Here is a 57,671-nt window from a genome sequence, read left to right on the forward strand (position 1 = left end):
ATACCTTTGCCAAAACTTTCGGATAAACTATAAGACAAACCTACAACAAGATTCAGTGAGTGGTGTACGCTTTAAAACAAGGACAAGCTAACTACAGCAATCAAAAAAACCAGCCAGCTTTGATCGATCCAACCGTCATCAGAGCCGCAGGACAAATTTATCACGTTTACTGTGAGGTACATCCCGAAATGAGCGGACAACCTTCAGGAGTCGCAATTAATCGGTACAATCACCGAGGAAAAGTGATTTTTACGCACCAACCAGTTCTTCTGCCAGATGAGTGTTTTATTCCTTTGACCCAAATTGAATCGTATACGTACTAAATGGTCATTAGTCATTGGTCATTAGTCATTAGTCATTGGTTACTCATCTTTTTACAAAGGACAAATGACAAATGACACTCTCTCAAATTACAAACGAAGAGGACAAATGACAAAGGACAAATGACACAATGGACATCTTAATAATTGTCCAGGCGAGTTTCATCGTATTCGCTCTGGGTGCTTCTGTTGGCAGCTTTATCAACGTTGTAGTTTATAGACTACCTGCTGGGCTGTCTGTACTTTGGCCTCCTTCTCGCTGTCCCCACTGCCTCAACCAGCTCAAGCCCAAGGATAATGTTCCAGTACTGGGATGGCTGTGGTTAAAAGGACGTTGTCGTTATTGCAAAAGTAAAATTTCTCTCCGTTACCCTCTGGTAGAAGGGGTAACGGCTATTATTTTTTTATTAGTTTTTTGGATCTTTAAATTTTCACCGCTAACCATTGGTTATTGGGCGTTTTGCAGTTGGTTATTAGCGCTATCGCTGATTGATTTGGATACTATGACCTTACCCAATTCACTGACTAAATCGGGTTTGGTATTGGGAATTGCTTTTCAAATGACGATCGGTTATTTACCAACAGCAAGTTGGGAGGAATTGGCAAATCACTTGATGATAGCAGTTATTGGAGCCGTTCTGGGCTTGTGGTTGTTTGATGCGATCGCCATTATTGGTTCAGTTGTCTTTGGAAAAACCGCTATGGGTGGAGGGGACGCCAAATTAGCAGCCATGATGGGTGCATGGTTGGGTTGGAAGTATTTACTTGTAGCTAGCTTTCTTGCCTGTGTGGTAGGAGTATTAGTGGGTGGAGGTGGAATTGTACTATCGCAACGCCGATGGGGACAAAAGATGCCTTTTGGACCTTATCTTGCTTTAGGAGCATTCATCACGATATTTGGTGGTGAAACAATCTTGTCTAGTTACTTGCGGTTGTTTTTACCAGAATAGGGAGTGGGGAGTGGTGAGTGGGGAATAGGGAATAAGAAAATTTCCTTACTCCCTACTCCCTACTCCCTACTCCCTATTCCCCCAACTGTAAATCTCGTCACCCCATCTACCTTTGAGCTTTTGATAAGATTATATTGTGACTTGGATTACGCTGTTAACAACAAGTTCCCGTTGGCAAGCAGAACTTATGCAAGAGCTGCTTGCGGCTCATAACATACCAACAAAAATTATTGATTTGGGGGTGAAGTCTTATTTGGGGGCTGGGACTCCAGCAGCTTTACAGGTACGTTTACAAGATAAGTGGGCTGTCTTGTTGCTATTAAGTCCCTACGAAGACGAGCAAGAGACTTGAATTTGATTACGTATTTTCGTTAAGCTGGCAACTAAAGATGCATGCGAAAAGTCGGGTCTGCTTACAAGACGAATTTGAAAAAATAGTTATTAGTGGTTTGTCATTTGTCATTTGTCATATTTATTAACAAAGGACAAATGACCAATGACCAAGGACAATAAAAGCTGCTTGACCTATTTTCGACATATTACTCTCAGATAACATACAAATGGCAAACAACGAAGAATCACGCGGTTTAAAGTCTCTCTTAGATTGGTTTGCGAATCGACGGAAGTCAGGGTCTACTACCCCAGAACGTCAAGAACGTGAGATTGCTGATGGTTTATGGCACAAATGCCCTAACTGTTGTGTCTTAACCTATACCAAAGACCTCAGAGCAAACCAAATGGTTTGTGTGGAGTGCGGACATCACAATAGAGTTGATTGTGATGAGCGAATTCGTCAGTTGATAGATGCAAACACTTGGGGATCTATAGACGATCGCTTGCGTCCTAGCGATCCTTTGCAATTTCGCGATCGCAAACCCTATAGCGATCGCTTGCGAGAGACTCAGGAAAAACTCGGTTTAGTAGATGCTGTTAAAACAGGTTTGGGTCAAATAGACGGTTTACCCATAGCTTTAGGCGTAATGGATTTCCGATTTATGGGTGGAAGCATGGGGTCTGTTGTGGGAGAAAAACTGACTCGTTTGATTGAGCAAGCCACACAGCGACGTTATCCCGTAGTCATTATTTGTACCTCTGGTGGAGCTAGGATGCAAGAAGGAATGCTTTCCCTCATGCAGATGGCAAAAATATCCGCCGCCTTGCAACGTCATCGGGATGAAAAGCTGTTGTACATTCCCGTGTTAACCAATCCCACCACTGGTGGTGTCACGGCTAGTTTTGCGATGTTAGGAGATGTCATTTTGGCAGAGCCAAAAGCAACAATTGGTTTTGCCGGTCGGCGCGTGATTGAGCAAACTCTACGGGAAAAACTGCCAGAGGAGTTTCAAACAGCAGAAGACTTACTGAAGCACGGTTTTGTAGACGACATTGTACCCCGAACTCAGTTAAAAAAGATACTAGCACAGTTGATTGCCTTGCACCAACCAATCTCACTGACAACAGCAGCTCAAACACACAATGTTGTAGTTTGGGAGACAAGACCTTTTAGTTCGACAGTAGCTGAATAATCTAATGGCTAATGGAGACAAGATTTTTTAGTTCCACAGTGGCTGAATAACCTTATCTTGTAGGGTGGGCGTCCTCGCCCGCCCTGTCTGATACGTTATCATTTGCTAGAATCTTTAACCAACTCACCTTTTATTTGTAAAAAAGCAGCTTCTTCTAATTGAATTCTTTCTTGAATCACACGAATAAGCCAAGCCTCTACATTAGGTTCTCGATGTAAGTTAGCAAAGAAAACAGCTTTAGTAGCAACTTCACTGGGAAGAAATACAGAAGTAGAATTTTTCTGAACAAATATACTTGATTCCCAAGCTGATTCATCGTTAGCTTGTTGCTCAACTATTTGGTCAATTTCTTCTTCCGAAAGTAAGGAATCATTCATCTCATTATTTCTATTCATATTTGCCATCCGGTAATAATGCGAACTACATTGTTTGGCTTAAGTTGGAAAATAATTTTGAGTTTACGTCCGCTGTAGGATTGCCCAATTAGTTGATAGCGGTCATTGTAGGATTTATTTCGCCGTATTTGGTAATTTGAAAAGAAACATTCAACAGATTCATTAAACGAGACTCCATGCTCTGCTAGTTTGTCTTTTTCAAAATCATACTCAAAATCGTAAGGAGTGAAATCATCCCACTTTACCACTGTCTTAACATATAAGTTACTAAACAATAAAGCTAGAATAACATTAAGTTAATAAACTATTCCCTTCGTGCTATAGCAATCCTATTTGATTTTTGAACTACACATAGGTAGGGCTAAAGCCCACCAACTAAAGCTTGTGTGCGGCATAGCCCTACCTACAGTACTTAAAGTTTTTCGTAAATCATTTAGGATTCCTATTGATTTATATCCCACATTCCGCGCCTTTCTAATTCTGCTTTCAGGTGCGGGTGGTTTTTCAGATCCGGGCCAATTGCAAGTATTGAACTGGCGAGATTCCGTGTGATCGCCACTAATAAACATCATCACAAATACGTCGCCTGTAGTCATCTTGAACCATACCGTTGTTAGGGTTGCTCAAATAAGAACGCGCCCAGTTACAACCGCGTTTTAATAAATCATCAAGATTCAAATTCCATAAAATCACAGTCTTATCATCACTAGCAGAAGCAATAGTTTGTCCATCAGGACTAAAACTCACGCTAGTCACCGAAGCTGTATGCCCGGTCAAGGCAGTAATTAAAATACCATCTCGCCTCCATATTTTTACTGTTTTATCAACACCAACAGAAGCGAGAGTTTGACCATCAGGACTGAAACTGACACTATAAACTGCGGCACTATGTCCCCTCAAAGTCGCTATCAAACTGCCATCACCAGATCTCCAGAGTTTGATAGTATTATCATCACTAGCAGTTGCAATAGTTTGTCCATCAGGGCTAAAAGTAACGGTATATACCTTAGCATTATGACCTTCCAGAGTGTTTCTTAAATTACCATCTTGTCGCCAGAGTTTTACAGTTCCATCCCAACTCGCAGAAGCAAGAGTTTTTCCATCAGGGCTGAATGCAACTGCTCGGACTGCTTGACTATGCCCGGTAATGGTTTTGTAAGGCTGGGTTTCAAATCTACCTTGACGATTTCGCCGCCATAGCTTTACAGTTTTGTCACTACCCCCAGAAGCGATGGTTTGTCCGTCTGGGCTGAAGGCGACTCCCCGAACCTCATCTTGATGCCCGATCAGAGTGTCAATTAAACTACCATCGTTCCTTTTCCAAAGTTTGATAGTTTTGTCAGCACTGGCAGAAGCGATAATTTCTCCATCTGGGCTAAACGCAACTCCCCGCACCTCATCCTGATGTCCTATCAAAGTATGCGCTAAGCTGCCATCGCTCGTTTTCCAAAGTTTGATAGTTTTGTCTAAACTAGCAGAGGCGATAGTTTGTCCATCCGGGCTGAAGAAAATTGCTCTCACTGGTTGGATGTGACCCTTGAGGGTGTTAATAAAGTTACCACGGGGTCGCCAAAGTTGAACTACGCCATCAGCACTAGCAGTTGCGATCGCTCCTCCTCTAGGGTGGAAACTGATGTCAGTCACTCCCGCACTGTGACCATTCAAAGTCGTTATCGAGCTACCATCTCGTCTCCAGAGTTTAACATTTCCATCCCAACAGGTAGAAGCAATGGTTTGACCGTCTGGGCTGAAGCTAACACCAGTGACTGTCTCTATGCATCCTGTAAAGATAGTATTTGATAGAGTGCCATCCAAATTCCAAAGTTTTAAAGTTTTATCATCTCCAACAGAAGCAATAGTTCTTCCATCTGGACTAAAAGCAACAGAACGAACCTCAGCATTATGATCGGTTAAACTAGTCACTAAACTACCATCACTTGCTTTCCAAAGTTTGATAGTTTTATCCTTACTAGCAGAAACAATTGTTTGACCATCCGGGCTAAAGCTCACACTGACAACTGCATCTTGATGACCGATAAGCGTTTTGTAAGGACGAGTTTGAAACTTACCTCCACTGGCTTTCCAAAGTTTGATAGTTTTGTCAAAGCTAGCTGAGGCAATTGTTTGACCATCCGAGCTAAAACTCACACTTCTAACACCATTCGTATGCCCGTTCAAAGTAGTCATTAAACTGCCATCACTGACTCTCCAAAGTTTGACAGTTTTATCTAAACTAGCAGAAGCAATTGTTTGCCCATCCGGGCTAAAACTCACACTGTAAACATCTTCGCCATGTTCGTCGAGAGTCGCCATCAAGCTACCATCTCGCCGCCAAAGATTGATGGTTTTGTCAGCACTTGCAGAAGCCAGTATTTGACCATCCGGACTAAAACTGACACCCCAAACAGCAGCGCTATGTTTGGTCAGGTGGTTGAGTTCTCTAGTCCCGTATAAAATTTGTTGCAATCCTGTCACCACCTCTATCTTGGTATCAGGTTCTGCATTGCCAGATTTTTCCAAAAGTCGCAGTTGTTTAGCAGCTTCTAAACTAGAAGTCAATCCCTCTAATTGGAGATTAGAAGCAAAAATGGCTCTAGCACTAGCACTAGTCGCTTTGATTTTGGCGTTTGTTTCACTGATATTTGTTCGCCACCAAGCCACTCCTGCTGCACCCGCCAGCATTAAAGCAACAACCAAACTGCCAGTTAACCCTAATATAATACCCCTACGCAAGCGATCGCGTTGTTTGCGTTCTCTATGTCGCAATCCCAAACTTGCTTCTATAAATGACTTTTCCGATATCAACTCGTTTGCACGCTTTTGCGACCATTCTTCGGCGTCAGCCAACGGCTTTCCCCGTAACAACGAATCATCATCCCGACCATTGATATGCCACTGGTGCATAGCTGACCGCAATCCCTGCAGCCATGTCCGAAAGTCGCGGTCTAACTCAATCCACTGACGCAAGCGTTCCCATTCTCGAATTAAAGCTTCATGGACAATTTCTACAGTTTCTTTACCCGTCGCCTCATCACGTCCTGTCACAACTAAACGCTCTGAAGCAAGACGAATCACCAAATTCCAATTGCCGTTTCCCACCTCCTCCCGAGTAGCTAAACGTCTGGTTTCCTCCGTACCTTCCCCCAGACGCACTAACTGAAGAAAAACCCGTCTTGCTTGTTCTTTCTCCAATTCATTCAATCTGGCATAAACTTGTTCGGCATAACTAGCGACAGATGTCTTTACACCACCGATCTCATTATACGTAGCATGAAGCAGCTGAGCGTTACTCTGTTTTGCCCAAAGTTCTTGCAAGGCAAACTCTAATAAAGGTAAATCTCCTGCAGAAGCGCTCACTGCTTCTATAATACGTTCGGTTAACCCAGACTCTAGTGTCACACCAAAAAGCCCTGCAGGTTTTTCTACCGTTGCTTGCAGTTCTTCACGGTTCATGGGACCTAGTTTTAAATCGCGATACTGCAACGCATCTGCAAAAGGGCGATAAGAAAGAGACTGTGCTAAAAAGTCAGCCCGCAGCGTTAGCATTACCGTGAAATTATTTAGATTTGTTGCTTCTATCAATCTATCTAAAAAAGCTTGGCGCTTTTGTGTATCCTGACACAGGGTGTACAGTTCCTCAAATTGGTCAACAACAAGCAATAAACGTGTTCCAGAACTTTTTCTAAGTATGCTTTGTAACACAAAGCGTAAAGAATTCTCTTCGTAGAGTAAGTAGTCAGCTAATTGAGTGATTTCCTCTAGTTGGTCAGATTTTGTGTAAAGTTCTTGTTGAGAAATAAGTGCAGCAGCTAAAGCATGAAACGGTTTCGTTCCCGGTCTAAAGGAAACGATCCGCCAATGACCTTCTTGCCGCAAACGGGGAATAAGACCGGCAAACACAACAGAAGACTTTCCACTCCCTGAAGGTCCAATGACGGCTACTAGGGGTTTTGAGTTTACCGCTTCTAGCAAAATGTGGGAGAAACTTTCTCTACCAAAGAAAAATGGTGCATCCTCTTCTCGAAAAGCAAACAAACCGCGATAGGGGCATTTATCGGTGGGACGCCGCCCTAAATCTTTCCAACGGGGAGGTACAGTGGCAGGATTTTGAAAGATTGCTGGTAGCCAACTCGCACAAGGAAATTGATACTCCAGTCCGTGGAGTCTTAATCGTGCTTCCCTTTCTGCCAAGTATAAAGGTTTACCACTGGCAAATGCCGGCAGAAAATATGTCACAAATGCTTGAGCAACAACATCTGGCACTGGTTCCCGCATAACAATAATTTGGGGAATGTGCAATTGTTGTAGTTCAAATGCTAGTTCCATTCCCTCGCAGGAGTTGAAGATGGCTAGTTGCAAGCCATTATCAACAGCATTTCTTAGGGCGTATCTCAGTTCATCAATTGTTAAACTTTCGGTCTGATTAATACAAATGCGACCGCTTTCTCCCTCTACCCCGCTATGACCTGCAAAAAAGAGAATATCCCAAGATTTTTCCCACAAATAGTTGTTAATTTCCTGGCGTTTTGGTTCTACAAGAAAGGTTGTTTCAGCATTATATAAATTTTCCAGTACTTGTCGGTCTTGTTGAATATCAATACCAGTACTGTTACCTAAAATAGCTAGGATTTTAACTTTATCTGGTAATGTAGGTGTTTTTACTGTCGTCCGAGGTTCTACATCTGGTGTACTAAGGGCAACTTCGGCAAAAGAGTTACTATCTATTAAATCCCACAAATGCCAAGGTAGTTTTAATAATGACTGACTAGAAGTCCGTATGAGGACTCGGACTTCATTATGAGGCATGAGGTGTTGCAAGCACTTATCCCGTATGGGACGAAAAGATTCAGACAGAAGCCATTGATTCAAAGATTGCCGCAACTCACTTGCCGATCTGTTGCAGTCGGAACGCCACCGCCTTGCTGCTCCCACTGCTTGAACTCGGGAAGACGTGCCTAAACTTAAGTAGTTTACTCTCCAACGGTTGATTGCGATCGCTAGGTTTGGGTTTGCGGGCAAATAGCCAGTAACCTCCGTCCCCAAGCGATTATTTTCTTCCTCGATCGCGAGCGTTACCCGCACAACTTTTTCTAGATCTCCATCTAGCTTTAGGACAAGTAACTTCCGCATTGCCTGCACCTAACCCTCATTTACTGAGTCTGAACTGCTTTTTTGCGGAATATCCACAACGTTTGAATTATCTGAGCTAAAGATAGCCCTCTTTGTTCCTGCACGAAGAGTAGTGGGACAAGTGCTACAAGTCTAAATAAGGCAGAAACGGCAAATAAGCCTGGAATACCACCAAAGAAGGTACTCTCTGCAATAAAGCCACCTATAGTAGTACCTAACGCACCACTAGCACCCCCAACAGCAGCTGCGATCGCAAAGTAGACAGATTGTTGTTTGACTGGTGCAATACTCAACTGCATATTATTGTTACACAAGTCAACGGCGGCTGAAGTCCCTCCAAGCAAGATATGGATGAGTGGTAACCACACCCAGATGTCAAAAAAATTAACTTCCACCCCCAGCCATAGCAATGGTGCGATCGCAACTAAAATCCCTACCGATATTAATATGATACGATTGCCGACTTTATCAGATAGCTTACCCCATAAAATTAGCATCAGCAAATTGGCTCCAGCTTGAATGCTACTGTAAAGCGTTACCAAGCTAACATCTAATTTTAAAGTGCTTAACATATAAAGGTTGAAATAGGGAGCACTGAGGTTAAAAGCTAACATCCAGAAACTGAAATAGAAAAGAAACATTAAAAAGTTAGAATTATTAATAATGCTTTGGCTCGCGGTTTCATTAGGTGCTATTTTAACCCTTTCTAACTGAGGTTTAATAACATTTTTTGCCTGAGTTTGTGGAACAACAGTTGCATTTTGCATCACGGGATTCATATCCACTTGAAAATGCTGACACCCAATGCTGACAACCCCAGCAAAAATTCCCAGAAAAACGATGATTCCATAACCTTGTAGCGTTCCTCCCGGCCATTTTGACACGACTAAACCCGCCAAAGGAACACAAATCAAATTAGTGAGACTGGCGGCGCTAGTTCTCAATCCAAAGTATCTTCCCCGCAATTTTCGGGGAACTATCATTGCCATCCAACTCAACCAAGATGCACTTCCGAGTCCTCCTAAAAGATTGGTCAACAAAACAATGACTAACGTCATGACAACCAACTGGTGAGAATTAATCCGTCCTAAGCTATAGACGATAATGCCAATGACGAGAAACATCCAAAGGAGTCGAGCAATACCATGAGTCAATAAGGAATACCGAAAGCGGCTAGTTGCGCGTTCTGAAAGGTAAGCACCTACAGGTTGGATGATGTTTACCACCATTGGAATAGAAGATATCAATCCAAAAATAATTGGGCTAGCACCTAATTCCACCAAAAAATGACTTAATAAAATACCTGTGGTGGTTATGGCGAACACTGCTGCAAACACGGAATCCATAGTAGAAGCTTTTAGGCTGGCGCGAATAGCATCCTTTTTTATGGCTGTAGAACTAGGTGTTGGGGTTGCAGCTAGTTCTGAAATGGCAATTTGAGGGATTTTTGGAGCTAAAGAAGCAGCCGTCTCTAATGGAATGGATTCCATGTCTATCTCCACAGATGGATCGGTTGATGGTTTTAAATGAAAATTGTAATTCTTCGTTATTTTAGCTTGCATTTAAATTAGGGAGTAGGGAGTAGGGAGTAGGGGGTAGGGGGTAGAAAGTAGACAAGGGAGGGTAGACTAGAAAGAAGAATATATTGTCCCCCTTGTCCCTCTAACTCCTACTCCTTAAAAAAAGATGAAAAGAAGTATTTGGAAATTTTTAGGGGTTTTGATTGCGATCGCCCTTTCGATAATTGGGTGCGAGCACTTACCAAGCATTTCCACGAAACCTACCCCAGTAACTATCAAACTCAGTGGTTGGATAGCTAGCCCAGCAGAACAAAAACTTTTGAAACAAGTTCTGCATGAATTCGAGGCAAAGTATCCAAATATCAAAGTGAAACATGAGGTTATTAATGACCAATACATGGATGTGATAAAAACTCGGTTGGTTGGAGAAGCAGCACCCGATGTCTTTTATTTGGATGCTTTTGAAGCTCCTTTCCTTATGAGTCAGAATGTTTTGGAACCACTAGATGCATATATTACCTCCGAATTTGACTTGGCTGATTTTGAGGAAACGCTATTAAAAAGTTTTAAGTATGAAAATTACATATATGGTCTTCCTAAAGATTATTCAACGCTTGCTCTGTTTTATAACAAAAAAGCTTTTGCTACAGCAGGCTTAGATAGCCCCCCAAGGACTTGGGATGAACTCCGCACCTATTCTCAAAAACTTTCTGTAGATCTTAACCAGGATAGCAGAATCGACCGCTATGGCTTCGGTGAAATCCCTGAATTAGCACGTCAAGCTTACAAAATTCAAGCTTTTGGCGGACAAGTTGTAGACCGCAATGGTTATGCAACGTTTGCGAGTCAAGCAGCTGTAGAAGGGTTGCAGTTGGCGGTAGACCAATATCAAAAAGACCGTTCTTCAGCACAAAAGTCTGATGTTGGGACTAACTCTGGTGGTGAAATGTTCGGTCAGGGTAAGGTTGCAATGATTGTTGAAGGGAGTTGGACAATTCCGTATCTGATAGAAACTTTTCCCAATTTAGAGTTTGCTACCGCAGAAGTACCGAGTATTAATGGTCAAAAAAGCACAATGATTTTCACTGTTGCTTATGTGATGAACAAGCAGTCAGAGCACAAAGCTGAAGCTTGGGAATTAATTTCTTATCTTACAGGTAAAGAAGGGATGGCAAAGTGGACGCAAACAGGTTTTGCCTTGCCATCACGTAAATCTGTTGCTCAGAAATTGGGATATGACAAAGACCAGTTGCGGTCTGCACTGTTAGCAGGCGTAGACTACGGTATGCCATGGCAATTGGGTAAATACCCAGCACCTGTGATGAACAATTTTGACAACCAGTTTGTCAGTGCTTTACTCGGACAGCAACCCCTCAAGCAAGCAATGCAGCGAGGACAGGAAGAAGCAAATGAATTGGTGAAAGCGATCGCAATGGAGTGATAATATTTTGGATTTTGGATTTTAGATTTTGGATTGAGCAAACTTGAATGGAATAATATTATTTTAGATGTATAAATCGAGAAAGTTTATTATAGGAAAATAAACGGATACAGGAACAGAACATGACTAGTCAAAAAACCTATGCCGAAGCTTGCAACAGCTTTGATGAAATTTACAATGAGGCAATTAAAAGTCGAGAACCTGTAGTTGTTTCTCGTGAAGGTGCTGAAAGCGTATCTGTAATTCCCACTTCAGAGCTTAACAGTATTATAGAAACAGCATACTTGTTCCAGTCACCTGAAAATGCAGTGCGTCTTTTAGATGCTTTGCAACGTGTCAAAGCCAAGACTAATAAACCTCAAACTATAGAGGAGCTTCGTAAGGAGTTAAATTTATACGAAGAATAATAACAAGTCAATGCCAGAAAATTTAGAAGCCGAAGAACTTTCTCAATCTGAAACTTCTCAAAAAATTTCACAACAAGACCTCGTTTTTGACAAGCAGTTTTTGGAAGACCTGACCTATTGGGTAGAGACAAATAGAAAGATTGCACTTCGAGTTTTATCTTTAGTTGAAGAGATAAGACGCAATCCATTTGAAGGAACAGGTAAACCTGAAAGGTTAAAATATTATGATATGAACATATGGTCGCGGCGACTGACTCAAGTAGATCGCATTGTTTATGTAGTTAGTAATAACCGCATTGAGTTCCTTCAATCTCGCTATCATTATGGCGATCTCTAAAAGGAGAGTTCCACTCTTTCAACTGATACAATTAGTTCCAAATCCCGCCAATCCGGATGATCCGGTAGCAACTATCAAGTAGCCCTGTGCGAACTGCGTACACCAGGACGAATGAAAATGGGCATTGGGTTTTTCCCTAACCCCTAACCCCTAACCCCTGACCTCTCTTACGCTGTAGCAAACAACCCAATCCTAAAACTGCAAACGCAACAGCTCCAGTTGCAGAACTTGGTTCAGGAACTTTTGTTGTTGAACTAATCCTTAGAACTTGTCCCTGTCCTGCGCGATCGCCCTTATTCGATACATAAACTGCGCCATCGGGACCGACGGTAAGAGCAGTTGCTGACTCTAGCCCATTGCCACTCAGGAGAGTTGTACGAGTTCCATCAGGGGCTATTTGGATAAGAGACGCATCTGCGGTACCCAACCACTGAGGTACATTGGAGTATTGCAACGCATACAGATTACCTTTAGCATCAAATTCTAAATCCGTGAGTTGAGTAAAACCTTCGGCAAAAACCGTGACTTCGCCATCAGATGCGACTCGTAAGATACGTGCTTTTCCTACTGGAAAAGGAAAACCCGTGTACTCACTAACATACAAAGCACCATCGGGACCAAATGAAGCACCTGTCGGTACTGATTCAATCTCGATTTCTTCAGGAATGCGATCGCTTGGAGGTGCTTCAGGAGGTAAAACCTGTCCCGGTCTAGGGGTTGGAAAGACGGGATTGGATATCTTTTGCTTGGGAAGTACAACAAAAGATTTCAAATTACTACCGTCAAGCCCTACAGTTAATACATTATTAGCAGCTGCATCAATCACATAAGCAGTATTCTCCTTTATCGCCAGGGCATAAGGATTACTAGCTATCTCACCACTGACATCAAGGACATTTCCCCCATCAGCATTATTAGCCAATTCATACTTTGCAAAATTAGCAATACTTGTTAGCGAACCCGTTTGAAAATCTACTTTATAAAGTTGTCCCCAACCAGGAGCGCTTTCTGGAAAATCTTTGATGGTGGGATTACCGCCATACCCAATTAAAAGGTAAGGATTTCCCATAGCATCAAATTGTATGTCTTGAGGACCTTCTCCCGTACTTCCACCGGGTCTTAACGCTACAGACGGTAAACCTTCCAATATGCGCTCTTGTTTACCATCTTTCACTCTTGTCACTGCACCAGTTGTACCTACACAAGAATCAAGACCTTCCAAACTAGGTCCAGGAATGCATCTCCCATCCCCTCCCACACCTGACTCTGTAATGTAAAGACTGCCATCGGGACTAAAGTTAAGACCTCTTACATTATTGAGCTTATCAGCAACAACGCTGAATGAAGCAGCTACTACAGGTTGAGTTCCAAAAGCCGTAGCAAAACCGAATGCAAGAATTGCAAAGCTTATAGTTGATTGAGATAGAAGTGACAAACGCATACAATAATTTATCGTTAAAAGGACAAGAAGCTTTTGTGTTAATTAAAATTTTTAAACATCTGTACTTTTTAGCAAAAAGCATATAGGATATTTATGACTAGTAGCAATGAATTTCTTTTCGATTGACTTGATATTTTTTTTGTTTTTATTTTCTGTTTTCAATCTAAATTCAAAATTTCAACTACAAGTAAGGTGGGCAATGACCACCCTACATTGCTGAAATTTTTTTATAAATAATTTAAGATTTCCATCCCTAGCTTAACTTTTATAGGACTTATGCATACTCTACGAATTCTTGGCGCTCTTGGCGTCTTGGCGGTTCGATAAATCAAGGTTTCTAGCAATTTTTCCGTAAGTCCTGTTTTAAATTATGATTCTTTGAATGTTCCTTCATATTTCATAAGATGTAGGGTGTTTATCCTGAAGACGTACTTTGATTCATTCACAAGATTTACTTCATCAACTTCTACATTACTGAAGCTCATTCACTAGAAATATATACTTTTAGGCATTTCCTGAACTCATGATTTTGCAATAGAATTATTGCAGTTCTAAGAAAACAGGACTTTTGTCAAGCCAAGCACACTCTATCTGTAACAAGCAAAAAATAACAACTTTATGATGCAGGAGCAACTTGAAGATATAGAAATTCAATTGCTATTAGAAGGTATATATCGTTACTATGGATTTGACTTTAGAAACTATGCTTTAGCTTCTATCAAACGTCGAATTTGGGGAACGATTAAATCTGAAGGATTAACTAGTATCTCTGGATTGCAAGAAAAAGTGCTTCACAATCCCGAATGTATGGAGAGATTCTTATTTAATCTTTCAGTTAACGTGACTAGTATGTTTCGTGATGCTAGTTTTTTTCTTACTTTAAGAAAAAAACTAGTGCCCTTATTACGAACGTATCCTTTTATTCGCATTTGGCATGCTGGATGTTCAACTGGTGAAGAAGTTTATTCTATGGCAATTTTGCTTCATGAGGAAGGGCTGTATCACCGTTGCAGACTGTATGCAACTGATATCAACGAAATTGTTTTAAAACAAGCAATATCTGGAATTTTTTCACTTGAACTCATGCAAAACTATACTCAAAACTATTTGCAGGCAGGTGGTCAAAAATCTTTTTCAGAATATTATACTGCTGCATACGATAATGCTATATTTTCCTCTTATCTCAAAGAAAATATGGTCTTCTCACAACATAACTTGGCTACAGATAATTCTTTTAATGAATTTCATGTCATTCTATGTAGAAATGTATTAATATATTTCAATCAATCTTTACAGAACAGAGTTCATAATCTTTTTTACGAAAGCCTTAATAGATACGGGGTTATAGGTTTGGGGCGTCAAGAAACACTCAAGTTCACACCACACGAAAAAAACTATGAGGTATTAGACATTGATGAAAAGATTTATCGTAGAATTAGTTAGTAGTTAGTGGTTCAATGACCTTTAAACTTATTGTTATTGGAGCATCTTTAGGGGGTGTCAGTGCCCTGGAAGTTTTACTTGCAGGGTTGCCGAAAAATTTTCCAGTTCCTGTAGCTATTGTTCAACATCGTCACAAAGATTCTAATGATGATAAATTGAGATCTGCCTTACAACAATACAGCCACTTGGCGATCGCGGAACCCCAGGATAAGGAAGAGATCTTACCGGGAACTGTGTATTTAGCTCCTGCTGATTATCATTTACAGGTAGAAGGGAGAAATAATGCAATACCTCACCCTTACTTTTCCTTGTCTGTTGATGCTCCAGTGACCTATGCAAGACCATCTATTGATGTCCTCTTTGAAACGGCGGCGGATGCTTACGCTGATAAAGTCATTGGCGTACTCTTGACAGGCGCAAATCATGATGGTACACAAGGACTGGCAAGAATTAGAGCGCGAGGTGGCAAAACAGTGGTGCAAGAACCGTCAACTGCCTATTGTGCAATAATGCCCAAAGCTGCTATAGCGGCTGACGTTGTGGATAAGAGTCTCCCCTTAGCAGATATTGCCCCTTTCTTGGTGAAAATTTGCCATATTTAACAAACTTCTTATTTTCTTCTTTGTATAAATAAAGTTATGAACTAAAGTCATTCATAAAAAACGCAAAATTTATAACTTAAGATAGTGTGAATAAACGAACTATAGGCGTCACAGTCAATAGAAAGACTTCAAAAAGCCTGATTTTATTTCTTAAAGCGTACTGATTACGATGTCATTAGAACCAAAAGTTAATGTTCTGCTGGTGGATGACCATCCAGAAAATCTGCTGGCCTTAGAGGCAATTTTAGACAGCTTAGGGCAAAATCTGATAAGGGCTACATCAGGTGCGGAAGCACTGCGACACCTTCTCAATCAGGATTTTGCCGTCATCTTATTGGATGTGCAGATGCCAGATATGGACGGGTTCGAGACAGCATCGCTTATTCGGCAGAGAGAACGTTCGCGCCATACACCAATTATTTTTCTCACAGCTTATAGCACCAGCGACACTATGGTGTATAGAGGTTACTCTGTTGGTGCAGTGGACTATTTGTTTAAACCTATAGAGCCAGAAATTTTAAAGTATAAGGTATCGGCTTTTGTAGACTTGTTTCAGAAAAGCAATGAGGTGAAGCGACAAGCCGCACAACTGGCACTAATGAATGCTGAACTGAGAAAGCGTGAAGAAATGTTTCGTTCGTTAAGTGTTTGTTCACCTGTAGGAATTTTCTTAACAGATACATTAGGTAAATGCACTTACACTAATCCTCGCTATCAAGCTATCTACGGTATGACGCACGAGGAGAGTTTGGGCGACGGTTGGACGTTGGCAATTCATCCACAGGATCGACAACAAGTTATTGCCGATTGGTATGCTGTATCTAGTAAAGGGCAGGAATATAAAGGAGAGTTTCGCATACTTATCCCTAGCAGTATTGAGCGTTGGGTACTTATGTCTTCATCCCCAATGCTTTCAAACGAAAAACAGGTCATTGGTTATGTTGGTACGGTAGAAGATATTACAGAGCGAAAAAAAGCTGCAGAAGAACACATCAAGCTAATTCGCGAGCAAACAGCAAGACAAGAGGCTGAAACAGCAAATCGCCTGAAAGATGAATTTTTAGCAACCCTTTCCCACGAACTTCGCACGCCACTGACTTCCATACTTGGTTGGGCGAGACTATTGCGCCAGAGAAAATTAGATGAAAAAGCTATAGTTCGTGCATTGGAAACGATTGAACGCAATGCGGCTTTACAAGCGCAACTCATTGATGACATTTTAGATGTTTCGCGAATTATACGCGGTAAGTTGCAATTGAATCTTGCACGAGTCAATTTAGCATCTGTGGTTTCAGCAGTTATAGATAGCGTTCATCTAGAAGCTGAAACTAAAAAGATTCAACTAGAGTATGTTGTTGAATCCACTCATTCAGAAGCAGCAGAAACACGGGGACAAGAAGACGAGGAAAACGATCCAGTACAACTTGCCGTGTCGTTGCGTCTTGCCCTCTCTACTTCCTATTACGTCTTGGGCGATCCCAATCGCATACAGCAAATCGTTTGGAATTTAATGAATAATGCACTCAAATTCACCCCAGAAGGTGGAAAAATTCAGGTCCGATTATCAATGGAAGAGGGAAGAGGAGGATTAGGAATTGGGAATAATTCCCCATCCTTAGTCCCCAATGCCCAATCTCCAACTTATATTCAAATTACGGTTAGTGACACGGGAAATGGTATCAGCCCAGAGTTTTTACCCTATGTCTTCGATCGCTTCCGGCAAGCCGATGGCAGTATCACCAGAAACCAAGGCGGATTGGGACTGGGGCTGGCGATTGTACGTTACCTAGTGGAAATGCATGGGGGAAGCGTTCGTGCAGAAAGTCCGGGATTAGGACAAGGAGCGACTTTTACTGTAAGGTTACCCCTTTTAGAAGGAAAAGACACAGTAAAAAAGGAGACAGGGGGAGAGATGGAGGAAAAAAAGTCTTCCATCGCTCCCACTTCCCCCAACCTAGAATCTAAAGTCAACTCTAGCGACCCTTTCCACACCCTCAGTGGCTTACAGGTGCTTGTCGTTGATGATGATACTGATACCCGAGAGTATGTCACGACAGTATTGCAACAGCATGGTGCTACCGTCACAGCTGTTGCATCGGTTCGTCAAGCACTTTCAACTATTGAGAAATCACCGCCCGATGTATTAGTGAGTGATATTGGAATGCCTGAGGAAGACGGTTACACTCTGATTGACAAGTTAAGAAACTTGGAACCAGAGATAGGAGGACAAATACCAGCGATCGCACTAACAGCGTATGTTAGAGAACAAGACTGCTATCGAGCGTTGGAATACGGTTTTCAAGAGTACGTCACCAAGCCAGTAGAACCAACTCACTTGATTAATTCAGTGACAAAGCTCATTCAACGTAAGAGTTAATTGGGCATTGGGCATTGAGTCTGCATCTACTAACAACTAACAACTAACCACTAACAACTAACCACTAACAATATCTGGAAAAACTTCTTGCACTGCAGGATGAACTAAGTGGTGGTTCTGCACGTTCACACCTTTTGCTAATGCTGGGTTTTTCGCTAGTGCTTCTAATCCTAAATTTGCTAACTGCAATACATAAGGTAGGGTACTGTTATTTAGGGCTTGTGTTGATGTCCAAGGCACGGCTCCTGGCATATTAGGAACGCCATAGTGTACTACGCCTTCTTCTAAATAGACTGGGTTAGTGTGGGATGTAGAGTGCAGTGTCTCAACACAACCGCCTTGGTCAACAGCAACGTCTACAATGACGGAACCAGGACGCATCTGTTTGACCAAACTGCGTGGTACGAGTGTGGGTGCTCTACGTCCCGGTACTAAAACTGCACCAATAAGTAAGTCAGCATCTTTAACTGCACTTTCAATATGCGCGGAGTTACTGTATAGCAGTTCGACTCTAGAACCAAACAAAGTTTCTAAATAAGAAAGGCGTTCGACGTTAACATCAATAATCTGAACAGCAGCGCCCATACCTACGGCAATCTTAGCGGCTTCTGTTCCTACAACTCCGCCACCTAAAATCACAACTTTGCCCGGTTTAACTCCAGGCACACCTCCTAGCAAAACTCCTCGACCACCTGAGGCTCGCTCTAAGAATCTTGCTCCAAATTGTACGGCTAATCGACCGGCAATAACGCTCATGGGTGTGAGCAAGGGAAGCTTGTTGCTACCTGACTGTTCTACTGTTTCATAGGCGATCGCAGTCACGCCACAATCTATCAAATGTTCGGTTAACTTTCTGTCTGCAGCTAGGTGCAGATAGGTGAATAAAATTTGTCCCTTCTGTAAGAATTTATACTCACCTGAAAGCGGTTCTTTGACTTTGATAACTAACTCCCGATTCCAAGCTGCATCTGGTGTGGAGACAATTGCTGCACCTGCGTTCCGGTAATCCTCATCTGTAAAGCCTGCACCGACACCTGCGCCTTGCTCTACAAAAATGTTGTGACCATTTTCCTTCAAGACTCTAACACTAGAAGGACTCAACCCGACTCGAAACTCTTGGTCTTTCGTTTCTTTAGGAATGCCAATTTCCATTGACTGCCTCTTATGACTTTTTTAGATTTTGTCAGTCTCATTCTTGGTCTGTTGAATCAATAACTACAATTTGACCCGAACTTACCCTGATATCACCTAATGTACTTCAAACTTTTGTTATTGACGATCCCCAAAGTCCTTCTACAATAAAAGAAGAATCGTAAAGAAATGTGAACGCGATTGATGGGCAATCGGCAATCGGATTTGAATAGCTCTCACAATGCCCGATGCCCAATGCTCTATTCCCAATGCGCCATTCCCCATGCGATCAAACCAAAAAATTTTTGTATAATATTTAACTTGCCAAAAAGAGGGTTTTTAAATGATGACACAACCACAACCAAGCGTTACTCCCAAGCTAGAAGAGCCAAAGTTTGGATTTAATGAATATGCCGAGCGTTTGAATGGTCGAGCTGCAATGATTGGCTTTGTCCTTATGGTAGTGATTGAGTATGTTACCAATCAAGGGGTATTATCCTGGCTTGGTTTAAGGTGACCAGTGACTAGTGACCAGTGACCAGTGACCAGTGACCAGCTAACGGTTACTCATTACTGATTACTGGTGACTCTACTTTACAAAAGTATAATGAAGAAGAGGCTCTCAAGAAGAGCGTTGTTTTTAATTGGGATATTCTTAGTATATTTATAGGAAAAATTAACACCGAACAAACTTAAGCTGTATGAATATTATATTTCCCCGTTTTGTGAAATCAGCCTACCGTAGAGAACCAATCATCAGTGTTTTGATTACTATGGGAATCGTAGATGCAGTGATTGGTGGATTTAATGACAGTTGGTCGTTGTTTGTAATTGGCTTAGGGACAGCCGGCGTAACGCTTGCCTACAGATTGTGGCGCGTTCAGCAACGGCCTCCCTTACCTGAAGAACCTGTCGTACAACATTACTTAAGCGATCGCTCGTCAAGTTCTGCCTTACCCATGCTCACAGTGTCTAAGAAAAAACCGCCCTATTCATAAATTTTTCATGTTGACTTGGGGAGTTCTTGCTGGTTTTAAGCATTATGCTCCTCTATTTTACATGACAAGGTATACTTAAAAACACAGTAAAAATTCTATTGTGTCAAGTATATGTTTTTGTTACGAAAAAATAAATTCGCCAAAGAAAACCTTGGCTCTAACTTGTCTGGAGAATGCACTCCCTCTTTGAGAGAGAAAACTTTTCCATACAAGTGGTTAGTGAATCTAAAATCTAAAATTTTCTCTACAAAAAATTTCATAATGCTGCTGGGTGTAGCAAGTGCTACTGCTGTTGCTCCTCTATGTCCAATTTCTTCTACCGTTCTTGCTGAAACTCAAGTTATATCTCAAACTCAAGCTATACCAGTTCCCGAACCATCTACTAACTTTACCAATCCACTATTGCTATATAGTTTTAGAGAAAATACGGGAACAATTAAATCTCTTGCCTTCAGTCCTGATAGTAAAATTCTTGTCGGTGGCGGGGCGGAAAACGAGGGAATTATCCGTATGTGGAATACGTTAACTGGTAAAAAAATTGCCATGATTAACAGAGCACACAAGACATCGGTGGAATCTATATTGATTTCGCCAGACGGTCAAACTTTAGCAAGTTGTAGCTCTGACAACACCATTAACCTTTGGAATTTGGGCAATAATCGGTTTACTCGTTCTTTTGTGGGGCATACCAGCAATGTGCTATCCCTAGCAGTGACTCCAGATGGTAAAATCCTTGCTAGTGGTGCGTTAGATGGTATCAGGTTGTGGGATTTGCTACAACAGCGCCCGCTTGCAACGTTGGTGCGCTTTGACAATTTTATTTATTCACTAGCAATTAGCCCTGATGGTCAAACACTTGTCAGTGGAGACAGAAGAGGTACTATTAAGTTTTGGGATTTAAATTCTGGAAAATTAATTCGCACAGTTCCAGATGCTCATTTGAACGCTATCACCAAAATAGTTTTTACCCCAGATGGAAGTAATTTTGTGAGTGCTAGTCGCGATCGCACAATCAAAATTTGGGATACTAACACCGGAACACCCGTTCGTACTCTAACAGGGCATAACAACTGGGTTAATGCAATTACCATCAGCCCCAACGGGCAAACCCTTGCAAGTGCGGGCAGAGATGGAATTAAACTGTGGAATTTAACAACAGGTGAGTTATTAAATACACTTTACGGGCATACCGATTGGGTGAGCAGCATTGCTTTTAGTCCTAATGGAACAATGCTTGCTAGTGGGGGATTTGACAGGAGAGTTAATATTTGGCTGGCTCAATAGAACCACTTCTAAAGCAGGGATGTAGAAATCAGCGCTCGTGTTATGGGTGTTGCTGGTGTAGCTGATTTTCCAAGGATATTCGCGTAAAATTTTCGGCATATCATGGGGTTGTTTATTGTATCCTTGGAAAATTAACATTAACGAGGTCGATTCTCTCGCCCGCGATCGATGTGTAAAATAACAACATTATACTCAAGAATAACGGACTCGCTCTCACCGGGCGCAAAATATGCGCCATGATTGATAAGTATAGAGAGTTCAAACAGGAGATGATCTGATGCAATCAGCGTTACGGATCGAAACCAAAGTTCTACCAGGCAACAAGATTGAAATCAACCTGCCTGCTGATACTAACTCAACCTCTGTCGGACAAACCATTGAGGTGATAGTTCTGCTACCTGAACAGAAGTCAGCCCAAGAAAGGCAATCTATTTTGCAACTGCTTGAAGAAATCCACAAACAGCGTCCCGTTGGCAGAAGTGTAGAAGAAATCAATCGAGACTTACAAGCAGAGAGAGATGCATGGGACAACTAACTCTGACAAATGCTGCACGTGTATATATCGATACGGTAACGGTTATTTACGCCGTTGAACAGACTCCAACTTACGGAGTGTTACTGAATCCCTTATGGAATAATCTTCAGGCAGGAAATATTGAGGTTTTTAGCAGTGAACTAACTTTGATGGAAACCCTAGTTGTGCCAATTAGAAACTCGGATACATTTCTAGTTAGTGCTTATGAGCGATTGTTGCGATCGTCCCAAATGCAGTTGATTCCAATTAGCCAAACTCTCTTGAGAGAAGCAGCAAAGCTACGCGCTATCACACTTTCTTTGAGAACACCCGATGCCATCCATGCCGCAACTGCGATCGCAGCAAGCTGCACCCAATTTCTCACCAACGATCGGCAACTAAGAACAGTCACAGGCTTACCTGTAGTAATTTTAGATGAGATTCTGACACCATAAGCGATCGCTACTCCCTTCCCGCCCAAAGATTACCTATCTAAATGAACCGCAAAGACGCAAAGAGCAAGGGAGTAAGAGGAACATACGATCAATAGTCTTATAGCGGAAAGGGAGTAATCGGTAAAGCGCAGATATGATATGAAGTAAGCAACCCACTGCTTAAAGCAGTGGGCTTCAGCTAAACCCAGTTTAGTCGAAGCCAAGCGAACCCTCCTATCAGCTTTAAACAAGCTGGGTTTACATTAAGTGTTAAAGTTCTTACCTTGGGATACGAAGCTAGTTCCAAGCTCTAAAACCAAGTAATTAAACAGACGTAATGGTTTAAAGTCAGTGTTACTTGGAAAGTACCGGGTGTAAACAAAGTCAAAGCTCACATTACCCGAAAGGAGGGACTATGTCCAAAGTTTTTGTTTTAGATACAGAGAAAAAACCACTCTTACCTATTCATCCTGCTACCGCAAGACAACTTTTAAGAAATGGTAAAGCAGCAGTTTTCAAAAAATTTCCTTTTACCATCATTCTGAAAGTGACTTTCACAGAGAAATCAGTTCAACCTTTGAGGTTAAAGATTGACCCTGGTGCTAAAACAACAGGATTAGCAATTGTTAACGATACTACTGGTGAAGTTGTATTTGCTGCTGAACTGCAACATTGAGTTTTTACGCCACGCTTCAAAACTCAATTTCGTGGGTTTCCGCCTTGGGGGTGTTATGAAAATCGACCAATATTTAGGTTGAGGAATATTGATCAAGGTTCATGGTCGATAGTCGATTTTGCTACCCTGACCTTTTCAGGGACTGTACCGAAATTTTACTGAAATTTATGAATCTTTTTTACTTAGTATTTTCCAGGATATACAGACTACTTATATCATCTTCGGCTAATGATAGGTAAGATGATGGTAAATTTCGATCCTAGACCAGGTTGGCTGTGAAGTATAACTTCCCCAGAGTGGGCTGAAGTAATTGCCTTCACAATTGATAATCCCAAACTAGCGCCATCAGAACGACTATTTGCAACACGGGCAAAACTCTCAAAAATTTTTTGTTGGTCAGCAAAAGCGATACTCTCTCCCGTATCCCTCACCCAGAAAGAAACCCTGCTATTTGTAATAGCGGAGCCAATGGCAATAGTGTCAATATTTTGTGTACGTTGTGTAGCATTTTTTGCCAGATTTATAACTGCCTGAATCAGCCGTTGGCGATCTATTACAATCTGACCTTTGGCAGTAGCATCCAACAGCCAGTTGCGCTGTGCCAAAACTTTCGCCTTGGTAAACAATTCCTCAGTCAAGAAACCAACATCAACTGTTTCTAGCAGCAAAAAGTCTGGGCTTTCTATCTTTGCTAGTAAAATCAGGGCTTCTACAAATTGGCTCATGCGGTCTAACTCATCCAGCACTAATGCCAGAGTTGATTGTACCTCTTGTGGGTTATCACCCATTGATTCTAGGTATCCTCGAATGATGGTAATGGGTGTCCGCAGTTCATTTCCAGCATCATTGATGAAGTTACGCTGGCTAGTGAACGCTGCTTGCAGCCGATCCATCATCTCGTTAAAGGTGGTTGCTAATTCTGCTATCTCTCCTTGTCCCTGGAATGGAATGCGCTGTTGCAGATCGGATTCGCCGATGGAGCGCGTGGTAGCTATCAGGACTCGCAAGGGAGTCAGTATCCGTCCAGAAGCGACCCAAGCCAGCATTAGTGCTACAACCAAGACAAAGCAACTTACTTGGACAACAACCATCACAGCTTGTAAGGCTTCTGCACGCTCATCAGCTATTGTGTGAGCTACCACAAATACCCCTAGGGTTTTTCCATTGATTTTGACTGGTTCCGTTAAGTAAATGATATTCTCAATGGCAGGATCGGGAATTTGTTTTTCACCTTGTTCTGGTCGAGTTTGTTTTGCCCAGCGCCGCATTAGTTCTGAATTTTTTGCTAATGGTTTTGGTCTACCTCTGGGACTGGATCTATAAAATTCGCCATCTAAAATTGCAATCAAATAGTTCTCGTCTTCCGGAAGCCGATGAGATAAAAATGCATCAAAGATTTTTTTTAGGTCTTGTTTAGAGGATGGACGCTTAAAAGATTTATCTACTAATAAAGTCGTTTCAGATTCTTCTGTTTCAGACTCTTTTATATTCTCTGGATTTCTTTCTGCTTGGTCAGGTATGGATTCACCGTTAACCAGAACCGTAAATGCTTCCATCTCTTTCCTCAGTTCCCTGCGGACTCGTTCATCGACACGGCTGTACAGAAGCAAACGAAACGCGGGGATTGAGACTGTAAATATAAAAACGATAATCAATACATACCAGAAGAGAATGCGGGTTCGTGCCTCTCCTGAGAACTTTTTCCAACCCCTAGATAGGTCTTTCGGCATGCTTGTTATCTACTCTCGCGATCTGTGAAAGTTGGAAGTTATGGGACTTGCTCGCAACTTCTTTCCTCTTCTCACTCCTGATACGTACCCCCAGCAATAGCTTTGTGAAACTTGTCACTACTATACAAGCTCAGTAATCTAAACTTCAAGAACGCACCTGTAGGAACCAAAGGCTCTTACATTGTCACCATGCTAAATACCCAAATGGAGTGGGGTGGGCGTCCTCGCCTGCCCTCTCTAGAAAGTACGTCCCTGCCCTCTCTAGAAAGTACGTCCCTGCCCTCTCTAGAAAGTACGTCCTTGCCCTCTCTAGAAAGTACGTCCCTGCCCTCTCCGGAAGTACGGGCGGGGACGCCCGTACCACAAAGTCAAAAAGAAGCTACAGCAAATACAGCAACCCGAAAAGGATAATCCAAATCACATCAACAAAGTGCCAGTAAATTTCGGCTGCTTGTATGCCAAAGTGATGTTCGTTGCTGTAGTGACCTTTCTTGAAAGATCGCCACAAGACAGCAAGAATTGCTAAAACACCAACAGTTACGTGCAACCCGTGAAAGCCGGTTAAGACGTAAAATGCGCTGGCAAACAAATTAGTATTCAGACCAAATTCTAGATGAGTGTATTCATACACCTGTCCTACTAAGAAAGTAATACCCATTGCAGCAGTAACTGCCATCCAAAATTGCGTTCCTTGTACATCATTCTTCTTGATTGCGGAATCTGCATTGTGAATTACAAAACTGCTAGCAATTAGGTTAATTGTGTTAACTCCAGGTAACAATAGTTCCAATTCAGGTGTACCTTCGGGAGGCCAAACAGGGAGTGTTGAACGGTAAGCTAAATAAGCCCCGAACAACCCCATAAAAATCATTCCTTCAGCAACCAAGAACACGAGTAAACCAAATATACGATGGTCTGGATGTTCTTCATGATGAGCATCTACAGTTGCCGTATGGTGATAATTTAGGTCAGCCTTCGCTGGATCGATGGTTGGACTTTGCATGAATTTCTAGTATGTATAACGTTATCAAAGAAATTTTGGATTTTAGATTTTAGATTTTGGATTGAATTTAAAATCTAAAATCCAAAATCCAAAATCCAAAATCCAAAATTATTATTTGCGTTCTTCCAAATTGGAAGCTATGGAGGGATATGGCTCATTGGGATCGGCACGCAATACCGAACTTGGACCCATCGACTTATTGGGATCGGGATCTTGTAAGGATGGATCTTGCTTGAGGTTTTCTAAACCATAGTCATAAGGTCCGGTCGCTAAGACTGGAGTTTTGTCAAAATTTTCTATGGCTGGAGGTGAACTTGTCATCCACTCTAGGGTAAGTGCTTTCCAAGGATTGTCACCTGCTTTGGGTCCGTACATCCAACTCCAAATAACGTTGAAGATGAAGGGGAATGTAGAAACCGCCAAAATGTAAGCACCATAGGTGCAAATTTCGTTGAGGAAAGTTAACGCAGGATCGTACTGTGCGATTCGTCGGTTCATACCTAACATCCCCAGTTTATGCATGGGCAAGAAAGTTAGATTGAGACCAACGATTGTCAGGGCAAAGTGAACTTGACCCCAAAATTCGTTCAGCATTCGTCCTGTCATTTTGGGGAACCAATGATAAAACGCTGCATAAATCCCCAAAACACTACCACCAAACAACACGTAGTGCAGGTGTGCGACCACAAAATAAGTGTCGTGGACGTGAATATCAAAGGGTACTGCTGCTAGCATCACACCACTAATACCGCCAATCACAAAAGTCCCAACAAAACCCATTGCGAACAGCATGGCAGTACGTAAGTGGATTTTTCCACCCCACATGGTACCCAACCAACTAAAAATTTTAATTCCGGTAGGTACGGCGATAATCATGGTGGTGATCATGAAGAACATCCGCAGCCAACCGGGGATACCACTGGTGAACATATGATGCGCCCACACAATCAGTCCCAAAAAGCTAATTGCCAAACTTGAGTAGGCGATCGCTTTATAACCAAAAATTGGTTTGCGGGAATGAACGGGGATCACTTCAGAAATTACCCCAAAGAAGGGCAAAATCATAATGTAAACCGCAGGGTGGGAGTAGAACCAGAACATATGCTGGTACAAAACGGGATCGCCACCACCAGTAGGATTAAAAAATGTTGTGCCTGCAAGCAAGTCAAAGGACAGCAAGATCAAACCGGCTGCTAGCACTGGAGTGGAAACCAATACTAGTGCTGAAGTTGACAGCATTGCCCAGCAGAACAGAGGCAATTGAAAAAATCCTAAACCTGGAGCACGCATTTTCAGGAGAGTGACGAGGAAGTTCAGCGCCCCCAAAATTGAGGATGTCCCCAACAACAAGACGCTAATAATCCAGATTGCCTCTCCCACTTGACCGGTGACCAAACTTAACGGAGGGTAGGAAGTCCAACCTGCATCTGGTGCATCACCTACAGCTAAGCTGGCAATTAACAAGATGCCTGCAGGAGGAATAATCCAGAAAGCTACAGCGTTGAGGCGTGGAAATGCCATATCCTTTGCCCCAATCATTAAGGGGATCAGGAAATTAGCAAACCCCGCACCTGCTGGCACAATCCACAAGAAAATCATGATTGTGGCATGCAGGGTAAACAAACTGTTGTATACCTCTGGGGTGACAAAATCCACTTCTGGGGTTCGCAGTTCCGTGCGAACCAAGTCAGCCATCACCCCACCAATACAGTAGAAAATGAATGTGGAGACCAGGTATTGAATTGCAATAACCTTATGGTCAGTGTTAAAGGAAAAGTAATCTCGCCAGTTTCTCTGCCCTGGTTCTTCTATGCGGGCTGCAATATTGGCTGTTTCTTGAATTTGCGCTTGTGTCATAGAAAGTATTTTGGTTAGTGGCGTAGGACGGGCGTCTCGCCTGTCATCGTTAGTGGTTAGTGGTTAGTGGAAAAACTAACTATGTACGGGCGCAAGGCATTGCGCCCCTACTAACTACTAACTCTTTACTAATTGTGGATTTGATGTAACAACTCAGGCTGAATTCCCATGTTATGAGTGTAAGGAGTCAGGAATTCAGAAGCAGATAATTCAGCAGGATTCACAGCAACTGCTTTCTTTAAATCTTCATTACTGGCTACTTGCTGTTCTTGCAGCCATTGCTGAAACTCTTCTGGTTTTTGCACAATAACTTGTGATCTCATTGCCCCATGGTAGGGACCACAGAGTTCGGCACAAATTAGTGGATACTGACCTTCTTTACTGGGCGTCAAGCGAAGCTCGCTTTGTCTTCCGGGGATCGCATCTTGCTTTAGACGGAATTCTGGTACCCAAAAAGCATGAATAACGTCGTTGGCAGCAATATTTAACTGGACTTCACGTCCTACGGGAAGGTGCATTTCACCAGTGGTGATCCCGGTTTCTGGGTAGGTAAAAATCCAAGCGTACTGCAAACCTGTAACATTAACTACAAGTGCGGGTGGTTTACCTTCATTTCCGGGTGTTGGTCCAATTGTGGGAGCAACACTCCCTACACCAGGAGCATTCCGGAGTTGAGGAATTTGGTCGGAATTGCGAATTTCTGCTGTGGCTGGATCTTGCATTGCTTCAGCAGCTTTTTCCTGGTTTGTATTGGGTTCGGTGCTTGTCGCGGTATCGAATAAAGTTGCTGCTATGGCTGCCCCAGGCATTCTCATTGCTTGTGGGGTCACGGGAGCGTCATGAACGGCATGGGGATTAAAACCACCCATTTCGTTATAAACGTCAAAGCTGTAAACAGATATACCAATAACGATAAGAGCGGGGATCGCTGTCCACAGGATTTCTAATGGTACGTTCCCATGTACTGGAGAACCATCTGAATTATCGCCTGCACGACGGCGATATTTAATGACAGAGTATACTAGGACACCTTCAACAATGAGAAAGATACCAATAGATACGGTCATCATCGCATTAAACAAACCGTCAACTAAAGAAGCTTCCTCTGAGGCTGCTGTTGGCAGGAGTCCATGATTTGTTCCGTACCACAGGCTGACTAGGGTCAGCACTATGCCAATGAGTAACGTCCAGATTGTACTTGGAATTTTCACGGGTTTCTATGTTAGTGACTTTACGTTGGATCGATCGGCATACTCAATTACTACACTAGTTCAGCCTAAGTGACATAGAGAGTAAAGGTGTGAAATTTTTATTAATTTTTAGTTTAGGCTAATGAGAAGAAGGGCAGAAGGCAGATGGGAGTCTGTCTCCTGCATAGCTAACTGCCTTCTTTACTCAACATCACCAGCTAACTCTTGAACTGAACTTCAGCAGTATCAGCTAATGTCGGTGCTGTAACAACGCCAGAATAGAAACTTGAGGAAGGTTGCTTGGCAATAATTGGCAGAACCTCACGGACATGGGTAGCAACCAACATCGTTGTCCGGTCATAGGTTTGAGTTATCAACTTTGGATAAAAACCAATACTGATAATGGGAACTAACAGGCAAAGCGTAATAAATACCTCGCGGGGTTTGGCATCCCCAAGATATTCTTCAATCACTAAGTTTGAATCTGGCTGTCCGTAAAACACTTGTCGCAGTAGATCGAGCAAATAAATTGGGGTCAAAATTAGCCCTACTGCGGCTAACAGCAGTACCATAACTTTGAAAGCCGGACTGTAAACAGCACTCGTTGTCATGCCTAAAAACACCATCAACTCACCGACAAAACCACTCATTCCAGGTAGTGCTAGAGAAGCCATCGTACTGGTGGTAAACAGAGCAAAGGTTTTGGGCATGATTTTCGCCATTCCCCCCATTTCGTCCATCATTATGGTATGTGTACGTTCGTAAGTCATACCGGCAAGAAAGAACAAGCTAGCAGCAATCAAACCATGAGAAATCATCTGTAGTAAAGCACCATTGATACCAAGGTCTTCATAGCACGCAATGCCAATCAGCACAAACCCCATGTGAGCTATCGAAGAATAAGCCAAACGCCGCTTGAGATTTGTTTGAGCATAAGCACAGCAAGCACCGTAGATAATGTTCACCACGCCTAAAATCGCCAGCACTGGGGCAAATGTGACATGAGCATCGGATAGCATTTCCATGTTGATGCGGATGAGCGCATATCCACCCATCTTCAACAACACGCCAGCGAGAATCATTGAACCGGGCGCTGATGCTTCACCATGAGCATCAGGTAACCAAGTATGTAGGGGAAAAATTGCTAGCTTTGTACCAAAAGCAATCAAAAACCCTGCATAAACAACTAACTCAAATGCTTTTGGATAATGTTTCATTCCCAAAGTTACCATGTCGAAGGTGACAGTATCTCCAGAGAATGCCATTGCAAAACCTGCTACCAGTATAAAGATTGAGGCAGTGGCTGTGTAAAGAATAAATTTAGTAGCCGCATATCGCCGCTTTTGACCTCCCCATATGGAGATAAGCAAGTACACTGGCACTAGTTCTAGTTCCCACATTAGGAAGAATAGCAGCAAATCCTGGGAAACAAACACGCCAATCTGAGCACTGTACATTACCAACATCAGAAAGTAAAACAAGCGTGGCTTTTGGCGAACATTCCAACCTGCAAAAGTTGCTAAGGTAGTTACTAAACCTGTTAGTAGCACTAAAGGCATGGAGAGACCATCAACTCCCACAGACCAATTCAAACCTAGCTGCGGTATCCAAGAATACTTCTCTACCAGTTGTAATCCAGGATTTTCTAAACTGTAATTACTGTAGAAGGCATAGCTTATTAGAGCTAGCTCCGTTATCCCTATTCCTAAAGCGTACCAGCGAATAGTTTTGCCATCTTTATCTGGGATGAATGGAATGGGTAAACAAGCAATTAATGGTAACAAAGTGATTATGCTCAGCCAAGGAAATCGATCGCTCATGATCTTGGTTCCTTATAGTGAAAGTATACACAGACTTTTGATGGGCTTCTAGATACCCGACTTCTTAAAGAAGTCGGGTATCTAAAAAAGCACTAATAGATTGCCAATCTTATTTTGAGAGACTGCAGAAACCTTGAATCAACCTATTCAATTAAGGTTTTAATTGACATTTGTAGCCGATGGATATTTGTTTATCATTAACTAAACTCATGCTTCTTTCCATCACAAAAATTTCACCCGCAACTTCAACTATGACCTCATAGACCAGAGCACTTTCTTTGCCAGATTCTAAATCGAGTCTCATCATAATTCTTTTCCTTTCCGTTAATGTGGCGCTTACAGACAACAGATTTGTCAAAGAATGGGAAATAAAGTACATCAATCTCACTTGGCACATCTAGAGTTCACAGAGCAGAATTTACAGAATAGATGAGCCTGGAATATTAGCCAAGTGATTGTTACCCTTGATTGAGAGTTATGTAAAGAAGCTTAGGTTTAAAGTAGTGACAAATCCGTGACAAAATCAGAACTTTTTCTAAATTTGAATAATCGGAAATTTTACCTAATTAAAAATTTAGAGTTATGATGGTTGCAGAGTTCTGATTTTTTATCTACACAGAAGGGAGTAAATTTTTATTTATGAGGAAAATATTGTAGGCGATATGCAGTATCTAATAAGATCGCTTCATTGAGATTTTGGGAAAAGGTTTTTTAGTGAACTTGTGGACTAGAGGTCGAACAGCAGGAATATTTAAGAAAACATTAAAGCAATTAGAAGGAATGCTACCGATCGCAATCAATTCCTCACAACTTGAAAAATCTCTAAAACTTCAGGCTAAAAGTAGCTGGAATAGTTCAAAGTATATGGAGAGACTATCTCCAACCCTAAGCGATTACGCTAAGGTGGAGATAGGGAGGCACTTGTGTGCGGGGTGTCCCCTGTTGAGCAAAGTGTCTGTTCCGTATTGACAAGTTGGAACATAAAATAGCTCCTAGAAGTGGGCAAAAGGTATCGTTCATGAGCGAATTTGTCCTAGAACAACAAAGTACAACAGCTGCGCCTCAACAGATGCCACAGGAACGAATTCGTCGCTTGGTGTGGCATCTGTGTGCCGCCACTTTAATTTTGATGGCTATCGGCAGTGCCACCCGCGTGATGAATGCTGGGCTGGCTTGCCCTGATTGGCCTTTGTGCTACGGGGAACTGGTGCCAACCAAGCAGATGAATTTTCAAGTGTTCTTGGAGTGGTTTCACAGGCTAGATGCAGCATTGATTGGGATCGGCGCGATCGCACTTGTAGGAATATCCTGGTGGTACCGTCACTTCCTACCTCGCTGGCTTCCTTGGGGATCGACATTTGCCTTGTTTCTCATAGTTTTCCAAGGGGTACTGGGCGGACTCACTGTGACAGAACTATTGCGATTTGATATTGTTACTGCCCACTTGGGAACAGCACTGTTGTTTTTTACTACCCTTTTGGTGATTGGCAGTACACTTACCCCCTATCAGGGAACTGGAACTGTTGGTTACTTACCGTGGGTGGGATTGACAGCCGCTGTTTTGGTGTACGCGCAAAGTATACTAGGTGCCTTGGTAGGCTCTCGTTGGGCGTTACACCAGTGTTTTGGCGGCTCGCAACTCTGTGCCGTTATGTATAGCCATATTATTGGCTTAGTGCCGCCAACAGTAGCAACATTGGCAGTCGTGTTTCTCTCTTGGCGTACACCAGCATTGCATCCGGCTCTACGGCGACTGGCAAATATAGCTGGTGGATTGCTCATCCTACAACTTCTGTTGGGAGTTGCAACATTTCGGTTGCATCTTCAAGTTCAACCACTTACAGTCTCTCACCAAGCTGTAGGAGCTTGTTTACTGGGTAGTTTGGTGGTTTTCACAGTTTTAGCAATACGCGACTGGGCTAGTAGCCGTGGGATCAACTCTTACCCAGAGAGCGCCAACGCAAACTCTACAGGCTAATTAGCTACTGGCGCTCATTAATTTTAGATTTTAGATTTTGGATTTTGGATTGAGAAAGTCTTGCTTGGACTTAATTTCACCCAACTATCTGTCGTATTCTTTTTCCAAATTGGTGTGACTTCCAAAACCAAAATCTTAAACCCAAAGTTCTAAGTTTGAGCATGAGAAGCAGATCAATTTGTTGAAACATAAGGAAATAGTGCCAAAATGATCGAGACTAATGTCTCTCGCCACCACCAAACATTTCTACAGGTTATTCATAGCTACTACCAGCTGACAAAACCCAGGATCATCCCCTTATTACTCATTACTACAGCTGGAAGTATGTGGATAGCAGCTAAAGGGGAGGTTAACCCATTGCTGTTGCTAGTCACACTCGCTGGTGGTACTTTGGCAGCTGCAAGCGCCCAAGTCATTAACTGCGTTTATGACCGAGATATTGACTATGATATGGAAAGGACGCGCCATCGCCCTCTCCCTTCTGGTAAAGTACAGCCCCGCGATGCTTTAATTTTTGCGATCGCATTAGCTGTTATCTCTTTTACATTACTTTCAGTTTTTGCAAACCTACTAGCCGCCATGCTAGCAATGTCTGGCATTGTGTTTTACGTACTGATTTACACGCATTTACTCAAGCGTCACAGTACCCAAAACATTGTTATTGGTGGTGCTGCAGGTGCAATTCCTGCACTGGTGGGTTGGGCGGCGGTAACTGGTACATTAAGCTGGTCAGCATGGCTGATCTTTGGGATCGTCTTCTTGTGGACACCGCCTCACTTTTGGTCACTTGCTCTGATGATTCGAGATGACTACGCAAAGGTTGGTATACCAATGCTTCCCGTAGTTGCTGGTACAAAACCAACAGTGCAGCAAATTTGGTACTACACCCTCGTTACTGTAGCAGCAACACTTTTGCTGGTTTATCCTTTACACCAAAGTGGAACAGTCTATACAGCAATTGCCCTTTGGTTGGGAGCCATATTCATACACAAAGCTTGGCAATTATTGCACAATCCTGAAGACCGGACATTAGCGAAAGGATTGTTTCTTTACTCCATTTCTTACATGATGCTGTTGTGTCTTGGCATGGTTGTTGATAGTTTGCCTGTTACGCATCATGTTATTCATGTTGTTGTGGATAAGTTGCATCTACTTGTAAGCTAAAACTTGGTGGAAATTTAAGAGCGATAAGCACTCTTTCGGCTTGCGCCAAGGGCGATAAGCGCTCTTTCAGCTTGCGCTTCGCGATCGCACCTCAAAGTTTGGGCGTGCGATCGTTCTTGTTGTCATGATTTTTAGAGTTAAACTAGAAGAGACAAAATATTGAGGAGTACAAAATTATTCCAACAGCAGCACAAACATTGCAATGCTTTCTCCTATGCCGACGGCTAACGATGATGTACAGACCTATTTACCTAGTACGTTTGGACGAACGCGTAGGTGAAATCGTCATCATCGCCGGCGATGAAACTCAGGTAGCCATACAACCAGATGGAAAATGGGAGTTTAGAACATGAAACCCAACTTTAATGAAATGACTCTTACACAACTACGAGCTTATGTCCTAGCGCATCAAGACGATAACGAAGCGTTTTATACCTATATGGATAGGTCTAAGCAAGAGGGAACTTGGGTAAAAATGCCGCCTTTACAGTCAATTGATGACCTAGATAATTACCCTGAGTTTTTAGAGACGGTTTCAAAAGACGGAGAACAATGAGCATAATCATTGTTGTTAATTGTAAATTATACTAAAATCTCTCACCAATAAATAATTTCTCATTTAAACGCTTAGAGGATATCTGAAAAGTTTTGGTGAATAGAATTCGCTACTATACAAACAAAGTCCGCCTGCGCGGACTAACAAAAAATAAAAGTTCTGAAACCCACGTAGGTGAGTTTTGCCTGTGTAGCTGCGAATTCTACTAGCAAAAACTTAAATGTTACAAAGGCTTAATATCATGGCTCCTTTAAATCTACGTCGCCCCGAAAATATTAATGGCGATTTTTATGTTGATACAAGCTGTATAGATTGTGATACCTGCCGTTGGATGGCTCCAGAAGTATATACAGACGTTGGAGAACAATCGGCAGTTTATCATCAACCAACTAACGAGAAGGAAAGATTGGCAGCACTTCAAGCTCTTTTATCTTGTCCAACAAATTCTATTGGCACAGTTGAAACGCCTCAAGATATCAAAATTGCTCAACTCAGTTTTCCGATTCTAATCGAAGAAAATGTCTATCATTGTGGCTATCATTCGGAAAAATCTTATGGAGGCGCTAGTTACTTTATTCAACTTCCGGAAGGTAATGTTTTAATAGACTCTCCCCAATTTGCGCTTTCTTTAGTCAAACGGTTGGAAAAAATGGGGGGAATTCGCTATATGTACCTAACTCATAAAGATGACGTAGCAGATCATCAAAAGTTTGCCGACCATTTTAAGTGCGATCGCATTCTCCACACAGAAGATATCACTACAGGTACTCGTGGTGTAGAAATACAGCTAACAGGTTCAGAACCCTTTTTACTAACTCCTGACTTATTAATTATTACCGTTCCCGGTCACACCAAAGGACACACTGTTTTACTATACAAAAACAAATTTCTTTTTACTGGCGACCATTTGGCTTGGTCTGATGACCTCAAACAGTTAGAAGCCTTTCGAGATTACAATTGGTACTCTTGGTCTGAACAAATTAAATCCTTGCGCCAGCTTGCGAATTACTCATTTGAATGGGTTTTACCCGGTCATGGGCGGAGATACCACGCCGATCCAGAAACTATGCGCGAGCAAATGAATAAGTGTATTGCTCTAATGTCGAGCCTATAACTTAATCTCTCTCCATATCTGAGCAGAGGCAAAACGACTTAGATGTTTGACGTTAGTGGTAGCTATAACAATGTAGCGACTGGGAAATTCTTCGTTCAGCATCTGCCACTGAGCGCAGATGATAATATCAACATCAAGGCTCAGCTACTCGACTAAGCGTGCAGTTCCTTAGCGACAGCAATAAAGTACCGGAGGTGTCGCGGTTCGGTGATTTTTGATATTTTAAAAGTCTCAATTTTGAAAAAATATATATTGGACATCTTAAAAGAGTCTACCTATGATGCTCCTATAAGCACAAACGATTTGCGATCGCCGCATAAATATAGCCACTTATTTTGCGATAATCGCAGAACAAATACATCATAGGGACGATGACGACATTGGGGAGTAGCAAGATGTCAGAGAATTTTAGAAGCCAAGTTGTTACACAGGGAGTGCAGCGATCGCCAAACAGAGCAATGTTACGTGCTGTTGGTTTTAAAGACGAGGACTTTACCAAAGCGATTGTTGGTATTGCCAATGGCTACAGTACCATTACTCCCTGTAACATGGGAATCAATAAACTGGCGGAACGAGCAGAAGCAGGAGTCCGAAGCGCTGGGGCTATGCCACAACTGTTTGGCACAATCACCATCAGCGATGGTATTTCTATGGGAACAGAGGGAATGAAATATTCCCTGGTATCGAGAGATGTGATTGCTGATTCCATAGAAACCGCTTGCAACGGACAAAGTATGGATGGTGTCTTGGCAATTGGCGGTTGCGATAAGAATATGCCAGGAGCAATGATTGCTATTGCTCGCATGAACATTCCTGCCATCTTTGTCTATGGAGGAACTATCAAACCCGGACACTATAAGGGAACGGATTTAACAGTTGTCAGTGTTTTTGAAGCAGTGGGGCAATACGTTGCTGATAAGATAGACGAAAATCATTTCATGGAAGTCGAGCGTAGAGCTTGCCCTGGAGCGGGATCTTGCGGTGGTATGTTTACAGCAAATACCATGTCTAGCGCCATTGAAGCCATGGGTATGAGCTTGCCTTATTCTTCCACAATGGCAGCCGAAGATGAAGAAAAAGCTGATAGCACGGAAAAGTCAGCCTTTGTCTTAGTAGAAGCCATCCGCAAACAAATCTTACCCAGCCAAATTATTACCCGCAAATCTATAGAAAATGCTATTTCTGTCATTATGGCAGTGGGTGGTTCTACAAATGCGGTGTTACATTTGTTAGCAATTTGCCATGCTATGGGTGTAGAACTTTCTTTAGATGATTTTGAAACAATTCGCGCTCGCGTTCCCGTACTGTGTGATTTAAAACCAAGTGGTCGGTATGTAGCAACAGACTTGCACAAAGTTGGTGGAATTCCGCAAGTGATGAAAATGTTACTCGTACACGGGTTACTCCATGGTGACTGCCTAAGTATCACTGGAAAAACAGTGGCAGAAGTTCTAGCAGAAGTTCCCGAAGAACCACCTGCCAATCAAGATGTTATCCGTCCTTGGAACAATCCCATGTATCAACAAGGACATCTGGCTATCTTAAAAGGTAACTTGGCAACGGAAGGTTCTGTAGCAAAAATCACTGGGGTGAAGAAACCAAAAATCACCGGACCAGCAAGGGTTTTTGAATCAGAAGAATCCTGCTTGGATGCAATTTTAGAAAAGAAAATAAACCCAGGAGATGTTCTTGTTATCCGCTACGAAGGACCCAAAGGAGGTCCGGGAATGCGAGAAATGCTTGCTCCGACTTCAGCCCTGATTGGTGCTGGCTTGGGGGATTCCGTTGGGTTGATTACCGATGGACGCTTTTCAGGTGGGACTTACGGTATGGTTGTCGGTCACGTTGCACCAGAAGCAGCTGTTGGGGGTGCGATCGCTCTAGTGGAAGAAGGGGATACAATCACAATTGATGCCCATGCTCGGTTGCTGCACTTGCACTTGTCTGATGAAGAATTGGCTCAGCGAAAAGCTCATTGGCAAGCACCTCCACCCCGTTATACAACTGGCGTGTTAGCAAAGTATGCTAAGTTGGTTTCTTCTTGCAGTTTGGGTGCTGTCACAGATTTGAATTTGTTTTAAGCAGCCCTCACCCTAACCCTCTCCTACAGGGAGAGGGAATTCGCTCCCTACTCTTGTTCCCAGGCTGAGCCTGGGAATGCAGTTAGCGAGGCTCAGCCTCCTCTGATTGGCTACTGTTTTCATCAGGTTTGAGCCAGTTTTCTACCTTTAAATTAGAAATGCGAGAAAATTCACGAACATTGGCGGTAACAAGAGTTAGATCGAGGCTCAAAGAATGGGCAGCAATTAGTAAGTCATTACCTCCAATCGGTTTACCTTGCTGTTCTAAATCTGTGCGAATTTCCGCGTAACATAGCTCTACGGGATGAGTTAAAGGTAGTATTTCAATACTATTTAAGATGATTTCAAGTTTTTCTATAAGCTTTTGAGAGTTCTATTTTTTCGCTCCAAATCTTAATTCACACACTACTACAATACTTGTATAAACTGTATCTTATCCAACATTTTGAATTTATGAAAATATAACTCCTCTGGAGTTTTTAATTAGTTCGGAAATGATGTTTGTATCTAACAAGTATAAATAACTCATTTTTAAAGTTCAATATCATCCAAGGGTAACAACCCTTCGTCCACATCAGCAAAGTCTTCATCTAATGGTTCAAGAGTAGAGAGAGTTGCTAGGAGAGATTTTTTCTGGATCGGGAAAATAATGGCAAAAGGAACACCATTTTGTACAACAGTCAGCGTTTCACCTGTTTTTTGAGCTTGGTTAATTAAGTTTTGGACGGTTTCGGGAAGTTCTGCAAGAGCGATCTGTTTCACAATGGTTTCTGAAGTTAAAGGATGGGAATTTATTCTGCCTCAAGTTCCCTTATAAGGGTTTGAATGGGTAAGAACAGAGAACTCTTGCGTTTTTTAAAAGGGACAAATCCTTGTCGTAACCAAAAAGTCTTTGCTAAATCATTCCTAGTATCAACTCTAATTGCCCTAAATGCGGAATCAAGCTTATATAAAAGTATGATTCTTCTGTATACATCCCACAAAAGCTGGTTGCTATGGAAGATGCTATTCGCCAAAGCATAGAGTTATCTTAATGTAGTAGCATTTGATACAATTATTGCTCTTCAGTGATTGGATCGCCTTTTTTCCAAATTTCTCGATTGATGGGGCTAAATTGATTGCTAAGTGTAATATTTATTACGGAGACAGTTGCGTAATTTGGTACTGATACATCACCGGGACGGTTGGGTAAACCACCTGTACCTGTGATAGTGAAACTACTCTCTTGTTTTCGACTTCCACGAGCTATGCAGCTATTGGCAAGAAGTGCTTTGGTATCAATAAAGTTTGAAAATAGGGTAGGAAATCAAGACTAGTTTGTTCGCGTTTTCAATCGATCTGCTTTTTAATTTTCACTCTCTGCGGCTAAATAAAATATCTTTTAAAGTCGGTTCTAAAGGAACAGTCAGGCTACTAATATTGCCTTTGGTATCAGTTAAGAAAGATATCAATTTTGGTTGCTCGAAAAACTTATATTCCACAAAAATGTCATAGTGGTAGTGTTCTAATTTATAAATATTTGAATTATGAGTTGCTATTAAATTATTCTCGTTAATTTCCACTGAGAAGAGTCCGTATGCTGGATGCTCAAAATTACCTGTGTAATCTTCTAGAGGATGAGAAGGCTGGGTTCCAATTTTACGAGAGTATGCTATTTGCTCTTTAGCTACTGCAGTCGCTTCTTTGGCTCGAGCATATTTTTCTTTCATGCGTTGATTCCAAGGAACTTCATCTAGACCGAGTAAGCGATCGCATACATAATAAGTCACAATATGTACGACTGAGTTTCGATCCAGATTAGTCAGAACCACTATACCAATATTGTCTTGAGGCAGCAAAGTCACCCGTGCAGAAAATCCATCAATATTACCGCCATGCTGAATCAAATTATGACCTCGGTAAGCGGTAACTGCCCATCCCAAGCCATAAAAATAATAAAAAAGTTCATTATATTCCAGTGTTTGAGTCATCACAGATTGTGGAGAGTACATCTGATTTATACCTGACGGTGAGATAATTTGTTTCTCGCCATACTTCCCCTGATTAAGATGGAGTAAAAGCCACTTTGTCATATCAACAACATTAGAATTTATTGAACCAGCAGGACCGCTAACATCGACATTACAAAAGGGACTTTTCTCAACTTTGTTGTCTTTTTCTGCATAAGGAAGTGCAAAATCAGTAGCTTTTTGTGATGTCTCTACAGAGAAATTGCTGTCTCTCATTTCTAACGGATTAAAAATTTCCTGTTGCACAACTTTTTCCCAACTACTCTGTGTAATTTCTCCAACTAAGTACCCAGCCGTCATATACATCAAACTTTGATACTGAAAAACAGTACGCAATTCGTGAGTGGGTTCAAGATATTGTAAGCGCTCGATTATCTCTCGACGACTGAAGGGACTTTGAGACCACATAGCATCATGACGGGGTAAGCCAGACCGATGAGTCACGAGATCGCGGGGTGTGATATGTTGAGTTACATAGTCGTCATAAAGTTTAAAAGTAGGTAGATAATTTCTGACAGGTTTATCCCAGTCTAAGAGACCTCTTTCTACTAGGATACTCATCACCATTGTGGTAAAGGGTTTTGTACAAGAACCAATTGCGAAGAGAGTTTGTGGTGTAACAATTAAATTTTGTTCTACATCTCGCTCTCCAAAACCTTCACAAAAAATTATTTGGCTATCTTTAACGATGGCGATCGCCAGCCCTGGTACTTTCCACTCTTGCATTGTCTTATTGATAAATTCTTTTAGACCTTGCATGGTCATGGTACGCCTCTTTCAAAAAAAGCATCTTCAATTATTTAACAACCCAAGTTGATACTAATATAATTGTGCGTTTTTTGACTCAATATGACCAATGACAATATCAAGCAATGAAATTTATGCTTATTTAATAACAGCAGTTGACGAGCGAGTTTGGGCTGATAATTTAGCTAACAAAAATCCACTTCCAAAGAAAAAAATCATCAAAAATTTATTGTGGTAAGGGCGTCTCGCCTGTAGGGGGTGGCGGGCGAGGACGCCTACCTTACAGAAATCCCTGATTTGATTAAACGTTGGGTTTCGTTCCTCAATCCAACCTACGTTAATCTGTATTCTTGGAAATCCCTAATCCAAAATTCACGCATGGTATTATCTCAACCAAGGGCGGCTGACTTCCTCTAAATGCCCGATCTCATCATCAGCTAACTTCCAACCTAAAGCTCCGGCATTTTGCCGTACTTGTTCGGCTGTTTTTGCTCCTGCTATAGGAATCACGTTACCTTGGGCAATTAACCAATTGAGAGCAACTTGGGCGGGAGTTCGTCCGTGCTTTTCTCCCAACTGACGCAATACGGACATAACAGGTTCAATTTTCCGCAAACCTTCTCGGCTAAATCTAGGGTCTATCCTTCTCGCATCTTTAAAATCGTAAGTGCGATCGCCCTTGGCGCAAGCCGTACCCGGCTTATCGCTCGTATATTTTCCTGTCAGTAACCCCTGAGCGAGTGGGCTATATGCCAGTATTGTGACACCTAACTCACGGGCAGTGTGAAAAATGCCATTGCTTTCAATTTCACGAGTTAATAAAGAATAGCGTACTTGATTGACAGCTAAAGGCACTCCGCGAGTAGCTAATAGCTGATGAGCTTCTCGCATTTGCTGTGCTGAGTAATTACTGACACCTACAGCCTCAATTCTGCCTCGTTTTACCTCATCTGCTAAAGCATTCATGAGGGTTTCTTGACTCATCAAAAAGGCAAAAGGCCAATGGACTTGGTATAAAGCAACTCGCTGCACTTGCAGGCGTTTCAGGCTTTCTGTTAGAGCATCAGCAACAGACTGGCTCATAAATCGCCAAGGTGCCGGACCGTATTTAGTAGCAATTTGCACCTGTTTATCTGTTTTGTGCATGAATTGCCCTAAAAACTCTTCAGAGACTCCAAATCCATAAACTTCAGCAGTATCAAAGAAGGTGATACCTGCTTCTAATGCTGTATCAAAAGCTTCTTGTAACTCTTTTGAACCGTAGTTATTGCCATAATTCCAAAAGAGTTTATCACCCCAAGCCCAAGTTCCAATGCAAAGGGGTGTTACGGTTGGACCTTGCTGTCCTAGTGTGATACTTTCCACGCTTGATTAAATTTTATAGTTACATTTCTTTACGTTTTAAGTGTAACTTTTCAGTAATTGTTTATAAACAGTCAATAGGTTGAAATAAAGTTATTCTGAATTAATATTGGGATCTTTCCTTGGTAGTGGGTTATGGCAACCAGCGATTTTTCACCCAATCCTCAGTCAGATAAGTCAGCACAGTTAGAATCATTGCCTAAGGTCAAAGTATTCACGATGTTTCGCTTGGGCTTATTTCAGATGGGGTTGGGCATCATGTCGGTTCTTACTTTAGGAGTGTTGAATCGTATCATGATAAAGGAATTGGCAATTCCAGCAACACTTGTAGCGGGTACGATCGCAATGCACCAGCTTGTGGCACCGACAAGATTGTGGTTTGGACAAATGTCTGATGCTAAACCTTTTTTGAAGCATCACCGTACTGGTTATGTGTGGGTAGGTGCAGCACTGTTTGCGATCGCAGCTTTTTTAGCGGTACAAGTCACTTGGCAATTGGGTGCTAGTTTTTACACTGCAGGTTGGACGGCTCAAACCTACGGCTGGATTGCGCTGTTAGCTGGAATTTTTGCTTTCTACGGAGTAGCGCTGAGTTCAAGTTCCACTCCCTTTGCAGCATTGCTAGTGGATGTTTCTGATGAAGATAATCGCTCTAAACTGGTTGGTGTTGTTTGGTCAATGCTAATGGTAGGTATTGTGATTGGAGCAATTACAAGCTCAAAGTTACTACCTGCAGCCACGACTTGCCAAGAAACAGTAGGAACAGTATCTTTATACAGCCAACCCGCACAACTTGCCGCATTGCAAAATTCTATTAACCGCCTGTTTTTCATTTTGCCAGCTGTGGTTTTTGGGTTGGCAGTTCTAGCAACAGCAGGTGTTGAAAAAAAATACTCCAGGTATGGCATACGTTCCACTGTAACAGAACGAGAAGACCAAATTACTTTGACGAGAGCGCTTAAGGTGTTAACTGCTAGCCGCCAAACTGGTTTGTTTTTCACTTTTCTGTTGGTGATGACTATCAGCTTGTTTATGCAAGAAGCTGTGATGGAGCCTTATGGTGGTGAAGTGTTTGGAATGTGTGTTTCTCAAACAACACGGCTAAATGCTTTTTGGGGAACAGGAACACTGATAGGTATTGGTTCAACGGGCTTTCTCATCGTGCCACGTTTGGGCAAACAAAAAACTGCCATGTTAGGATGTTTTGCAGTTGCTTTTTCCATGGTATTTATTATCCTATCGGGATTTACGGCTAATGATAAATTCCTGCAAGGATCTTTACTGCTGTTTGGTTTGGCATCGGGTGTGACTACAACAGGAGCTATTAGCCTGATGCTAGATTTAACTGCAGCTGAAACAGCCGGAACATTCATTGGTGCTTGGGGTTTAGCACAAGCGCTCGCAAGGGCATTAGCAACAGTGAGTGGCGGTGCAGTACTGGATGTGGGTAAATATTTATTTACTCAAAAAGTACTGGCATATAGTTTGGTGTTTGGACTGCAAGCAATCGGAATGCTTCTAGCAATTTGGTTCTTGACGCGAGTCAATGTGAAAGAATTCCAGGACAATGCCAAGCAAGCGATCGCTTCTATTTTGGAAAGCGATCTGAATTGATGTTATCTTGCTAATAGCTAATAGCTAATAGCACTGTTAACAATTAGCCATTAGCAATTAGCCGTTTATTTGTATGAATGAATTTTGGACAACAATTATAGACTTTGCTCAAACAACCACTGCTAGGGTAGGAAAGCAGTTAATGCAAGATTTTGGGCGAGTACAAGCAGACCAAAAAGACGATGGCACTTTGGTAACACAATCGGATAAATGGGCAGATCGGGAAATTCGGGATGCGATCGCCTCTCTTTTTCCAGATTACGGTATTCTCACCGAAGAGGGTAACAAAGTTTTTCCAGGTACAGAATGGTGCTGGGTTATCGATCCTTTAGACGGAACCACCAACTTTACTCGTGGTATTCCCATTTGGGGAATTTCATTGGGTTTACTATACCAAGGCACACCAGTTTTTGGTTACGTTTATTTCCCACCAATAGGTGAAGCTTTTCACGGTTTTTGGAGGGGTACATCTGGGTTGGATTTGCCAAATGGAGCATTTCGCAATTACCAACCTGTCCGCACAAGCAATGACGATCCCAGTCACAATCACTTTTTCAACCTCTGTTCTCGCAGCACATCGGTTATACAAAAAGATTTTCCGTGCAAAATTCGGATGTTAGGTGTTGCTAGCTACAATTTTCTCACTGTTGCAGCAGGTGCAACATTAGGTGGTATTGAAGCGACACCAAAAATTTGGGACTTAGCAGGAGCTTGGGCGATCGTTCAAGCTGGAGGTGGTAGCTGGGTATCACTCGATTCGGAACCTTTTCCTTTAAAACCGGGTGAAGATTATACAAATCGTTCTTTTCCTACTCTAGTTGTGAGTCGTCAAGAATTGATTCCCGTGTTTTCTCAATTTGTTGCTAATTGTTAGTGGTTAGTAGATAGTTGTTAGTTGTTAATAACCACTAACCACTAACCACTAACCACTAACCACTAACTAATAAAGCATAGGATTTGTTTTTGGTTGATAATCCAAACAAGTTATGGCTTCTTCTGTGTTGGCAATAGAAGGATTGACAGTGCATTTGAGTCGGTAGTCATTGGTAAAATACTGACATCCAACACAGGGGATTTGATGCATCTGTTTTGCTGTACTTACACTGTCTCTCGCTGCTGTCCAAAGACTCCAAGCAACGGTCAAAGTTAATGACCAAGCACACAGAAAACAAACAGGTACTATAAACGGTTGAATTGCGTGTAATAAGTAATTTAATAGTTCCAGCACGGCAAGTCTCTATACAGATAATGAGTTAGGAGTTAGAAGTGACGAGTGTTTTAGTTTTACGCCCCACTTATCACTTTAGTTGTCACTTCTAATTTTGAACGTCTGACTATGGAGGTATAAACTAGATGCCAGCATGGCCAATAGCTAAACCGGCAACAAGCATTCCTAACACGAGAAATGGTTGAGCACTAGCTTGATATTTTACATCATTTTTTAAGGGGTCACGCAAAAAATACATATCTTGAAAGACGATTTGTGGAATGATGAGTAATACAAGAATTGCTGCGTATAAGTTCTCATGAAGGTAGACGAGATATGCGGCGGCTCCTGCTTGAAAAATATCAATCATAATGACGCATATCCAGGCGGCTGCGGTGACGCCAAACATGACGGGTAGTGATTTTAATCCGAACTGGCGATCGCCTTCCACACTTTTGAAGTCATTGACAATAGCGATCCCCAAGCCTGCCAAACTATAAACTACGGTGAAAACTACGACTTTCCAATTGAGTTCGCCGAATAAAGCATGACCGGTACACCAAGGTAAGGCTATGTAACTAGCTCCAAGAGCATAGCCTCCGAACCAACCGTTTTGTTTTAACTTGAGAGGGGGAGCAGAGTAGATGTACGCTATGAAAGAACCAAATATAGCAAGCACGGTGATATTTGGAAAGTCATGATTTGCCCAAACATCTAGTATAAATGCTAGGGCGATACCAGCAATTAGTAAAACAATAATTTGTGTAATGACTTGGGGTAAAGGAATTGCGCCGGAGGGAATTGGGCGATAGGGTTCGTTGACTGCATCAATTTCGCGATCGTAGTACTCATTGAGAGTTTGGGTATAACCTGCCAAGAGTGGTCCGGCTAGTAACATACAGGCTGCTGACTTTAACACGTTCTCCAATGTCCACGTGTAGTTACCAGAGGAAGCTGCACCACAAACGACGCCCCAGATCAAAGGAATCCAGGTAATAGGTTTCATCAATTGCAGGCGAATTTTCCATATAGAGGTTTCCCCAGGTGCTGCACCTTTCATACCCAGCAATTGCCTGGTTTTTGCACTGCGATCGACTATTGTGACTTTTTCTGTCTGTGTTTCTGTGTCTGAAACTTGAGGTGAATTAGGGTCTGGAGTAATAGGTGTTGATTCAGTCATAATATGGGCAAGGGGCAAGGGGCAAGGGGCAAAGGGCAAGGGGCAAGGGGCAATTGAATAGCTTTAAACTATGCTCAATGCCCTATTCCCAATGCGCTAGTCTCTAAAATGAGATTATCAAATAATTATTTTGAAATTTTGCACCAGTTATGGGTTTGCCTTTTAGGGTAGGAGGGAGGGAGATATTCCTTCGCTGATCTCCTGCTTCTACTGTGACTTCTGGTCCGTACTGGGTAAGTTTGACCTGTTTTTTGTCAAATCCGGGCAAAAATAAGCGTACTTGACTGGCGTTTACGTCTATTTCAATGGGTTTGGGTGCTTTGACGGCTTGCTCTACAAAATTGGGTAGAGCATCTATCAGAGGTTGCCAGTCTCCTGCTTTGACATCGGGTACTACACTGACTGGGAGTGGGGTAAATTGCTCGCTCCAGTTAGTGGTTGTGTCGGATGATGTGAGAATGACGCCACCAACGGTTAAACCGATTTGTTGTGAACTTCCCCAAAGATAGCGAGTTGTTGCGACTTCAATAGGATCGTCAGTAGTGACTAAGAAAGCTGCAACTCTTTTGGGGTCTGCTAGAGCGGCTTTTCCTCTATCTAAAAAATTATTGACTTGGTTGGTAGGTTGGGCAAAGTTATCTGCTGTCCAATTGATGTTAAAAAAAGTGCTTATCAGTGGTTGAATTAGGGGGGATTCGGAAATTGTTCTTCCTAAATCGGAATTGACAAACAATTGTTGGAATCGTCTTACATACCAGCTGAGGGACTCTGGCATTCCTAACATCCGCACGGTGGTGGTATCTCCCGTGCCATCGTAGATGATAACGTCATACTTACCGCTTGCATCGTACTCTCGGATTGCGTTTAAGGCGAGGGCGCTATCCATTCCTGGCAAAACTGCCAGTTCTTGACCGTAAACTTCTTTCAAGATAGGGGTACGGAGGTATTGCGCCTCAAGTTGTTTGACTTCCTCCCAACTGCGTTCTAGCAGCACTGAGGCTTGCAGTTGTACAACCTGCAAATTGGGAGAGATTTCTTGGGGGTCGGAACTCAGGGTTGTGCCTAGCAGAATTGGCAGTGCTGGTTCCGCTTGTCCTGCTAGGAGTACGCGATTGCCTTGGCTTGCTAATAATTTGGCAGATGCGATCGCAACTTTTGTGCGAGCAGAACTGCCTTTGCCCAAAAATGTCAATATTAGGGACATTACGTGATTCCTATTTATACCACCGATTCTTTCAACTCCAACTTAGCACTGACTTATAGCTGCTTACATATCCTAAGTTCTGATATGGCAAGCCCTCAAAGAGGGCATCTGCGCCAACAGCGAACGGGGATAGAATTCCCTTTACTGCACAACTTTGATCTCGTCTTCAAAGAACCAAGTGGCGAAGTTGTCGTCAAATTTCACGACGACACCAATACCACGTCCATCGGTCATTTTGTAGCCTTCAATTGTGCCAACTTGTCCGAGCCTTTTGGCAATAGGGGAGGAAACGCGATCGCGCAAACGGAAGACTTTAACCTTTTGTCCAATTTCCATGCTAGTTTACAAAACGATAAACCAAGACTCAGTTTAGCGGAATCTGGTACTTAGAGTTAATGGTTGGTGGTTAGTCGTTAGTGGTTAGTCGTTAGTAGGGGCGCGGCGGCCTTGCGCCCAGATAGTGGTTAGCTGCTTGTGACTAGTACAGCCTAACGTAAATAAGCCAGTCATTTAAACCTGTCAAAAGTATATGAGAAAAGCTTTTAAAGCTTCTACCTTCTCTCTTCTGCCCTCTGCCTTTTTGTACTAGAATGAGATGAATAAGTAAGCAGGTACAAGCAAATGTTTGTCACAGCGCAACAGCTAGAAAAACAGATGCCAGATGCGACTCGGTTATTAAGTGATGAACCAGAAATGGAAAGTTCGTTACATTATATGCAGCTACTGCTGCTCGTAAGTTGTTTGGAGTGGCTGTGGCGCGAGCAGAATGATTTCTTTATTGGTGCAAATTTAACTGTTTACTTTAGTCGCCAACAGTTGAAAAATCGAGAGTTTAGAGGACCGGACTTTTTCTTGGTGAAAGAAACAGAAAAACGTCCCCGTACTTCCTGGGTAGTGTGGGAGGAAGATGGTCGTTATCCAGACTTAATTATTGAATTACTTTCTGACAGTACAGCAAATGTTGACCGAAAATTGAAGAAGAATTTATATCAAAATCGTTTTCATACTCCTGAGTATTTTTGGTTTTCACCGGAAAGTTTGGAGTTTATGGGTTTTGAGATGGTGGGTAACCAGTATCAGGAAATTGTATCAGATGCACGGGGATGGCGTTGGAGTCAAGTGTTAGGTCTGTACTTGGGTGTGGAGTCTGGGAAACTTCGTTATTTTACACGGGATGGGGATTTAGTCCCGACACCAGAAGAAGCAGCGATCGCGGCACAGAAACGAGCAACGGAGACAGAAATGCTGTTAGAACAAGAACGGATGCGATCGCTACAGTTAGCGGAGCAGTTACGATTGTTGGGAATCGCTCCAGAAAGTTTAACCAACCCGGATCGAAGTTGAAGTTAGAGGTAACAGCTATGTATCAAAATCCGCCTTGTCCACCACAGAAAATTCTACCCACAATGTACGATCTACCAAGTGAATTAGTGGGAGAAACCGGATTGCCAGACGAATTTCATATTTTTCAGCCTAGATTGCTGAGTGAAACTTGCCAACCTCGTAATTTTCCCTCCGAGGAAATTTTACTTGCTACAGACTTAAATCTTTACTACGATCTTCGGAATCCACTCTGGTATAAACGACCCGATTGGTATGTGGTTTTGGGGGTAGCTCGTGCTCAACAACAAAAAGACTTGCGCTTGAGTTACGTAATTTGGCAAGAAGGAGTTACTCCATTGTTAGTTGTTGAGTTGCTTTCACCTGGTACAGAAGAGGAAGATTTGGGACAAACTCTCAGGGAAGCGAAAAAGCCCCCAACTAAGTGGCAAGTTTACGAGCAAATTTTACGTATTCCTTACTACGTTGTATTTGATCGATATACAAATCGATTGCGAGGTTTTCGTTTGGAGGGAACTCGTTACAAAGAACTATCGTTACCTGACCAACGGTTGTGTTTAGAAGAATTACAGATTGGTCTGGGGGTTTGGCAAGGTTCTTATGAGGGGATAGAAGGTTTATGGCTGCGTTGGTATGATGTTAATGGGCAATGGCTACCAACAGCTAGTGAACGTACAGCGCAAGAAAGTCAACTTGTGGAACAAGAACGCCACCGTGCAGAGCAAGAACACCACCGTGCAGAGCGACTAGCAGAGTATTTACGCTCTCAGGGAATTGATCCGGACAACTTGCCCTAGACGTGGGACAATAACTTATACAGTAGGAACTTTCATTGAAAGTAAGCTTCATTGAAAGAAATTTGGTGTGTAGGTAGTGAGTGAGGAAGCTGAAATTGATGCCAACCATGCGAGGAGTAGTACGGAAGGCTGGAAAGCTAAGGCGAGTACTGCCAGTTAGTGATAGCTGGTGGGCAAAGTTTGACTTGCTGAGGACTCTAGTAAGGCGCGATCTGGAGGCAAGGTACAAAGGTTCCGTCTTGGGTAACTTTTGGCCTTTGTTGAATCAATTATCACAGTTATTGATATACACTTACGTATTCTCAATTGTTCTTAAGGTGAAGCTAAGCTTAAAAACTTTACCAGATAACGAGTTTACCTTTGGTATATGGTTATTTGCAGGGCTACTACCGTGGATCGCATTCAGCAGTGGTTTGATTCAAGCTGCTAATTCAGTAGTAATACAGCCAAATTTAGTGAAGAAAGTGGTATTTCCCATTGCTTTGTTACCATTAGTGCCAATTTTATCAACATTCATTGAAAGTTCATTTGGTCTCATGGTATTGATTTTTTTTGTAGCGGTAATTTCTCATAATATCCACACGACTCTTGCTCTGTTACCTTTGGTATGGCTACCACAGTTATTGTTTACGGCTGGTTTAGGGTACTTAGCAGCAGCATTGACTGTGTTTTTGCGTGATATTCCTCAGACTATGGGGGTAATACTAAATCTTTGGTTTTATCTGACGCCCCTCGTGTATCCATCTGATGTTATTCCTCTAAGATGGCGAATTTTAGTATTTTGGTTAAATCCAATGGCGGCTATTGCAGAAGTTTACCGAGATTTAGTCTTAGCAGGCAATGTCAAGCATTGGGGTGAGTGGGGGATGGCTACAGTAATTGCTGTCTGTATCTTTCATGGTGGATTATGGTGTTACCGTCGCTTGCGTCCAGCTTTTGCAGATGTGTTATAAGGTTAAAAGTGTAAAATACTTCGCTGGATAGAAACGGGATCATCATTAAATTTGGAAAACTTTCTTTCACCAAAACTTCATAAAATAAACATCTATCTTAAGAGGTAATAATGAAAAAAGTATTGTGCTTGGAGGTATATGCAAAAACAGTAGGTAAAATACAGAACTGGCATCCTTAACAGTGCCATGGCATTATAATTGATGTTGAAAACAGTAAATCTTGTTAATTAATCGGAATGCCACTTTATTATTTGGTATAAGGACTTAGCAAGAGCAATGTGATGAATGTGATTAAAATTTTGGTGTGAGAGTTAAGGATTAACAGCACAAGCATGGTTGAGGAAATTGCAATTTCCCTAAAAAATGTCTCAAAGTGCTTTAAGCGGTATGCTCATCCTGTAGATCGGCTAAAAGAACTTTTGTTACCAGGCAACAGTAGATCTGATGAGTTTTGGGCATTGCGAGATATTAACTTGGAGATTCCGAAGGGAAAAACTGTGGGGCTTGTAGGACGCAATGGTTCTGGGAAAAGCACGTTATTGCAAATAATTGCCGGAACGCTAACACCAACTACAGGAGGAGTAAACGTTAAGGGCAGAGTATCAGCACTTCTAGAATTAGGTAGCGGGTTTAATCCAGAGTTTACCGGACGGCAAAACGTATTTTTTAATGGAAGATTATTAGGATTAACTCAGCAAGAAATTGAAGATAAATTTGATGAGATTGCTGGATTTGCTGATATCGGAGATTTCATTGACCAGCCTGTAAAAACATACTCAAGTGGTATGTTTGTTCGTTTAGCTTTTGCTGTAGCGGTAAATGTCGATCCAGAAATTTTAATAGTTGACGAAGCATTGGCTGTTGGAGATGTGGTATTTCAACATCGTTCTATGCGACGGATGCGAGCTTTGATGGATTCTGGAGTAACAACTTTATTTGTCTCCCACGATCCAGGAGCAATAAAGACTTTGTGTAACTCAGCCGTAATGATCGATGACGGAAAAATTTATACATCGGGTCTTCCTAATGATGTCATTATAAAGTACATGAAACTTGTGACAGAAACAGAGTTGGGAATATTACCTCTGGAAGAGGAACTACAATCCAATTCTGAAGTCAAGGAAAATACTGTTACACAACAGAGAATACAACCTCCTAAACCTATAGTTAAAGTAAAGCCAACACGCAGAGGTAATCGTAAGGCGTTAATTGAGAAAATTTTATTGCTGAATCAAGCAGGAGAAAATACTGGAGAGGTTATTATTTTTGGATTTAATGAACAAGTCACGTTGCTTGTAGATATCCAAGTTTACGAACCTCTACAAGGGTGTATTGTTGGTTTTTTTATTTGTGATAAAAATGGTAACGAACTGATTGGTAGCAACACTATTGAAGAGAACCGACCAATTGGCAGGCTAGAGCCTGGAATTAGATTGCACATTGAGTTCAAATTTCATTTGTCCTTGCGTCCTGGTTCCTATAGTTTAACTGTAGCAGGTGCAGAGAACTATACAGCAATGACTTTTGATTGGGTTGATAATGCAATAGTTTTTCAAGTTTTACCTCCCGATACAGGAAAGCGTATTCATGCCTTGGTTGATATACCGATTGGCGTTGAAGTGTCACAGCAGATGTTACCAATTTTGGCAACCTATGATGAGAGTATGATTGCATGAGTAGTAGTGGGGAAAAGGATTATCCTTCGTTATCTGATTTATCGGAAGCCGACTTAGGTGAAAACTTAAGTGTAAAAAAAATGTTGCGCTTGGTAGGAGAAAACAAGCAAGTTGTAGATTTTGGCTGTGCAACTGGTTATTTTGCTCGGTGGCTAACTCATAGAGGATGCCAGGTAACTGGAGTCGAGATCAACTCAAATGCAGCCCAAGTTGCTAAGTCTTATTGCGAACAAGTTATTGTAGCTGACTTAGATTTTACATCTCTAGTTGAGATTTTACCAAACCAAACATTTGATGTAGCTGTATTTGGAGATGTTTTAGAACACTTACGCGATCCTTGGCGTGTATTACAACAGGCTCGTCAAATATTAAAACCAGAAGGATATGTCGTTGTGTCTATACCAAATATTGCTCATGGAGCGATTCGGCTAGCTTTACTACAAGGGCGATTTGAGTACATGGCACAAGGAATTCTAGATAATACACATCTCAGATTTTTTACATATAGAACTGTTAAAGAATTGTTGGAGAGTTCCGGATATTTTATTGATGTAATGGAACGAACAAAATTGCCAATTAGTTCTGCCTCTGAATTGCTACCAGATATTAATACAAATAATTTTGATATTAAAATTCTTCAAAGTCTGGAACAAGATGAAGAAGCAGACACTTTGCAGTTTGTTATCAGAGCGTTTCCTTTATCCTTGGAAGGTAAGTATGCAGCATTGAATGAAGAGTATACTAGGCTAGTCAATGAAGTAAAATCTTCTTATGCTGAACTAGAACAAATTCGTTCGGAACTACAACAATCACAGAGTGAACTCCAAGAAAAAGAAACTGAATTAGAAAAATCACAAATACAAATTCAACAAAAGCAGTCAGAATTAGAGCGTTCTCAAGTTGAGATTAAAGAAAAACAAAAATCTTTAGAACAATCACAAACTCAACTGCAACACATACAAACAGAATTAGAGCGAGTTGATTTTCAGTTACAACAAACTCAGGCGGAGCTAAAGGATGCTCACTCACAAATAAAACAAACTCAAGTAGAACTAAAGGATTCTCAATCGGAACTGCAACAAACTCAAGCGGAACTAGAGAATTCTCAATGGCAATTGCAACAACTGCAAGCGGAACTAGAGCATTTTCAATCATCGGAACTGCAACAAACTCAGGCGGAACTACAGTATTCTCAATTGCAACTACAGCAGGTACAGCTTCAGTTGCAACAAGCTCATGCAGGTTGGGAACGTTGTCAAAACATTGTTCAGGCAATGGAAAGTAGTAAATTTTGGAAAATCCGACAAAATTGGTTTATGTTGAAGAGCTTATTAGGGTTGAAAAATGATTAAAATATTTTAAAGAATCAGTAAAATCACTTGTCATGTCAAAAGGGATGGGCGTGAATGATGAATCAGGCAACACAGTCTAAATTACTGTTTAACCAAAAAGAACTGAATCGCTGCCACTCTCGATTACAACAAACACAGGCAGAATTAGAACGATTGCATCCTCATTTTTGTCAAGGAAAAGTAGTCAAAAAAGATGATACTTCTTTGACATTAGGAACAGTATATCGTAGATGGCAACAAGCTCTTGGATTTGCTTTCACGACTCATCCAGAAAGTGTTAAATTTATCTCACAAGGAAAACATTTGTGGACTGTTTTCAAAACAAAGGGAACTCGCAACGCTTTAGCTAAAATTCTTAAGAAGACATCTCAAAAGCTAGATAACGTAACTCATCCAATTGTTGCGATCGCACAAGAAATTCCTTGCAGTGATGATGCCGATTACCAAAAGTGGCTGAATAAAAATTACCCCAGACAGGCAGATTTACGAAAGATGGCTGAAACTGTAGAAGTGTTTAGTTATACACCAATCATCAGCATTATTATGCCAGTCTTCAATACGCCTGAGTGTTTTTTGAAACAAGCAGTAGAATCTGTATTATCGCAGGTGTATCCCTTTTGGGAGTTGTGTATTGCTGATGATTGCTCAACAGAACCATATGTCAAACAAGTCTTAGAAAAATATGCGGCTATAGATCTAAGAATAAAAGTTTCTTTTAGAAAAGAGAATGGTCATATTTCACGGGCTTCTAACTCTGCTATAGAAATTGCCACTGGAGAATTTATTGCTTTACTAGATCATGATGATGTACTGACACCAGATGCATTGTATGAAGTAGCTTTACTACTCAATCGGCATCCAGATGCTGATATGATTTATTCTGATGAAGACAAAGTTGACGAGCATAATAAACTGAAAGAGCCTTTTTTCAAACCAGATTGGTGTCCTGACTCATTTCTGTCTCGGATGTACACTTGTCATCTCGGAGTTTATCGTAAAAGCTTGGTAGACCAAATAGAGCGATTTCGAGAAGGTTATGAGGGTAGCCAAGATTATGATTTAGTTCTAAGGCTAACAGAAAAAACTAATAATATTTTTCATATACCCAAAATCCTTTATCATTGGAGAATTCATTGTGAATCTGCTTCGTGTGTAGCTAATGTCAAACCATATGCTGCTATAGCAGCAGAACGAGCTTTAGCAGATGCCTTGAAACGAAGAGGTGAGCCAGGACGAGTTATACAGGCTGCAAATCTGGTTGGGCATTACGTTGTTCGATATAAAATACTTGACTATAAACTAGTAAGTATCATAATACCTACAAAAGATTTAGCTGATGTTTTGGATAAATGTTTAACATCTATTTTTGAAAAAACAGTTTACCCAAACTATGAAGTCATTGTTATAGATAATGGTAGTAAGGAACAGGAGACAGTAGAAGTACTGGCAAAGTGGCAAAAGAAGTATCCAGATCAATTTAGATGTTTTCCACTTGATATACCATTCAATTTTTCTAAAATTAATAACTATGCTGTAAGTCAAGCAAAAGGCGATTACCTCCTGTTTTTAAATAATGATATAGAGGTTATAACTTCTGATTGGCTTAACGCAATGATTGAACAAGCTCAAAGACCTTCTATAGGCTCTGTAGGAGCTTTGCTTTTATATCCGGATAATACAGTTCAGCACGCTGGTGTAGTAATGGGTATTGGTGGAGTAGCCGGTCATAGTCATAAATATTATCCAGCAGATGCGCCTGGGTACTTTAATCAACTTTCAACTGTCAATAATTATTCGGCTGTAACAGCAGCTTGTTTGATGTGCAGACGTGAAGTGTTTGAAGCAGTAGAAGGCTTTGAAGAGGAACTGTCAGTAGCATTTAATGATGTTGACTTGTGTTTAAAAATTTTTGAAAAAGGTTATAGGAATATTTATCTGCCTCATGTCATACTATATCATTATGAATCTAAAAGCCGAGGTTATGAAGATACACCAGAAAAACAAGCTCGATTTTGTAAAGAGATTGAGTATATGCACAACAAGTGGAGAAAATATATTAAATGCGATCCTTGTTACAATATCAATCTAACTTGTAAACATGAAGATTATAGTCTCAAGATATGAATTATTTAAAATTGGGGAATTGTAAGCAATTGAAAAACCAAGCAAATGATGATGCTATGAAACTTTTATATAAGGAGTAGAGTTAGCTCTGAAAGATGTTGAAGTAAACAATGAATCTCTTCATTAATCACCTTGAATGAAAGATGAAACTTTTATTTCCTAATGAAAAAATTGAAAAACTTAAATATTGGTTGCAAATTAAAGGTACGCTAGGACTTTTAAGATATTTATATCAACGAATAGCATTCTCCTTAAAAGTAAGAAGCGATTATCAAAAATGGGTAGCAAGAAATCGGTTAACAAAGCAAGATATTGCTGCTGCTAAAGAACAAATTGATGGGTGGCTTATCCATCCAAAATTTTCTGTCATTATGCCCGTCTACAATGTAGAGGCGGATTGGTTAAAGAAAGCGATTGAATCTGTGCAAAATCAAATATATCCCTATTGGGAACTTTGTATTGCTGATGATGCCTCTACAAAACCTCATATTCGCCGTGTATTAGATGAATACAGTCAACGCGATTCACGATTGAAAGTTGTTTTTTGCTCAGAAAATAAAGGGATTTCATCGGCTAGTAACTCTGCGTTGGAAATGGCAACTGGAGATTACATTGTTCTTCTAGACCATGATGATGAATTAACTCTTGATGCTCTATTTGAAAACGCTAAACTCATCAACAAGTATCCAGAAGCAGATTTTATATATAGTGATGAAGATAAAATAGATACTAAGGGTTACCGTTTTACACCAAATTTTAAACCAGACTGGTCGCCAGAGTATTTTTATTCCTGTATGTACACCTGTCATCTAGGAGTTTATCGAGCAAAAATTATCCGTGAAATTGGTGGTTTTCGCCGTCAGTATGACGGTTCCCAAGACTATGACTTGGTACTACGAGTTATAGAAAAAACTAAAAACATCTATCATATCCCAAAAATTCTTTACCACTGGCGCAGTATACCTTCATCTGCTGCAGCTGGTTCACAAGCAAAACCTTGGGCTTACACTGCAGCTAAAAAAGCTCTGGAAGCGATGATCGAGCGCAGTCCATATCCTGGGCATGTAGAAGTAACATCAAATCCAGGTATCTATAGAATTCGACGAGATATACTTGGAAATCCTTTGATAAGTATTATTATTCCTGGGAATGGACAAGCAATTGCGACACCTTCTGATTTGCAGGTTCTCATCAGAAATTGTATTTGCAGCATCGAACAGTTAAGTACATATCGAAACTATGAGATTGTTGTAGTAGATGGATTTGATATTGCAGAATCAATTATGGAGGAAATTAAAAGACCCAATTTGCAAATCATTCGCTGTGATAAATTTTTAAAAAAAACTGAGAAAATTAATATAGGAGTTACGAAGGCGAGAGGTCAATTCTTGCTGTTGTTATCTGAAGAAGTAGAAGTGATAACTTCTGACTGGTTAGAGTCAATGCTAGAACTTGCCCAACAAACTGAAATAGGTGCAGTTGGGGCTAAAATATTACTACCAAATCGGAAGATACACCATATTGGAGTGGTTTTTCTTGAAGGTAACTACTATCATCCTTTTAGTGGTTTTGATAGCGAAGCTCCTGGCTACCATTGTTCCAATATCGTTAACAAAAATTGTTTAGCTATCACTGCCGCTTGCCTAATGATAAAAAAAGAACTTTTTCAAGAATTAGGAAGACTTGATGAAAGTTTCTCATCTATAGATGTCAGTCATTTAGATTTGTGTCTCAAAGCTCATCAAATGGGGTATCGTAATGTAATAACGCCCTATGCTCAACTTACTCATTATAAACCTGTTAACTGTAAGAAAAGTCTGCCATCTCAAGAACTTACTTTATTAAATGAGAAATGGAACAACTACTTGAATGAATTAAAAAAAGATCCTTACTATAACTCTAATTTGTCACATCTTTCCAATATTTTTCCATTAGCCTCGATTTCTGATAAATTAAGTAGTTATTGCCCACCCTATATGTAGTTCAATTATGGATATATTGATAGTCCTGCAACAGGAGATAAACCTTTAAAAAATCAAAAAAATAGTAATATTAAACTATCTGGCTGGGCAAGTTTACCTGCAAGACAAGAACAACCGAAGATAGTTTGGTTGTCTTATGGAAGTAATAAATCATATTTCGCAAGTGCTATTGTACAATTAGATAGACCTGATGTATCTAAAGCCTTGAATTCAAGTCTCTATGAGAAATCAGGATGGGAAGCCAATATCTCGTTTCGTTCAATACCAATAGGTGAAACTGTGATTAAAGCTTGGATCTATGAGCCAGATATAAAGCAGTTTGTTAGATTAAACAACAAACCAAAAATTCAAATAGTAGAATGAAGTATGAAGTATGAAACCATTAATAGAGTTACAAATCTAAATTAAATTTTGATAAGTAATAAATAGTTGTAAACTAATAATTTTACTATTTATTAAAATTTTACAATTTTTGTAGATAGTTTTGCTAATATATTTACTTGGCATTATGCCAACATTAGTGACAATTATATATACTTCGTGAAGTGGTAAGTTTAGCTTCTGACAAGAAGTTTCTAAAATTATTGAAATTTCATTATGATTTAGCCGAAATAAACAGATGGGATTGAAAATTTCTAATTTTAGATATTTTTTAAATTGAGGATAAAAAAGTGAGAAATAAAATTAAATACTCTATTGTTATA

General features: G+C 41.4%; 52 protein-coding genes and 1 pseudogene (1 of these 53 cut by a window edge). 33 read left to right on the forward strand and 20 right to left on the reverse strand.

Annotated elements, in window-relative coordinates; genetic code table 11:
• The first annotated feature begins 62 nt into the window (after nucleotides 1–62).
• The 4 genes from WA1_RS34105 to accD all read left to right on the forward strand — a co-directional run bounded on the left by WA1_RS34105 (nucleotide 63) and on the right by accD (nucleotide 2,796).
• Entirely contained in the window at nucleotides 63–323 is a 261-nt protein-coding gene (locus WA1_RS34105) for a hypothetical protein (protein ID WP_026134664.1), read from the forward strand.
• Between the two features lie 128 nt (nucleotides 324–451).
• The gene (locus WA1_RS34110) at nucleotides 452–1,270 is read left to right on the forward strand and encodes a prepilin peptidase (RefSeq protein ID WP_017743559.1); all 819 of its coding nucleotides are present in this window, start codon (nucleotides 452–454) and stop codon (nucleotides 1,268–1,270) included.
• Between the two features lie 136 nt (nucleotides 1,271–1,406).
• Nucleotides 1,407–1,622 (forward strand): putative signal transducing protein, encoded by a 216-nt coding sequence (locus WA1_RS34115; RefSeq protein ID WP_026134663.1) that lies wholly within the window; start codon nucleotides 1,407–1,409, stop codon nucleotides 1,620–1,622.
• A 208-nt stretch (nucleotides 1,623–1,830) separates the two neighbouring features.
• The gene (gene accD / locus WA1_RS34120) at nucleotides 1,831–2,796 is read left to right on the forward strand and encodes an acetyl-CoA carboxylase, carboxyltransferase subunit beta (protein ID WP_017743557.1); all 966 of its coding nucleotides are present in this window, start codon (nucleotides 1,831–1,833) and stop codon (nucleotides 2,794–2,796) included.
• A 98-nt stretch (nucleotides 2,797–2,894) separates the two neighbouring features.
• On the opposite strand, the gene WA1_RS34125 is transcribed toward accD, so the two are convergent.
• The 4 genes from WA1_RS34125 to WA1_RS34145 all read right to left on the reverse strand — a co-directional run bounded on the left by WA1_RS34125 (nucleotide 2,895) and on the right by WA1_RS34145 (nucleotide 9,811).
• On the reverse strand, nucleotides 2,895–3,191 hold the full coding sequence (locus WA1_RS34125; protein ID WP_017743556.1) for a hypothetical protein: 297 nt from the start codon (nucleotides 3,189–3,191) through the stop codon (nucleotides 2,895–2,897).
• Nucleotides 3,188–3,439 (reverse strand): BrnT family toxin, encoded by a 252-nt coding sequence (locus WA1_RS34130; RefSeq protein WP_017743555.1) that lies wholly within the window; start codon nucleotides 3,437–3,439, stop codon nucleotides 3,188–3,190. The genes WA1_RS34125 and WA1_RS34130 overlap by 4 nt, the downstream gene beginning before the upstream one ends.
• A 310-nt stretch (nucleotides 3,440–3,749) precedes the next feature.
• Nucleotides 3,750–8,321 carry an nSTAND1 domain-containing NTPase gene (locus WA1_RS34140; RefSeq protein WP_017743553.1) on the reverse strand — a complete coding sequence of 1,524 codons (4,572 nt, stop codon included), beginning with the start codon at nucleotides 8,319–8,321 and terminating at the stop codon, nucleotides 3,750–3,752.
• A gap of 20 nt (nucleotides 8,322–8,341) precedes the next feature.
• Entirely contained in the window at nucleotides 8,342–9,811 is a 1,470-nt protein-coding gene (locus WA1_RS34145) for an MFS transporter (RefSeq protein WP_017743552.1), read from the reverse strand.
• A gap of 196 nt (nucleotides 9,812–10,007) precedes the next feature.
• On the opposite strand from WA1_RS34145, the gene WA1_RS34150 reads away from it, so the two are divergent.
• The 3 genes from WA1_RS34150 (at nucleotide 10,008) to WA1_RS34160 (ending at nucleotide 12,026) form a co-directional block, all read left to right on the forward strand.
• Complete coding sequence (locus WA1_RS34150) at nucleotides 10,008–11,282, forward strand: ABC transporter substrate-binding protein (RefSeq protein ID WP_017743551.1); 1,275 nt, start codon at nucleotides 10,008–10,010, stop codon at nucleotides 11,280–11,282.
• A gap of 122 nt (nucleotides 11,283–11,404) precedes the next feature.
• Nucleotides 11,405–11,689 (forward strand): type II toxin-antitoxin system Phd/YefM family antitoxin, encoded by a 285-nt coding sequence (locus tag WA1_RS34155; protein WP_017743550.1) that lies wholly within the window; start codon nucleotides 11,405–11,407, stop codon nucleotides 11,687–11,689.
• 10 nt (nucleotides 11,690–11,699) lie between these two features.
• Complete coding sequence (locus WA1_RS34160) at nucleotides 11,700–12,026, forward strand: Txe/YoeB family addiction module toxin (protein WP_017743549.1); 327 nt, start codon at nucleotides 11,700–11,702, stop codon at nucleotides 12,024–12,026.
• Nucleotides 12,027–12,162: 136 nt separating this feature from the next.
• On the opposite strand, the gene WA1_RS34165 is transcribed toward WA1_RS34160, so the two are convergent.
• Nucleotides 12,163–13,467, reverse strand: coding sequence for a ScyD/ScyE family protein (locus tag WA1_RS34165; RefSeq protein ID WP_017743548.1), 1,305 nt, complete (start codon nucleotides 13,465–13,467; stop codon nucleotides 12,163–12,165).
• Between the two features lie 618 nt (nucleotides 13,468–14,085).
• On the opposite strand from WA1_RS34165, the gene WA1_RS34170 reads away from it, so the two are divergent.
• The 3 genes from WA1_RS34170 to WA1_RS34180 all read left to right on the forward strand — a co-directional run bounded on the left by WA1_RS34170 (nucleotide 14,086) and on the right by WA1_RS34180 (nucleotide 17,889).
• The gene (locus tag WA1_RS34170; RefSeq protein ID WP_017743547.1) at nucleotides 14,086–14,910 is read left to right on the forward strand and encodes a CheR family methyltransferase; all 825 of its coding nucleotides are present in this window, start codon (nucleotides 14,086–14,088) and stop codon (nucleotides 14,908–14,910) included.
• 14 nt (nucleotides 14,911–14,924) lie between these two features.
• Nucleotides 14,925–15,512 (forward strand): chemotaxis protein CheB, encoded by a 588-nt coding sequence (locus WA1_RS34175; protein ID WP_017743546.1) that lies wholly within the window; start codon nucleotides 14,925–14,927, stop codon nucleotides 15,510–15,512.
• A gap of 169 nt (nucleotides 15,513–15,681) precedes the next feature.
• Nucleotides 15,682–17,889 carry a hybrid sensor histidine kinase/response regulator gene (locus WA1_RS34180; RefSeq protein ID WP_017743545.1) on the forward strand — a complete coding sequence of 736 codons (2,208 nt, stop codon included), beginning with the start codon at nucleotides 15,682–15,684 and terminating at the stop codon, nucleotides 17,887–17,889.
• Between the two features lie 57 nt (nucleotides 17,890–17,946).
• Here the strand turns inward: WA1_RS34180 and ald are convergent, their stop codons facing one another.
• The gene (gene ald, locus WA1_RS34185; RefSeq protein WP_017743544.1) at nucleotides 17,947–19,041 is read right to left on the reverse strand and encodes an alanine dehydrogenase; all 1,095 of its coding nucleotides are present in this window, start codon (nucleotides 19,039–19,041) and stop codon (nucleotides 17,947–17,949) included.
• Between the two features lie 325 nt (nucleotides 19,042–19,366).
• Here ald and WA1_RS55755 point away from each other — a divergent pair, with 325 nt between their 5' ends.
• From WA1_RS55755 to WA1_RS34210, 6 genes and pseudogenes are all read left to right on the forward strand, one after another.
• Nucleotides 19,367–19,537 (forward strand): chlorophyll a/b-binding protein, encoded by a 171-nt coding sequence (locus WA1_RS55755; protein ID WP_026134662.1) that lies wholly within the window; start codon nucleotides 19,367–19,369, stop codon nucleotides 19,535–19,537.
• 184 nt (nucleotides 19,538–19,721) lie between these two features.
• Nucleotides 19,722–20,018, forward strand: coding sequence for a hypothetical protein (locus tag WA1_RS34190; RefSeq protein WP_017743542.1), 297 nt, complete (start codon nucleotides 19,722–19,724; stop codon nucleotides 20,016–20,018).
• A 261-nt stretch (nucleotides 20,019–20,279) separates the two neighbouring features.
• Nucleotides 20,280–21,302: a WD40 repeat domain-containing protein gene (locus WA1_RS34195; RefSeq protein ID WP_148662822.1), complete on the forward strand. Its 1,023-nt coding sequence runs from the start codon at nucleotides 20,280–20,282 to the stop codon at nucleotides 21,300–21,302.
• 277 nt (nucleotides 21,303–21,579) lie between these two features.
• Entirely contained in the window at nucleotides 21,580–21,837 is a 258-nt protein-coding gene (locus tag WA1_RS34200; protein ID WP_017743540.1) for a hypothetical protein, read from the forward strand.
• Nucleotides 21,825–22,271 (forward strand): type II toxin-antitoxin system VapC family toxin, encoded by a 447-nt coding sequence (locus WA1_RS34205; protein WP_017743539.1) that lies wholly within the window; start codon nucleotides 21,825–21,827, stop codon nucleotides 22,269–22,271. The genes WA1_RS34200 and WA1_RS34205 overlap by 13 nt, the downstream gene beginning before the upstream one ends.
• A 394-nt stretch (nucleotides 22,272–22,665) precedes the next feature.
• Nucleotides 22,666–22,923 (forward strand): annotated as a pseudogene (locus WA1_RS34210) (RRXRR domain-containing protein); the annotation flags it as partial.
• Between the two features lie 218 nt (nucleotides 22,924–23,141).
• Here the strand turns inward: WA1_RS34210 and WA1_RS34215 are convergent.
• The 6 genes from WA1_RS34215 to WA1_RS58325 all read right to left on the reverse strand — a co-directional run bounded on the left by WA1_RS34215 (nucleotide 23,142) and on the right by WA1_RS58325 (nucleotide 30,833).
• Entirely contained in the window at nucleotides 23,142–24,656 is a 1,515-nt protein-coding gene (locus WA1_RS34215; protein ID WP_051077049.1) for a sensor histidine kinase, read from the reverse strand.
• Nucleotides 24,657–25,035: 379 nt separating this feature from the next.
• Nucleotides 25,036–25,659 carry a cytochrome c oxidase subunit 3 gene (locus tag WA1_RS34220; RefSeq protein WP_017743536.1) on the reverse strand — a complete coding sequence of 208 codons (624 nt, stop codon included), beginning with the start codon at nucleotides 25,657–25,659 and terminating at the stop codon, nucleotides 25,036–25,038.
• A gap of 111 nt (nucleotides 25,660–25,770) precedes the next feature.
• Nucleotides 25,771–27,516, reverse strand: a complete 1,746-nt coding sequence (ctaD, locus tag WA1_RS34225; RefSeq protein ID WP_017743535.1) for a cytochrome c oxidase subunit I — start codon at nucleotides 27,514–27,516, stop codon at nucleotides 25,771–25,773.
• Nucleotides 27,517–27,644: 128 nt separating this feature from the next.
• Entirely contained in the window at nucleotides 27,645–28,727 is a 1,083-nt protein-coding gene (locus WA1_RS34230; RefSeq protein ID WP_017743534.1) for a cytochrome c oxidase subunit II, read from the reverse strand.
• A gap of 197 nt (nucleotides 28,728–28,924) precedes the next feature.
• The gene (locus WA1_RS34235) at nucleotides 28,925–30,526 is read right to left on the reverse strand and encodes an NAD(P)H-quinone oxidoreductase subunit 4 (protein WP_017743533.1); all 1,602 of its coding nucleotides are present in this window, start codon (nucleotides 30,524–30,526) and stop codon (nucleotides 28,925–28,927) included.
• A 151-nt stretch (nucleotides 30,527–30,677) separates the two neighbouring features.
• Nucleotides 30,678–30,833 (reverse strand): hypothetical protein, encoded by a 156-nt coding sequence (locus tag WA1_RS58325; RefSeq protein ID WP_169886892.1) that lies wholly within the window; start codon nucleotides 30,831–30,833, stop codon nucleotides 30,678–30,680.
• Nucleotides 30,834–31,544: 711 nt separating this feature from the next.
• Between WA1_RS58325 and WA1_RS34240 the strand changes: the two genes are divergently transcribed.
• From WA1_RS34240 to ilvD, 6 genes are all read left to right on the forward strand, one after another.
• Nucleotides 31,545–32,504: a COX15/CtaA family protein gene (locus WA1_RS34240; RefSeq protein ID WP_017743531.1), complete on the forward strand. Its 960-nt coding sequence runs from the start codon at nucleotides 31,545–31,547 to the stop codon at nucleotides 32,502–32,504.
• 207 nt (nucleotides 32,505–32,711) lie between these two features.
• Nucleotides 32,712–33,668, forward strand: a complete 957-nt coding sequence (locus tag WA1_RS34245; RefSeq protein WP_017743530.1) for a heme o synthase — start codon at nucleotides 32,712–32,714, stop codon at nucleotides 33,666–33,668.
• 176 nt (nucleotides 33,669–33,844) lie between these two features.
• Complete coding sequence (locus WA1_RS60550) at nucleotides 33,845–34,021, forward strand: DUF6888 family protein (protein WP_419183625.1); 177 nt, start codon at nucleotides 33,845–33,847, stop codon at nucleotides 34,019–34,021.
• A complete protein-coding gene (locus WA1_RS34250) occupies nucleotides 34,018–34,224 on the forward strand; it encodes a DUF6887 family protein (RefSeq protein ID WP_017743528.1) in 207 nt (68 codons plus the stop codon). Before WA1_RS60550 ends, WA1_RS34250 begins: the two co-directional genes overlap by 4 nt.
• A 241-nt stretch (nucleotides 34,225–34,465) precedes the next feature.
• Nucleotides 34,466–35,338: an MBL fold metallo-hydrolase gene (locus tag WA1_RS34255; protein ID WP_026134661.1), complete on the forward strand. Its 873-nt coding sequence runs from the start codon at nucleotides 34,466–34,468 to the stop codon at nucleotides 35,336–35,338.
• Between the two features lie 395 nt (nucleotides 35,339–35,733).
• The gene (ilvD, locus tag WA1_RS34260; RefSeq protein WP_017743525.1) at nucleotides 35,734–37,419 is read left to right on the forward strand and encodes a dihydroxy-acid dehydratase; all 1,686 of its coding nucleotides are present in this window, start codon (nucleotides 35,734–35,736) and stop codon (nucleotides 37,417–37,419) included.
• 82 nt (nucleotides 37,420–37,501) lie between these two features.
• On the opposite strand, the gene WA1_RS60555 is transcribed toward ilvD, so the two are convergent.
• From WA1_RS60555 to WA1_RS34270, 3 genes are all read right to left on the reverse strand, one after another.
• A complete protein-coding gene (locus WA1_RS60555; RefSeq protein WP_336389850.1) occupies nucleotides 37,502–37,777 on the reverse strand; it encodes a PIN domain-containing protein in 276 nt (91 codons plus the stop codon).
• 173 nt (nucleotides 37,778–37,950) lie between these two features.
• Complete coding sequence (locus WA1_RS34265; RefSeq protein WP_017743524.1) at nucleotides 37,951–38,181, reverse strand: type II toxin-antitoxin system Phd/YefM family antitoxin; 231 nt, start codon at nucleotides 38,179–38,181, stop codon at nucleotides 37,951–37,953.
• A 590-nt stretch (nucleotides 38,182–38,771) separates the two neighbouring features.
• Nucleotides 38,772–40,193, reverse strand: a complete 1,422-nt coding sequence (locus WA1_RS34270; protein WP_017743523.1) for a serine hydrolase — start codon at nucleotides 40,191–40,193, stop codon at nucleotides 38,772–38,774.
• 91 nt (nucleotides 40,194–40,284) lie between these two features.
• On the opposite strand from WA1_RS34270, the gene WA1_RS60560 reads away from it, so the two are divergent.
• Nucleotides 40,285–40,413 carry a hypothetical protein gene (locus tag WA1_RS60560; RefSeq protein WP_017743522.1) on the forward strand — a complete coding sequence of 43 codons (129 nt, stop codon included), beginning with the start codon at nucleotides 40,285–40,287 and terminating at the stop codon, nucleotides 40,411–40,413.
• Between the two features lie 146 nt (nucleotides 40,414–40,559).
• Here the strand turns inward: WA1_RS60560 and WA1_RS34275 are convergent, their stop codons facing one another.
• Nucleotides 40,560–41,540: an aldo/keto reductase gene (locus WA1_RS34275; protein WP_017743521.1), complete on the reverse strand. Its 981-nt coding sequence runs from the start codon at nucleotides 41,538–41,540 to the stop codon at nucleotides 40,560–40,562.
• Nucleotides 41,541–41,672: 132 nt separating this feature from the next.
• Between WA1_RS34275 and WA1_RS34280 the strand changes: the two genes are divergently transcribed.
• Both WA1_RS34280 and WA1_RS34285 read left to right on the forward strand, forming a co-directional pair.
• Complete coding sequence (locus WA1_RS34280) at nucleotides 41,673–43,151, forward strand: BCD family MFS transporter (RefSeq protein WP_017743520.1); 1,479 nt, start codon at nucleotides 41,673–41,675, stop codon at nucleotides 43,149–43,151.
• Nucleotides 43,152–43,224: 73 nt separating this feature from the next.
• Nucleotides 43,225–44,025: an inositol monophosphatase family protein gene (locus WA1_RS34285; protein ID WP_017743519.1), complete on the forward strand. Its 801-nt coding sequence runs from the start codon at nucleotides 43,225–43,227 to the stop codon at nucleotides 44,023–44,025.
• Between the two features lie 66 nt (nucleotides 44,026–44,091).
• Here the strand turns inward: WA1_RS34285 and WA1_RS34290 are convergent, their stop codons facing one another.
• The 4 genes from WA1_RS34290 to petP all read right to left on the reverse strand — a co-directional run bounded on the left by WA1_RS34290 (nucleotide 44,092) and on the right by petP (nucleotide 47,078).
• The gene (locus tag WA1_RS34290; protein WP_017743518.1) at nucleotides 44,092–44,379 is read right to left on the reverse strand and encodes a hypothetical protein; all 288 of its coding nucleotides are present in this window, start codon (nucleotides 44,377–44,379) and stop codon (nucleotides 44,092–44,094) included.
• Between the two features lie 121 nt (nucleotides 44,380–44,500).
• Complete coding sequence (gene chlG / locus WA1_RS34295; RefSeq protein WP_026134660.1) at nucleotides 44,501–45,538, reverse strand: chlorophyll synthase ChlG; 1,038 nt, start codon at nucleotides 45,536–45,538, stop codon at nucleotides 44,501–44,503.
• Nucleotides 45,539–45,641: 103 nt separating this feature from the next.
• Nucleotides 45,642–46,742 carry a Get3/ArsA fold putative tail anchor-mediating ATPase NosAFP gene (locus WA1_RS34300; RefSeq protein ID WP_017743516.1) on the reverse strand — a complete coding sequence of 367 codons (1,101 nt, stop codon included), beginning with the start codon at nucleotides 46,740–46,742 and terminating at the stop codon, nucleotides 45,642–45,644.
• Nucleotides 46,743–46,883: 141 nt separating this feature from the next.
• On the reverse strand, nucleotides 46,884–47,078 hold the full coding sequence (gene petP / locus WA1_RS34305; protein ID WP_017743515.1) for a cytochrome b6f subunit PetP: 195 nt from the start codon (nucleotides 47,076–47,078) through the stop codon (nucleotides 46,884–46,886).
• A gap of 285 nt (nucleotides 47,079–47,363) precedes the next feature.
• Between petP and WA1_RS34310 the strand changes: the two genes are divergently transcribed.
• The 8 genes from WA1_RS34310 to WA1_RS34350 form a co-directional block, all read left to right on the forward strand.
• Nucleotides 47,364–48,086, forward strand: coding sequence for a Uma2 family endonuclease (locus tag WA1_RS34310; protein ID WP_017743514.1), 723 nt, complete (start codon nucleotides 47,364–47,366; stop codon nucleotides 48,084–48,086).
• 17 nt (nucleotides 48,087–48,103) lie between these two features.
• On the forward strand, nucleotides 48,104–48,880 hold the full coding sequence (locus WA1_RS34315) for a Uma2 family endonuclease (protein ID WP_017743513.1): 777 nt from the start codon (nucleotides 48,104–48,106) through the stop codon (nucleotides 48,878–48,880).
• A gap of 107 nt (nucleotides 48,881–48,987) precedes the next feature.
• Entirely contained in the window at nucleotides 48,988–49,833 is an 846-nt protein-coding gene (locus WA1_RS34320) for an ABC transporter permease (RefSeq protein ID WP_026134659.1), read from the forward strand.
• Nucleotides 49,834–50,165: 332 nt separating this feature from the next.
• Nucleotides 50,166–51,509, forward strand: coding sequence for an ABC transporter ATP-binding protein (locus WA1_RS34325; protein WP_017743511.1), 1,344 nt, complete (start codon nucleotides 50,166–50,168; stop codon nucleotides 51,507–51,509).
• On the forward strand, nucleotides 51,506–52,861 hold the full coding sequence (locus tag WA1_RS34330; protein ID WP_017743510.1) for a class I SAM-dependent methyltransferase: 1,356 nt from the start codon (nucleotides 51,506–51,508) through the stop codon (nucleotides 52,859–52,861). Before WA1_RS34325 ends, WA1_RS34330 begins: the two co-directional genes overlap by 4 nt.
• 54 nt (nucleotides 52,862–52,915) lie before the next feature.
• Nucleotides 52,916–54,985: a glycosyltransferase family 2 protein gene (locus WA1_RS34335; RefSeq protein ID WP_148662823.1), complete on the forward strand. Its 2,070-nt coding sequence runs from the start codon at nucleotides 52,916–52,918 to the stop codon at nucleotides 54,983–54,985.
• A 143-nt stretch (nucleotides 54,986–55,128) separates the two neighbouring features.
• Entirely contained in the window at nucleotides 55,129–56,967 is a 1,839-nt protein-coding gene (locus WA1_RS34340) for a glycosyltransferase family 2 protein (protein WP_017743508.1), read from the forward strand.
• 671 nt (nucleotides 56,968–57,638) lie between these two features.
• Nucleotides 57,639–57,671, forward strand: the start of a protein-coding gene (locus tag WA1_RS34350; RefSeq protein WP_017743506.1) for a glycosyltransferase family 2 protein. The gene runs 912 nt beyond the window's last position; only the first 33 of its 945 coding nucleotides appear in the window; its start codon is at nucleotides 57,639–57,641; the stop codon falls past the right edge of the window.

Origin of the sequence: Scytonema hofmannii PCC 7110 (assembly GCF_000346485.2) — a bacterium.
Classification (GTDB): Bacteria; Cyanobacteriota; Cyanobacteriia; order Cyanobacteriales; family Nostocaceae; genus Scytonema; species Scytonema hofmannii.

What these genes read in the sequence shown, in the direction of transcription:
- WA1_RS34150 (WP_017743551.1), top strand. Translation starts at nt 10,008, where the DNA reads ATGAAAAGAAGTATTTGGAAATTTTTAGGGGTTTTGATTGCGATCGCC.
- WA1_RS34330 (WP_017743510.1), top strand. Translation starts at nt 51,506, where the DNA reads ATGAGTAGTAGTGGGGAAAAGGATTATCCTTCGTTATCTGATTTATCG.
- WA1_RS34180 (WP_017743545.1), top strand. Translation starts at nt 15,682, where the DNA reads ATGTCATTAGAACCAAAAGTTAATGTTCTGCTGGTGGATGACCATCCA.
- WA1_RS58325 (WP_169886892.1), bottom strand. Translation starts at nt 30,833, where the DNA reads ATGATGAGACTCGATTTAGAATCTGGCAAAGAAAGTGCTCTGGTCTAT.
- WA1_RS34255 (WP_026134661.1), top strand. Translation starts at nt 34,466, where the DNA reads ATGGCTCCTTTAAATCTACGTCGCCCCGAAAATATTAATGGCGATTTT.
- WA1_RS34175 (WP_017743546.1), top strand. Translation starts at nt 14,925, where the DNA reads ATGACCTTTAAACTTATTGTTATTGGAGCATCTTTAGGGGGTGTCAGT.
- ilvD (WP_017743525.1), top strand. Translation starts at nt 35,734, where the DNA reads ATGTCAGAGAATTTTAGAAGCCAAGTTGTTACACAGGGAGTGCAGCGA.
- WA1_RS34245 (WP_017743530.1), top strand. Translation starts at nt 32,712, where the DNA reads ATGATCGAGACTAATGTCTCTCGCCACCACCAAACATTTCTACAGGTT.
- WA1_RS34190 (WP_017743542.1), top strand. Translation starts at nt 19,722, where the DNA reads ATGAATATTATATTTCCCCGTTTTGTGAAATCAGCCTACCGTAGAGAA.
- WA1_RS34155 (WP_017743550.1), top strand. Translation starts at nt 11,405, where the DNA reads ATGACTAGTCAAAAAACCTATGCCGAAGCTTGCAACAGCTTTGATGAA.
- WA1_RS34160 (WP_017743549.1), top strand. Translation starts at nt 11,700, where the DNA reads ATGCCAGAAAATTTAGAAGCCGAAGAACTTTCTCAATCTGAAACTTCT.
- WA1_RS34335 (WP_148662823.1), top strand. Translation starts at nt 52,916, where the DNA reads ATGATGAATCAGGCAACACAGTCTAAATTACTGTTTAACCAAAAAGAA.
- WA1_RS34315 (WP_017743513.1), top strand. Translation starts at nt 48,104, where the DNA reads ATGTATCAAAATCCGCCTTGTCCACCACAGAAAATTCTACCCACAATG.
- WA1_RS34170 (WP_017743547.1), top strand. Translation starts at nt 14,086, where the DNA reads ATGATGCAGGAGCAACTTGAAGATATAGAAATTCAATTGCTATTAGAA.
- WA1_RS34165 (WP_017743548.1), bottom strand. Translation starts at nt 13,467, where the DNA reads ATGCGTTTGTCACTTCTATCTCAATCAACTATAAGCTTTGCAATTCTT.
- WA1_RS34200 (WP_017743540.1), top strand. Translation starts at nt 21,580, where the DNA reads ATGCAATCAGCGTTACGGATCGAAACCAAAGTTCTACCAGGCAACAAG.
- WA1_RS34240 (WP_017743531.1), top strand. Translation starts at nt 31,545, where the DNA reads ATGAGCGAATTTGTCCTAGAACAACAAAGTACAACAGCTGCGCCTCAA.
- ctaD (WP_017743535.1), bottom strand. Translation starts at nt 27,516, where the DNA reads ATGACACAAGCGCAAATTCAAGAAACAGCCAATATTGCAGCCCGCATA.
- petP (WP_017743515.1), bottom strand. Translation starts at nt 47,078, where the DNA reads ATGGAAATTGGACAAAAGGTTAAAGTCTTCCGTTTGCGCGATCGCGTT.
- WA1_RS34325 (WP_017743511.1), top strand. Translation starts at nt 50,166, where the DNA reads ATGGTTGAGGAAATTGCAATTTCCCTAAAAAATGTCTCAAAGTGCTTT.
- WA1_RS34320 (WP_026134659.1), top strand. Translation starts at nt 48,988, where the DNA reads ATGCGAGGAGTAGTACGGAAGGCTGGAAAGCTAAGGCGAGTACTGCCA.
- WA1_RS34280 (WP_017743520.1), top strand. Translation starts at nt 41,673, where the DNA reads ATGGCAACCAGCGATTTTTCACCCAATCCTCAGTCAGATAAGTCAGCA.
- WA1_RS34285 (WP_017743519.1), top strand. Translation starts at nt 43,225, where the DNA reads ATGAATGAATTTTGGACAACAATTATAGACTTTGCTCAAACAACCACT.
- WA1_RS34140 (WP_017743553.1), bottom strand. Translation starts at nt 8,321, where the DNA reads ATGCGGAAGTTACTTGTCCTAAAGCTAGATGGAGATCTAGAAAAAGTT.
- WA1_RS34215 (WP_051077049.1), bottom strand. Translation starts at nt 24,656, where the DNA reads ATGCCGAAAGACCTATCTAGGGGTTGGAAAAAGTTCTCAGGAGAGGCA.
- WA1_RS60560 (WP_017743522.1), top strand. Translation starts at nt 40,285, where the DNA reads ATGACAATATCAAGCAATGAAATTTATGCTTATTTAATAACAGCAGTT.
- WA1_RS55755 (WP_026134662.1), top strand. Translation starts at nt 19,367, where the DNA reads ATGACACAACCACAACCAAGCGTTACTCCCAAGCTAGAAGAGCCAAAG.
- WA1_RS34110 (WP_017743559.1), top strand. Translation starts at nt 452, where the DNA reads ATGGACATCTTAATAATTGTCCAGGCGAGTTTCATCGTATTCGCTCTG.
- chlG (WP_026134660.1), bottom strand. Translation starts at nt 45,538, where the DNA reads ATGACTGAATCAACACCTATTACTCCAGACCCTAATTCACCTCAAGTT.
- WA1_RS34205 (WP_017743539.1), top strand. Translation starts at nt 21,825, where the DNA reads ATGGGACAACTAACTCTGACAAATGCTGCACGTGTATATATCGATACG.
- WA1_RS34125 (WP_017743556.1), bottom strand. Translation starts at nt 3,191, where the DNA reads ATGAATAGAAATAATGAGATGAATGATTCCTTACTTTCGGAAGAAGAA.
- WA1_RS34235 (WP_017743533.1), bottom strand. Translation starts at nt 30,526, where the DNA reads ATGAGCGATCGATTTCCTTGGCTGAGCATAATCACTTTGTTACCATTA.
- WA1_RS34340 (WP_017743508.1), top strand. Translation starts at nt 55,129, where the DNA reads ATGAAACTTTTATTTCCTAATGAAAAAATTGAAAAACTTAAATATTGG.
- WA1_RS34250 (WP_017743528.1), top strand. Translation starts at nt 34,018, where the DNA reads ATGAAACCCAACTTTAATGAAATGACTCTTACACAACTACGAGCTTAT.
- WA1_RS34220 (WP_017743536.1), bottom strand. Translation starts at nt 25,659, where the DNA reads ATGCAAAGTCCAACCATCGATCCAGCGAAGGCTGACCTAAATTATCAC.
- WA1_RS34145 (WP_017743552.1), bottom strand. Translation starts at nt 9,811, where the DNA reads ATGGAATCCATTCCATTAGAGACGGCTGCTTCTTTAGCTCCAAAAATC.
- WA1_RS34300 (WP_017743516.1), bottom strand. Translation starts at nt 46,742, where the DNA reads ATGTCCCTAATATTGACATTTTTGGGCAAAGGCAGTTCTGCTCGCACA.
- WA1_RS34310 (WP_017743514.1), top strand. Translation starts at nt 47,364, where the DNA reads ATGTTTGTCACAGCGCAACAGCTAGAAAAACAGATGCCAGATGCGACT.
- accD (WP_017743557.1), top strand. Translation starts at nt 1,831, where the DNA reads ATGGCAAACAACGAAGAATCACGCGGTTTAAAGTCTCTCTTAGATTGG.
- ald (WP_017743544.1), bottom strand. Translation starts at nt 19,041, where the DNA reads ATGGAAATTGGCATTCCTAAAGAAACGAAAGACCAAGAGTTTCGAGTC.
- WA1_RS34195 (WP_148662822.1), top strand. Translation starts at nt 20,280, where the DNA reads ATGCTGCTGGGTGTAGCAAGTGCTACTGCTGTTGCTCCTCTATGTCCA.
- WA1_RS34270 (WP_017743523.1), bottom strand. Translation starts at nt 40,193, where the DNA reads ATGACCATGCAAGGTCTAAAAGAATTTATCAATAAGACAATGCAAGAG.